At 72.7% G+C, this 56,309-nt stretch carries 51 protein-coding genes and 1 tRNA gene (1 of these 52 running past the window's edge); 22 read left to right on the top strand and 30 right to left on the bottom strand.

The features are described from left to right. The 3 genes in view from cobJ to cobC are tightly spaced (each overlapping or abutting the next) and all read left to right on the top strand, a layout consistent with a single transcriptional unit that may run on beyond the window. On the top strand, positions 1-1,609 hold the 3' portion of the coding sequence (cobJ, locus tag K7854_RS27630) for a precorrin-3B C(17)-methyltransferase (protein ID WP_226029262.1). The gene continues 152 nt to the left of window position 1, outside the view; 1,609 of the gene's 1,761 nt are visible here — the last part of the coding sequence; its start codon lies beyond the left edge, outside the window; its stop codon occupies positions 1,607-1,609. Continuing rightward, positions 1,606-2,523, top strand: coding sequence for a sirohydrochlorin chelatase (locus K7854_RS27625; protein ID WP_226029261.1), 918 nt, complete (start codon positions 1,606-1,608; stop codon positions 2,521-2,523). The genes cobJ and K7854_RS27625 overlap by 4 nt, the downstream gene beginning before the upstream one ends. Next, on the top strand, positions 2,495-3,634 hold the full coding sequence (gene cobC / locus K7854_RS27620) for an Rv2231c family histidinol phosphate aminotransferase CobC (protein ID WP_226029260.1): 1,140 nt from the start codon (positions 2,495-2,497) through the stop codon (positions 3,632-3,634). The genes K7854_RS27625 and cobC overlap by 29 nt, the downstream gene beginning before the upstream one ends. 224 nt (positions 3,635-3,858) lie before the next feature. Here cobC and K7854_RS27615 read toward each other — a convergent pair whose 3' ends face one another. The 3 genes from K7854_RS27615 to K7854_RS27605 all read right to left on the bottom strand — a co-directional run bounded on the left by K7854_RS27615 (position 3,859) and on the right by K7854_RS27605 (position 6,618). Continuing rightward, positions 3,859-4,803, bottom strand: coding sequence for an SCO1860 family LAETG-anchored protein (locus K7854_RS27615; RefSeq protein ID WP_226029259.1), 945 nt, complete (start codon positions 4,801-4,803; stop codon positions 3,859-3,861). 197 nt (positions 4,804-5,000) lie between these two features. Beyond that, positions 5,001-6,092, bottom strand: a complete 1,092-nt coding sequence (locus tag K7854_RS27610) for an amidohydrolase family protein (protein ID WP_226029258.1) — start codon at positions 6,090-6,092, stop codon at positions 5,001-5,003. A gap of 43 nt (positions 6,093-6,135) precedes the next feature. After that, positions 6,136-6,618, bottom strand: a complete 483-nt coding sequence (locus tag K7854_RS27605; protein ID WP_226029257.1) for a hypothetical protein — start codon at positions 6,616-6,618, stop codon at positions 6,136-6,138. Positions 6,619-6,816: 198 nt separating this feature from the next. Between K7854_RS27605 and K7854_RS27600 the strand changes: the two genes are divergently transcribed. The 5 genes from K7854_RS27600 to thpD all read left to right on the top strand — a co-directional run bounded on the left by K7854_RS27600 (position 6,817) and on the right by thpD (position 11,586). Continuing rightward, complete coding sequence (locus tag K7854_RS27600) at positions 6,817-7,944, top strand: pyridoxal-phosphate-dependent aminotransferase family protein (RefSeq protein WP_226029274.1); 1,128 nt, start codon at positions 6,817-6,819, stop codon at positions 7,942-7,944. 329 nt (positions 7,945-8,273) lie between these two features. Next, positions 8,274-8,786, top strand: coding sequence for a diaminobutyrate acetyltransferase (ectA, locus tag K7854_RS27595; RefSeq protein WP_226029256.1), 513 nt, complete (start codon positions 8,274-8,276; stop codon positions 8,784-8,786). Positions 8,787-8,911: 125 nt separating this feature from the next. Continuing rightward, positions 8,912-10,183: a diaminobutyrate--2-oxoglutarate transaminase gene (gene ectB, locus K7854_RS27590; RefSeq protein WP_226029255.1), complete on the top strand. Its 1,272-nt coding sequence runs from the start codon at positions 8,912-8,914 to the stop codon at positions 10,181-10,183. Between the two features lie 101 nt (positions 10,184-10,284). Next, complete coding sequence (locus K7854_RS27585) at positions 10,285-10,683, top strand: ectoine synthase (protein WP_030184764.1); 399 nt, start codon at positions 10,285-10,287, stop codon at positions 10,681-10,683. 6 nt (positions 10,684-10,689) lie between these two features. Continuing rightward, a complete protein-coding gene (thpD, locus tag K7854_RS27580; protein WP_226029254.1) occupies positions 10,690-11,586 on the top strand; it encodes an ectoine hydroxylase in 897 nt (298 codons plus the stop codon). An 84-nt stretch (positions 11,587-11,670) separates the two neighbouring features. On the opposite strand, the gene K7854_RS27575 is transcribed toward thpD, so the two are convergent. The 4 genes from K7854_RS27575 to K7854_RS27560 form a co-directional block, all read right to left on the bottom strand. After that, positions 11,671-12,765: an aminotransferase class V-fold PLP-dependent enzyme gene (locus tag K7854_RS27575; RefSeq protein ID WP_226029253.1), complete on the bottom strand. Its 1,095-nt coding sequence runs from the start codon at positions 12,763-12,765 to the stop codon at positions 11,671-11,673. A gap of 71 nt (positions 12,766-12,836) precedes the next feature. Beyond that, positions 12,837-13,550, bottom strand: coding sequence for a DsbA family oxidoreductase (locus K7854_RS27570; protein WP_226029252.1), 714 nt, complete (start codon positions 13,548-13,550; stop codon positions 12,837-12,839). Positions 13,551-13,638: 88 nt separating this feature from the next. Continuing rightward, positions 13,639-14,247 carry a DUF1349 domain-containing protein gene (locus K7854_RS27565; RefSeq protein ID WP_226029251.1) on the bottom strand — a complete coding sequence of 203 codons (609 nt, stop codon included), beginning with the start codon at positions 14,245-14,247 and terminating at the stop codon, positions 13,639-13,641. Between the two features lie 115 nt (positions 14,248-14,362). After that, positions 14,363-15,895 carry an aldehyde dehydrogenase (NADP(+)) gene (locus K7854_RS27560; protein ID WP_226029250.1) on the bottom strand — a complete coding sequence of 511 codons (1,533 nt, stop codon included), beginning with the start codon at positions 15,893-15,895 and terminating at the stop codon, positions 14,363-14,365. Positions 15,896-16,016: 121 nt separating this feature from the next. Between K7854_RS27560 and K7854_RS27555 the strand changes: the two genes are divergently transcribed. From K7854_RS27555 to K7854_RS27535, 5 genes are all read left to right on the top strand, one after another. Further along, the gene (locus K7854_RS27555; protein ID WP_087810039.1) at positions 16,017-16,790 is read left to right on the top strand and encodes an IclR family transcriptional regulator; all 774 of its coding nucleotides are present in this window, start codon (positions 16,017-16,019) and stop codon (positions 16,788-16,790) included. 3 nt (positions 16,791-16,793) lie between these two features. Continuing rightward, positions 16,794-17,264 carry a GNAT family N-acetyltransferase gene (locus tag K7854_RS27550; protein ID WP_226029249.1) on the top strand — a complete coding sequence of 157 codons (471 nt, stop codon included), beginning with the start codon at positions 16,794-16,796 and terminating at the stop codon, positions 17,262-17,264. Positions 17,265-17,371: 107 nt separating this feature from the next. Further along, entirely contained in the window at positions 17,372-18,826 is a 1,455-nt protein-coding gene (locus K7854_RS27545) for a peptidoglycan D,D-transpeptidase FtsI family protein (RefSeq protein ID WP_226029248.1), read from the top strand. A 92-nt stretch (positions 18,827-18,918) separates the two neighbouring features. After that, positions 18,919-19,491: a SigE family RNA polymerase sigma factor gene (locus tag K7854_RS27540; protein ID WP_226029247.1), complete on the top strand. Its 573-nt coding sequence runs from the start codon at positions 18,919-18,921 to the stop codon at positions 19,489-19,491. Further along, the gene (locus K7854_RS27535; RefSeq protein ID WP_226029246.1) at positions 19,488-20,195 is read left to right on the top strand and encodes a hypothetical protein; all 708 of its coding nucleotides are present in this window, start codon (positions 19,488-19,490) and stop codon (positions 20,193-20,195) included. The genes K7854_RS27540 and K7854_RS27535 overlap by 4 nt, the downstream gene beginning before the upstream one ends. A gap of 11 nt (positions 20,196-20,206) precedes the next feature. Here the strand turns inward: K7854_RS27535 and K7854_RS27530 are convergent, their stop codons facing one another. The 14 genes from K7854_RS27530 to K7854_RS27465 all read right to left on the bottom strand — a co-directional run bounded on the left by K7854_RS27530 (position 20,207) and on the right by K7854_RS27465 (position 35,671). Beyond that, complete coding sequence (locus K7854_RS27530) at positions 20,207-21,004, bottom strand: HAD family acid phosphatase (RefSeq protein ID WP_226029245.1); 798 nt, start codon at positions 21,002-21,004, stop codon at positions 20,207-20,209. Between the two features lie 117 nt (positions 21,005-21,121). Further along, positions 21,122-22,252 (bottom strand): pectinesterase family protein, encoded by a 1,131-nt coding sequence (locus K7854_RS27525; protein ID WP_226029244.1) that lies wholly within the window; start codon positions 22,250-22,252, stop codon positions 21,122-21,124. 89 nt (positions 22,253-22,341) lie between these two features. Next, positions 22,342-23,676 (bottom strand): pectate lyase family protein, encoded by a 1,335-nt coding sequence (locus K7854_RS27520; protein WP_226029243.1) that lies wholly within the window; start codon positions 23,674-23,676, stop codon positions 22,342-22,344. A gap of 46 nt (positions 23,677-23,722) precedes the next feature. Further along, on the bottom strand, positions 23,723-24,526 hold the full coding sequence (locus tag K7854_RS27515) for a rhamnogalacturonan acetylesterase (RefSeq protein ID WP_226029242.1): 804 nt from the start codon (positions 24,524-24,526) through the stop codon (positions 23,723-23,725). 134 nt (positions 24,527-24,660) lie between these two features. Further along, positions 24,661-26,031 (bottom strand): ABC transporter substrate-binding protein, encoded by a 1,371-nt coding sequence (locus tag K7854_RS27510; protein ID WP_226029241.1) that lies wholly within the window; start codon positions 26,029-26,031, stop codon positions 24,661-24,663. A 72-nt stretch (positions 26,032-26,103) separates the two neighbouring features. Further along, on the bottom strand, positions 26,104-27,660 hold the full coding sequence (locus tag K7854_RS27505) for a glycoside hydrolase family 43 protein (RefSeq protein ID WP_226029240.1): 1,557 nt from the start codon (positions 27,658-27,660) through the stop codon (positions 26,104-26,106). Next, a complete protein-coding gene (locus tag K7854_RS27500) occupies positions 27,657-28,502 on the bottom strand; it encodes a DUF6807 domain-containing protein (protein ID WP_226029239.1) in 846 nt (281 codons plus the stop codon). Before K7854_RS27500 ends, K7854_RS27505 begins: the two co-directional genes overlap by 4 nt. Further along, positions 28,499-29,674, bottom strand: a complete 1,176-nt coding sequence (locus K7854_RS27495) for a Gfo/Idh/MocA family protein (protein WP_226029238.1) — start codon at positions 29,672-29,674, stop codon at positions 28,499-28,501. Before K7854_RS27495 ends, K7854_RS27500 begins: the two co-directional genes overlap by 4 nt. Next, a complete protein-coding gene (locus K7854_RS27490) occupies positions 29,671-30,567 on the bottom strand; it encodes a carbohydrate ABC transporter permease (protein WP_159326508.1) in 897 nt (298 codons plus the stop codon). The genes K7854_RS27495 and K7854_RS27490 overlap by 4 nt, the downstream gene beginning before the upstream one ends. Beyond that, positions 30,564-31,499: a carbohydrate ABC transporter permease gene (locus K7854_RS27485; protein ID WP_109031995.1), complete on the bottom strand. Its 936-nt coding sequence runs from the start codon at positions 31,497-31,499 to the stop codon at positions 30,564-30,566. The genes K7854_RS27490 and K7854_RS27485 overlap by 4 nt, the downstream gene beginning before the upstream one ends. A 106-nt stretch (positions 31,500-31,605) precedes the next feature. Next, the gene (gene araD, locus K7854_RS27480) at positions 31,606-33,336 is read right to left on the bottom strand and encodes an L-arabinonate dehydratase (RefSeq protein ID WP_226029237.1); all 1,731 of its coding nucleotides are present in this window, start codon (positions 33,334-33,336) and stop codon (positions 31,606-31,608) included. Continuing rightward, the gene (locus K7854_RS27475) at positions 33,333-34,241 is read right to left on the bottom strand and encodes a dihydrodipicolinate synthase family protein (RefSeq protein ID WP_226029236.1); all 909 of its coding nucleotides are present in this window, start codon (positions 34,239-34,241) and stop codon (positions 33,333-33,335) included. The genes araD and K7854_RS27475 overlap by 4 nt, the downstream gene beginning before the upstream one ends. Next, complete coding sequence (locus K7854_RS27470) at positions 34,238-34,906, bottom strand: GntR family transcriptional regulator (protein WP_127893774.1); 669 nt, start codon at positions 34,904-34,906, stop codon at positions 34,238-34,240. The genes K7854_RS27475 and K7854_RS27470 overlap by 4 nt, the downstream gene beginning before the upstream one ends. Before the next feature lie 165 nt (positions 34,907-35,071). Beyond that, the gene (locus tag K7854_RS27465) at positions 35,072-35,671 is read right to left on the bottom strand and encodes a TIGR03086 family metal-binding protein (protein WP_226029235.1); all 600 of its coding nucleotides are present in this window, start codon (positions 35,669-35,671) and stop codon (positions 35,072-35,074) included. Positions 35,672-35,811: 140 nt separating this feature from the next. Between K7854_RS27465 and K7854_RS27460 the strand changes: the two genes are divergently transcribed. Beyond that, the gene (locus K7854_RS27460) at positions 35,812-37,059 is read left to right on the top strand and encodes an MFS transporter (protein ID WP_226029234.1); all 1,248 of its coding nucleotides are present in this window, start codon (positions 35,812-35,814) and stop codon (positions 37,057-37,059) included. Here the strand turns inward: K7854_RS27460 and K7854_RS27455 are convergent. The 3 genes from K7854_RS27455 to K7854_RS27445 all read right to left on the bottom strand — a co-directional run bounded on the left by K7854_RS27455 (position 37,048) and on the right by K7854_RS27445 (position 39,639). Continuing rightward, positions 37,048-37,440: a VOC family protein gene (locus K7854_RS27455; protein WP_226029233.1), complete on the bottom strand. Its 393-nt coding sequence runs from the start codon at positions 37,438-37,440 to the stop codon at positions 37,048-37,050. The genes K7854_RS27460 and K7854_RS27455 overlap by 12 nt on opposite strands. A gap of 79 nt (positions 37,441-37,519) precedes the next feature. Further along, positions 37,520-38,692 carry a hypothetical protein gene (locus K7854_RS27450; RefSeq protein ID WP_226029232.1) on the bottom strand — a complete coding sequence of 391 codons (1,173 nt, stop codon included), beginning with the start codon at positions 38,690-38,692 and terminating at the stop codon, positions 37,520-37,522. Further along, positions 38,689-39,639 (bottom strand): 5-dehydro-4-deoxyglucarate dehydratase, encoded by a 951-nt coding sequence (locus tag K7854_RS27445; protein ID WP_226029231.1) that lies wholly within the window; start codon positions 39,637-39,639, stop codon positions 38,689-38,691. Before K7854_RS27445 ends, K7854_RS27450 begins: the two co-directional genes overlap by 4 nt. 206 nt (positions 39,640-39,845) lie before the next feature. On the opposite strand from K7854_RS27445, the gene K7854_RS27440 reads away from it, so the two are divergent. The 7 genes from K7854_RS27440 (at position 39,846) to K7854_RS27410 (ending at position 47,416) form a co-directional block, all read left to right on the top strand. Next, positions 39,846-40,655, top strand: coding sequence for an NAD-dependent epimerase/dehydratase family protein (locus tag K7854_RS27440; protein WP_226029230.1), 810 nt, complete (start codon positions 39,846-39,848; stop codon positions 40,653-40,655). Positions 40,656-40,939: 284 nt separating this feature from the next. Next, entirely contained in the window at positions 40,940-41,716 is a 777-nt protein-coding gene (locus tag K7854_RS27435) for a DeoR/GlpR family DNA-binding transcription regulator (RefSeq protein ID WP_226029229.1), read from the top strand. 90 nt (positions 41,717-41,806) lie between these two features. Further along, on the top strand, positions 41,807-43,177 hold the full coding sequence (locus tag K7854_RS27430; protein WP_226029228.1) for an ABC transporter substrate-binding protein: 1,371 nt from the start codon (positions 41,807-41,809) through the stop codon (positions 43,175-43,177). Further along, complete coding sequence (locus K7854_RS27425) at positions 43,174-44,118, top strand: carbohydrate ABC transporter permease (RefSeq protein ID WP_226029227.1); 945 nt, start codon at positions 43,174-43,176, stop codon at positions 44,116-44,118. The genes K7854_RS27430 and K7854_RS27425 overlap by 4 nt, the downstream gene beginning before the upstream one ends. Then, complete coding sequence (locus tag K7854_RS27420) at positions 44,115-44,993, top strand: carbohydrate ABC transporter permease (RefSeq protein WP_226029226.1); 879 nt, start codon at positions 44,115-44,117, stop codon at positions 44,991-44,993. Before K7854_RS27425 ends, K7854_RS27420 begins: the two co-directional genes overlap by 4 nt. Then, positions 44,990-45,979: a zinc-dependent alcohol dehydrogenase family protein gene (locus K7854_RS27415; RefSeq protein ID WP_226029225.1), complete on the top strand. Its 990-nt coding sequence runs from the start codon at positions 44,990-44,992 to the stop codon at positions 45,977-45,979. The genes K7854_RS27420 and K7854_RS27415 overlap by 4 nt, the downstream gene beginning before the upstream one ends. 228 nt (positions 45,980-46,207) lie before the next feature. Next, positions 46,208-47,416 (top strand): TerD family protein, encoded by a 1,209-nt coding sequence (locus K7854_RS27410; protein ID WP_226029273.1) that lies wholly within the window; start codon positions 46,208-46,210, stop codon positions 47,414-47,416. 39 nt (positions 47,417-47,455) lie between these two features. Here the strand turns inward: K7854_RS27410 and K7854_RS27405 are convergent, their stop codons facing one another. The 5 genes from K7854_RS27405 to K7854_RS27385 all read right to left on the bottom strand — a co-directional run bounded on the left by K7854_RS27405 (position 47,456) and on the right by K7854_RS27385 (position 53,349). Further along, positions 47,456-48,022, bottom strand: coding sequence for a TetR/AcrR family transcriptional regulator (locus K7854_RS27405; protein WP_226029224.1), 567 nt, complete (start codon positions 48,020-48,022; stop codon positions 47,456-47,458). A 37-nt stretch (positions 48,023-48,059) separates the two neighbouring features. Beyond that, a complete protein-coding gene (locus K7854_RS27400; protein WP_226029223.1) occupies positions 48,060-49,661 on the bottom strand; it encodes a TROVE domain-containing protein in 1,602 nt (533 codons plus the stop codon). Positions 49,662-50,022: 361 nt separating this feature from the next. Next, positions 50,023-50,092: transfer RNA gene (locus K7854_RS27395), tRNA-Met, on the bottom strand. Between the two features lie 45 nt (positions 50,093-50,137). Further along, positions 50,138-51,613, bottom strand: coding sequence for a PhoX family protein (locus tag K7854_RS27390; protein WP_226029222.1), 1,476 nt, complete (start codon positions 51,611-51,613; stop codon positions 50,138-50,140). A 311-nt stretch (positions 51,614-51,924) separates the two neighbouring features. Beyond that, a complete protein-coding gene (locus tag K7854_RS27385; protein ID WP_226029221.1) occupies positions 51,925-53,349 on the bottom strand; it encodes a hypothetical protein in 1,425 nt (474 codons plus the stop codon). Positions 53,350-53,598: 249 nt separating this feature from the next. Here K7854_RS27385 and K7854_RS27380 point away from each other — a divergent pair, with 249 nt between their 5' ends. Beyond that, positions 53,599-55,440 (top strand): DUF8508 domain-containing protein, encoded by a 1,842-nt coding sequence (locus K7854_RS27380; protein WP_226029220.1) that lies wholly within the window; start codon positions 53,599-53,601, stop codon positions 55,438-55,440. A 30-nt stretch (positions 55,441-55,470) separates the two neighbouring features. Here K7854_RS27380 and K7854_RS27375 read toward each other — a convergent pair whose 3' ends face one another. Continuing rightward, positions 55,471-56,178, bottom strand: coding sequence for an antibiotic biosynthesis monooxygenase family protein (locus K7854_RS27375; RefSeq protein WP_226029219.1), 708 nt, complete (start codon positions 56,176-56,178; stop codon positions 55,471-55,473). Between the last annotated feature and the right edge of the window lie 131 nt (positions 56,179-56,309).

Raw genomic sequence — 56,309 nt, 5'->3', positions numbered from 1 at the left:
GGCCACGGGGGCCGTGGTCCGGCTCGTGGCACCGCTGCTGGACGACAAGCGCACCGACCCGGGTGTGGTGTGCGTCGACGAGGGCGGGCGGTTCGCCGTGTCGCTGGTCGGCGGGCACGGGGGCGGCGCGAACGAACTCGCCCGCGCGGTCGGCGAGGTGCTGGGTGCTCAGCCGGTGGTGACGACGGCGACCGACGCGGTCGGGCTGGCCGGTCTGGACACGCTGGGGCTGCCCGTGGAGGGCGACGTCGCCGGGGTGTCGCGGGCGCTGCTGGACGGCGAGCCGGTGGCACTGCGGGCCGAGGTGGCCTGGCCGCTGCCGCCGCTGCCGGTCACCGCCGAAGGGGCGTACGGCATCCGGGTGACGGACCGTGCGGTGCAGCCTGCCGGGGGCGAGGTCGTCCTGCGACCGCCGTCCCTGGTCGTCGGGGTCGGCGCGTCCCGGGGGGCGCCGGTGGACGAGGTGCTCGGGCTGGTGGAGGGGGCCCTGCGCGAGGCGGGGCTGTCCGCCGCGTCGGTCGCCGAGCTGGCCACGGTGGACGTCAAGGCGGAGGAGCCCGGGATCGTCGGCGCCGCCGAGCGGCTGGGCGTGCCCCTGGTGACGTACCCGGCCGAGGAGCTGGCGGGCGTCGAGGTGCCCAACCCCTCGGACGCGCCGCTGGCGGCCGTGGGCACCGCGTCGGTCGCGGAGGCGGCGGCCCTGATCCGCGGGGGTGAACTCCTCGTGCCCAAGCGGAAGTCGGCGGCGGTGCCCGCGATGGCGACCTGCGCGGTCGTGCGGCGTCCGGGGCGCGGGCGGCTCGCGGTGGTCGGGCTCGGGCCGGGCGCCCGGGACCTGGTGACGCCGCGGGCCCGGGCGGAGCTGCGGCGGGCGTCGGTGCTGGTCGGGCTCGACCAGTACGTCGACCAGATCCGCGATCTGCTGCGGCCCGGCACGCGGGTGCTGGAGTCGGGGCTCGGCGCGGAGGAGGAGCGGGCCCGGACGGCCGTCGAGGAGGCCCGGCGCGGCCACGCCGTCGCGCTGATCGGCAGCGGGGACGCCGGGGTGTACGCGATGGCCTCGCCCGCGCTGGCCGAGGCGTCCGACGACATCGACGTGGTCGGAGTGCCGGGCGTGACGGCGGCGCTGGCGGCCGGGGCGATCCTGGGCGCGCCGCTGGGCCACGACCACGTGTCGATCAGCCTGTCCGACCTGCACACGCCGTGGGAGGTCATCGAACGCCGGGTGCGGGCGGCGGCCGAGGCGGACCTGGTCGTGACGTTCTACAACCCGCGCAGCCGGGGCCGCGACTGGCAGCTGCCGAAGGCGCTGGCGATCCTCGCCGAGCACCGCGGGCCGGCGACTCCGGTGGGGGTGGTGCGCAACGCCTCGCGCGCCGACGAGTCGAGCCGCCTGTCCACGCTCGCCGCGCTCGACCCGGCGACCGTCGACATGATGACGGTCGTCACGGTGGGCAACACCGCGACCCGCCAGATCGCCGGGCGCATGGTGACGCCGCGCGGCTACCGCTGGCAGGAGGACCCGGCGACCCGCCGCTCCCCTGCCGCACCTGCCCGGACCCGCGGGTCCGGGACGTCCGAATCCGAGAACCCCGAGGAGAACCTGTGACGACCCCGCCCGCCCTGCTCATCGCCGGACACGGCACCCGGGACGAGGCCGGAGCCGAGGCGTTCCGCGACTTCGTGCGCGAGCTGGGCCGACGCCACCCCGAACTGCCCGTCGCGGGCGGTTTCATCGAGCTGTCCCCGCCGCCCCTGGGCGATGCGGTCACGGAGCTGGTGGAGCGCGGTGTGCGGCGGTTCGCCGCGGTGCCGCTGATGCTGGTGTCCGCCGGGCACGCCAAGGGCGACATCCCGGCGGCGCTGTCCCGCGAGAAGGAGCGCCACCCCGGCATCTCCTACACCTACGGCCGCCCGCTGGGCCCGCACCCGGCGCTGCTGCGGGTGCTGGAGCGGCGCCTCGCGGAGGCGGTCGACCCGGCCTGGGACCCCGCCGAGGTGACGGTGCTGCTGGTGGGGCGCGGGTCGACGGACCCGGACGCCAACGCCGAGGTGTTCAAGGCGGCGCGGCTGCTGTGGGAGGGGCGCGGTTACGCGGCCGTGGAGACGGCGTTCGTGTCGCTGGCGAAGCCGGACGTGCCGGGCGGCCTGGACCGGTGCGCGCGGCTGGGGGCGCGGCGGGTCGTGGCGCTGCCGTACTTCCTGTTCACCGGCATCCTCCCGGACCGGGTCCGGCACCAGACCGAGGAGTGGGCCGCCGCGCACCCGGAGACGGAGGTGCGGTCGGCGGACGTGATCGGTCCCGAGCCGGAGCTGCTGGACCTGGTGTGGGAGCGGTACGAGGAGGCGGTGAAGGGCGATCTCCGGATGAACTGCGACAGCTGCGTGTACCGGATCGCGCTGCCGGGGTTCGAGGACAAGGTGGGGCTGCCGCAGCAGCCGCACTTCCACCCCGACGACGACGGCGACCACCACCACGGGCACCATCACGGGCATGGACACGCACACTCTCACGCACACTGATCCCGGCGGTCCGGACCTGCGGCACCACGGGGACGCCGAGGTGCGCGACGACGGTTCGGCGCTGGTGGACCTCGCGGTGAACGTCCGCGCGGACACTCCCCCGGCCTGGCTGCGTGAGCACGTCGCCGCCTCGCTCGGCTCGCTCGCCGCCTATCCGGACGGGCGGGCCGCGCGGGCGGCGGTGGCGGCGCGGCACGGGCTGCCGGTGGAGCGGGTGCTGCTGACGGCGGGGGCGGCGGAGGCGTTCGTGCTGCTGGCGCGGGCGCTGAAGGTGCGCCGGCCGGTCGTGGTGCACCCGCAGTTCACCGAGCCCGAGGCGGCGCTGCGGGACGCGGGGCACACGGTCGGCCGGGTGCTGCTGCGGGCGGCGGACGGCTTCCGCCTCGACCCCGCCGCCGTCCCTAAGGACGCCGACCTGGTGGTGGTCGGCAACCCGACGAACCCGACCTCGGTGCTGCACCCGGCGGACGTGCTCGGCTCGCTGGCCCGGCCGGGCCGGACGCTGGTCGTGGACGAGGCGTTCATGGACGCGGTGCCGGGCGAGCGGGAGGCGCTGGCCGGGCGGACGGACGTGCCGGGGCTCGTCGTCCTGCGCAGCCTCACCAAGACGTGGGGCCTTGCGGGGCTGCGCATCGGGTACGTGCTGGCGGACCCGGAGACGGTCGGCGAGCTGGCGCGCGCCCAGCCGCTGTGGCCGGTGTCCACGCCCGCGCTGGCGGCGGCCGAGGCGTGCGTGGCGCCGCGGGCGCTGGCGGAGGCCGCCCACGCCGCCCACCGCATCGCCGCCGACCGGGACCGTCTGGTCGCCGGGCTGGCGCGGTTCGCCGGTGCCGGGGTGCGGGTCGCCGGACCGGCCGAGGGGCCCTTCGTCCTGGTCGGCGTCCCGCACGCGTCCGCCGTACGCCGCCGGTTGCGCGAACTCGGGTACGCCGTCCGGCGCGGGGACACGTTCCCGGGGCTGGGCGAGGGGTGGCTGCGCCTGGCGGTGCGGGACCGGACGACGACGGACGGCTTCCTGCGCGCGCTGGAGCGGGCGGTGGCGACGACGGCGCAGGAGGCGCAACCGGCGCAGGCGGAAGCGGGGCAGACGGCCCGGGCGGAACCGGCCTGAGCGTACGGGCGCGTGCGTGCGCACGTACGGTCTGGGCCGGTCTCGCCTCCCCGGCCGGGTCGGTCGCGCTTGCGCCGCCCGGGACCGGGGCGGCGGCACCGGCCGGGCCGGTCGGCGCCGCGGAACCGCTGCCGCTCACGGCGGCGACCGCCTCCGGCCGGGGCGCCTCCACCCGGACACCCCGGCCGGAACCAGCCCGGGGCCGCCGCGGCCCCGACCGGATGTCAGCCGCGCTTGCGCCGGGCCAGGACCAGTGCGCCGCCGCCCGCCAGGACCAGGGCCGCGGCGCCTGCCGCGACGTACGGGGTCGCGGAGCTGCCGCCGGTCTCGGCCAGGTCGGGCTCGGTGCGGGCGCCCTGGGCCTGCACCTCGGCCGCGGGTTCGGCGTCCTGCCCGGCCGGGGGTTCGGCGGCCTCGGCCGGGGGCTGCTCGGCCTCCTCCGCCGGGGCGGCCGGGGACTCGCAGGTCGCCTTGGCCAGGGTGACGGTGCCGTCGACCTCGGCGACGTTCAGGTCGCCGGGGTTGACGGAGACCTTGAGTTCGAGCGCGGTGGCGGCGGCCGTGCCGGAGGTGGTCTCCTCCTTCGAGAGGTCGAGCCGTACCTCGCCGACGCCGGGCACCTTCACGTCCGTCGTGCCGCCGGTGGTGAGGGTGACCTTCTTGCCGAGGACCGTCACCGGCCCCAGGAGGTTGGCGTCGGCGACCGGCTTCTTCCCGGCCTCGCAGGTCGCCGTGGAGGTGACCTCCTGGACCTCGACCACCGACAGCAGCGGCAGGCCGGGGACGTGGAGCCTGGCGCGGGCCAGTGTGGTGGTGCCCTCGCTCTTCTCGGCGGTGGCCGTCGCCTTCGCCTCGGCGACGTCGGCGCGCAGGACGCTGAAGGGCTTGCCTCCGTCGACGCCGTCCAGTCGGGCGGTGAGCGCGGTCTTCTCGGCGTTCCCGGGTGCCTGCACCTCGTTGAGGGTGACCGCGAGCGGGACGTTCACGGTCTTGTTGAGCAGCGAGACGTCGAGCCCGGTACGCAGCACGGTGGCGCTCGCGCGGCCGTGGTCGCCGGTCGCGTGGGCGGATCCCGCGCCGGCCAGGGCCGCGGGGCCCGCGGCCAGGGCCGTGGCCGCCGCGACGGTGGCGAGACGGCGTGCGGGCATGCGGAAGGTGTTGCCGTTCAAGGTGGTGGGACCCCCAGTGAGACATGCGTGCGGGGCACGCATGAGCGACGTGCTTGGGACCCGGACAGAATGTCCCCGCGTCGGCCGAACCGTCAGTGAACCGGGGGCACTTCACCCCTTCGTGGGGTTTTGGCGAACGTATTCGAAACTTCGTCGCATCGACCGGCACGGGTGTTCCCCGGCGTCACTCCCGTCGGCTAACCGACGACCCGCCCGTTCAGCACGATCCGGCGCGGAGCGGTGAGCACGCGCACGTCCGCGCGCGGGTCCTGTTCGTACACCACCAGGTCCGCCGGTGCGCCCTCCTCCAGGCCCGGACGGCCCAGCCAGCGCCGGGCGGCCCAGGTGGTCGCGGCAAGGGCCGCGACGGGCGGGATGCCGGCGGTGACCAGCTCCGCGACCTCGGCCCCCGCCAGCCCGTGGGCCAGGGCGCCGCCCGCGTCGGTGCCGACGAAGACCGGGATTCCCGCGTCGTAGGCGTTGCGCACGGTGTCGTAGCGGCGTTCGTGCAGCCGGCGCATATGGGCCGACCAGCGCGGGAAGCGAGTCTCGCCGCCGTCGGCCAGCGCGGGGAAGGTGGCGATGTTGACGAGCGTGGGCACGATGGCGACGCCGCGCTCGGCGAACAGCGGGATGGTGTCGTCCGTGAGCCCCGTGGCGTGCTCGACGCAGTCGATCCCGGCCTCGACCAGATCGCGCAGGGAGTCCTCGGCGAAGCAGTGCGCGGTGACCCGGGCGCCCAGGCGGTGGGCCTCCGCGATGGCCGCCTCGACCGCGCCGCGCGGCCAGCAGGCCGACAGGTCGCCGAGGTCGCGGTCGATCCAGTCGCCGACCAGCTTGACCCAGCCGTCGCCGCGCCGGGCCTCCTGGGCGACGTAGGCGACGAGGTCCTCGGGCTCGACCTCCCAGGCGTAGTTGCGGATGTAGCGGCGGGTGCGGGCGATGTGCCGCCCGGCCCGGATGATCTTCGGGAGGTCCTCGCGGTCGTCGATCCAGCGGGTGTCGGAGGGCGAGCCCGCGTCGCGGATGAGCAGCGTGCCCGCCTCGCGGTCGGTCAGCGCCTGCCTCTCGGCGACGTCCGCGGGGACGGCACCGTGCTGGTCCAGGCCGACGTGGCAGTGCGCGTCGACCAGGCCGGGCAGCGCCCACCCCTCGACGGTGCGCACGTCGGCCGCGCCGGTGGGGCGGTCGTACGAGATCCGGCCGTCGATCACCCACACCTCGTCCCGGACCTCCTCCGGTCCGACGAGCACCCGACCCTTCACGTGCAGCACCGCGCGATCGCTCATGCCCCGCACCCTAGACGGTGCCCGCGCGCCGGTCCGGGGCCGGTCACCGGCGGCCGCCGCGCGCTGCCGCACGGGCACGCGACTCGGCCGCGTACCCGGCCCCGACGGCGCTCGCGACGGCGGCCAGGGCCAGGGCGGCGGTGACGGGGTTGACGTAGCCGGGGACGTCCCCGCTGGTGTACTCGCCGCCGTCGGCGGTCTCGCAGACGAAGCCCAGGGGCAGGAAGGAGACCGACTGGTCGACGACGTGGCGGGCGCGCTCCTCGTTCCCGTGGCCGCGGCAGGGCGGCGCCGGTGCGGAACTCGCGCCACCGTTGGACTCCATGACGGCGCCGGTCACGTGCAGCAGCCCCCAGGCGTACACGACGACGGCCGCGGCACCGGCGAAGGCGGCGAGGGCGCGCAGCACCGGTCCGGGCCCCGGGCCCCGTTCGCGGCGGGCGGCGAGGACGCTCGCGCCGTGGCCGGTCAGACCGACGGCCGTCACCACGGCGACCACGACGACCAGCAGGAGTATCAGGAACACCGGGCCAGTCCATCAGGCGGCGAGCGCTTCGGCTGTGACGGAAGCCACGGTTCCGGGCGTGGGGGTGTCGCAACGGAAGCACTCCGGCGCGAGTGGCGGCGGGCGCCACGGTTACTCTCGACTCCGTACGTGACGTACGCGCGTCCGTACGCGGCGTTCCCGCGCCGCACACCCGCCGTCAGCGAAGAGAGCACCGCCGTGACCCACCCCTTCCTGGACCTCCCCCCGCTGAGCGCCGCACGTTTCGCCGCGATCGAGGACCGGGTCGCGCGTCTGCTGGGCACCGGGCAGGACGTGGTGGTCATGCAGGGCGAGGCGCTGCTGCCGCTGGAGGGCGCCATCCGCGCCGCCGCGGGGCCCGGCACCGTCGCGCTGAACGTCGTCACGGGGCCGTACGGGCAGACCTTCGGGAACTGGCTGCGGGACTGCGGCGCGACCGTGCACGACCTCACCGTGCCGTTCCACACCGCCGTCTCCGCGGAGCAGGTGCGGCTGGCCCTCGCCGAACACCCGGAGATCGACTTCGTGTCCCTCGTGCACGCCGAGGCGGCGACCGGCAACACCAACCCGGTCGCGGAAGTCGGCGAGGTGGTGCGGGCGCACGGGGCGCTCTTCTACCTGGACGCGGTGGCCTCCGTGGGCGCCGAGCCGGTGCTGCCGGACGCGTGGGGCGTGGACCTGTGCGTGATCGGCGCGCAGAAGGCGATGGGCGGTCCGGCCGGGGTCTCGGCGGTGTCGGTGAGCGAGCGGGCCTGGGCGCGGATGGCGGCGAACCCGAACGCCCCGCGCCACTCGTACCTGTCGCTCCTCGACTGGAAGGAGCGGTGGATCGACGGCGGGCGCAAGGCTCTGCTGCACGCGCCGGCGCAGTTGGAGATGCTCGCGCTGGAGGCCTGTGTCGAGCGCATCGAGGCGGCGGGTGCCGAGACGGTGATGGCGCGGCACGCCCTGGCCGCGGCGGCCACCCGGGCCGGCGCGCTCGCGCTGGGCGGCGTCGAGCCGTACGTGTACGAGGCGCGGGAGGCGGCGCCGGTCGCGACGACGCTGCGCACCCCGCCGGACGTCGACGCGTCCGCGCTGGTGTCCCGGGCCCTGGAGTCCGATCCGGCGCTGCCGCTGGCCGCGGGCGGCGGCGCGCTGGCGGGCGAGATGATCCGGGTCAACCACTACGGTCCCAACGCGACGCGCGGGGCCGTGCAGTCCTGCCTGGCGGCACTGGGTGCCGCGCTGGCCGAGCGTGGTGTGAAGGCCGACCCGGAGGCCGCCCGGCGGGCCGTCGAGGAGACGTGGCAGCGGCCGGCCGGACCCGGTCTTTCGGAAGGGTGAATCGGAGGGAATTCCGGATACTCGCACAAGCAGATTTCCGGAATTCCACTCAGCGCAGCTTCCCGTATTCTTCTGCCCGCTTTCCCCGGACCTAAACACAAAGATTTCACGACTGCCGATCTTCACATTTCGGACACGTCTCGCACGGGTTACGCGATTGTGACCCGATCCACATGCTGCCCGCTTTGCGGCTTACCTCCCCGGCAAATCCCCTCATAACGCCGCCGCCTCGCGCGGAAGCACGCGCCCGCGTGATAACACACGAGGCGCCCATTCGTAACCCCATCCGGCGATGCAATTTTGAATTTCGCTCGGTAAATTCAATTTGCATGACTGCCGCGCAAGCAGACCTGCAAATCGATCGTCCGAGAGTGGCCGACGGCGCCGCCCTGTGGCGGATAGCGAGGGATTCCAAGGTCCTCGACCTCAACTCCTCCTACAGCTATCTGCTCTGGTGCCGGGACTTCGCCGCCACGTCGGCCGTCGCCCGCGACGAGAGCGGTGAGCCGGTCGGCTTCGTCACCGGATACGTACGACCGGACCGCCCGGACACCCTGCTCGTGTGGCAGGTGGCGGTGGACGAGGCGTACCGCGGGCGCCGGCTCGCCGCGTCCCTGCTCGACGGGCTGGCCGAGCGGACCGTCGCGGAACACGGGCTGACCACCCTGGAGACCACCATCTCCCCCGACAACACCGCCTCCCAGCGGCTGTTCACCTCGTTCGCCGAGCGCCGCGGCGCCCGGCTGGAGCGCGAGGTGCTGTTCGACACGGACGTGTTCCCCGACGGACCGCACGAGCCCGAGGTGCTGTACCGCATAGGCCCCCTGTCCGCCACCGGCTGACCCGGCCGCCCGGACGGCCCGGCACCCCGTGCCAGTGGGCCCCACAGACTTCCCGGCGGACCGCACCGGTCCCCGGATCCGTACGACCTTCCTCTCCCACCTCACCCCACGAGGAGCGATTCGTCGTGACCATCACCCAGCCCGACCTCAGCGTCTTCGAGACCGTCGAGTCCGAGGTGCGCAGCTACTGCCGCGGCTGGCCCACCGTCTTCGACCGTGCGGTCGGCAGCCGCATGTACGACGAGGACGGCCACGAGTACCTCGACTTCTTCGCCGGAGCGGGCTCGCTCAACTACGGGCACAACAACGCCGTCCTGAAACGCGCGCTGATCGACTACCTGGAGCGGGACGGCGTCACGCACGGGCTCGACATGTCGACGACCGCCAAGCGCCGCTTCCTGGAGACGTTCCAGAACACCATCCTGCGCCCGCGCGACCTGCCGTACAAGGTCATGTTCCCGGGCCCGACGGGCACCAACGCCGTCGAGTCCGCGCTCAAGCTGGCGCGCAAGGTGAAGGGGCGCGAGTCGATCGTGTCGTTCACCAACGCCTTCCACGGCATGTCGCTGGGCTCCCTCGCGGTGACCGGCAACGCCTTCAAGCGGGCCGGTGCCGGCATCCCGCTGGTGCACGGCACGCCCATGCCGTTCGACAACTACTTCGACGGCACCGTCGAGGACTTCATCTGGTTCGAGCGGCTGCTGGAGGACCAGGGCTCCGGGCTGAACAAGCCGGCCGCCGTGATCGTCGAGACGGTGCAGGGCGAGGGCGGCATCAACGTCGCCCGGGCCGAGTGGCTGCGCGCCCTGGCCGACCTGTGCGAGCGCCAGGACATGCTGCTCATCGTCGACGACATCCAGATGGGCTGCGGCCGTACCGGTGCCTTCTTCTCCTTCGAGGAGGCGGGCATCACGCCGGACATCGTCACCGTCTCCAAGTCGATCAGCGGCTACGGCCTGCCCATGGCGCTGACCCTGTTCAAGCCGGAGCTGGACGTCTGGGAGCCGGGCGAGCACAACGGCACCTTCCGCGGCAACAACCCGGCCTTCGTCACGGCGACCGCCACGCTGGAGGCCTACTGGACCGACGGGTCGGCGATGGAGAAGCAGACCCGCAAGCGCGGCGAGCAGGTCGAGCAGCACATGATCGCCATCACCGAGGAGAACCTCGCCGACATCAAGGAGTACCGCGGCCGCGGGCTGGTCTGGGGCCTGGAGTTCCACGACAAGGGCCGCGCGAGCCGGGTCGCCAGGCGCGCCTTCGAGCTGGGCCTGCTCATCGAGACCTCCGGCCCCGAGAGCGAGGTCGTCAAGCTGCTGCCCGCGCTCACCATCACGCCCGACGAGCTGGACGAGGGCATGAAGACCCTGGCCCGGGCCGTGCGCGAGACGGCCTGACCCGCACGTCGCACCACCCAAGCTTCCGGCGCCTTCCGCCCGCGCGGCCGAAGGCGCCGGGGACCCTTGCACATCCTTCACCTAGGAGGCATCGCAACACCGTGATCGTCCGTTCGTTCAAGGAGTTCGAAGGCACCGACCGGCACGTGAAGAGCGCGTCCGGCACCTGGGAAAGCACCCGGATCGTCCTCGCCAAGGAGAAGGTCGGCTTCTCCCTGCACGAGACGATCCTGTACGCGGGTACGGAGACGTCGATGTGGTACGCCAACCACATCGAGGCCGTCGTCTGCACCAAGGGCGACGCCGAGTTGACCGACCGCGAGACGGGGAAGACGTACCACATCACGCCGGGCACGATGTACCTCCTCAACGGCCACGAGCGGCACACGCTCAAGGTCAAGGAGGACTTCCACTGCATCTGTGTCTTCAACCCGCCCGTCACCGGACGGGAGGATCACGACGAGAACGGCGTCTACCCGCTGCTCACCGAGGAGGTGTGAGTCACCGTGACCACGACCACGAACGTCACCGACCTCTATCCCACCCGCGGCGCCACCGAGGTGGCGACTCCCCGGCAGGACCCGGTGGTCTGGGGTTCCCCGGACACGCCCGGTCCGGTCTCGGCGGGTGACCTCCAGTCCCTCGACCGCGACGGCTTCCTCGCCATCGACCAGCTGATCGCGCCGGAGGAGGTCGCCGAGTACCAGCGGGAGCTGGAGCGGCTCACCACCGACCCGGCCATCCGCGCGGACGAGCGCTCGATCGTGGAGCCGCAGTCCAAGGAGATCCGGTCGGTCTTCGAGGTGCACAAGATCAGTGAGGTCTTCGCCAAGCTGGTGCGCGACGAGCGCGTGGTCGGGCGGGCCCGGCAGATCCTGGGCTCGGACGTCTACGTCCACCAGTCGCGGATCAACGTCAAGCCGGGCTTCGGGGCCAGCGGCTTCTACTGGCACTCGGACTTCGAGACCTGGCACGCCGAGGACGGCCTGCCCAACATGCGCACGATCTCGGTCTCGATCGCGCTCACGGAGAACTTCGACACCAACGGCGGTCTGATGATCATGCCGGGGTCGCACAAGACGTTCCTCGGGTGCGCGGGGGCCACGCCGAAGGACAACTACAAGAAGTCCCTGCAGATGCAGGACGCGGGGACGCCGTCCGACGAGGCGCTGACGAAGATGGCCTCCGAGTACGGCATCAAGCTGTTCACCGGCAAGGCGGGCTCGGCGACCTGGTTCGACTGCAACTGCATGCACGGGTCGGGCGACAACATCACGCCGTTCCCGCGCAGCAACGTGTTCATCGTGTTCAACAGCGTGGAGAACACGGCCGTGGAGCCGTTCGCGGCTCCCATCCGGCGGCCGGAGTTCATCGGCGCGCGGGACTTCACCCCGGTGAAGTGACCCGCGTCTGAGACTCGGGCAGGGGCCTTTTCGTGTGGGACGGGAGGCCCCTGCCCGATATTTTCTTCCCGGCCCTGCCGCGGGTCAGCCCGCCAGCACGTCGAGCAGCCGGTCCACGTCGGCCTCGGTGTTGTACACGTGGAAGGCGGCCCGCAGGTTGCCCGCCCGGTCGGAGACCTGGACGCCGGCCTCGCCCAGTCCGCCCTGCCGGTGGCCGAGTCCCGGCACGGACACGATCGCCGAGCCCGGCGCGTCCACCGGCTCGTGCCCCAGCGAGCGCACCCCCGCGCGGAACCGGTCGGCCAGCCGGGTGTCGTGGGCGTGCACCGCGTCGACGCCCAGCTCCTCCATCAGGGCCAGGGAGTGCCGGGCACCGGTGTACGAGAACAGCGCGGGGCTCTCGTCGAACCGCCGTGCGGAGTGCGCGAGTTCCTCGACGGGGCCGTAGCAGCTGTCCCAGGGGCGCTCACCGGTCGCCCACCCGGCGAACAGCGGCGTCAGCCCGGCCGCCGCCCCCAGGTCCTCGGGCACGACGAGGAAGGCGACGCCGCGCGGGCAGAGCACCCACTTGTAGCCGACGGCGGTGACGTAGTCGAAGTCGTCCGCGGCCGTCGGCAGCCAGCCGTTCGCCTGGGAGACGTCGATCAGCGTCCGCGCCCCGTGCGCCCGGGCGGCGTCCCGCAGCGCGGTCAGGTCGGCGAGCCGCCCGTCGGCGGACTGCACGGAACTGACCGCGACGAGCGCGGTGTCCGGCCCCACGGACTCGGCGAGCCGTTCCAGCGGCACGCTGCGCACCTTCAGGTCCCCGCGGGTGTACAGCGGGTTCACCAGGGAGCTGAAGTCGGCCTCCGCGGTGAGGACTTCGGCCCCCGGAGGCAGCGACGCGGCGACGAGCCCACTGAACGTGGCGACGGACGCGCCGGTCGCCACCCGGGTGGCGGGCACCCCCACGAGCCGGGCGTACGCGGCCCGGGACGCCTCGACGTCGGCGAACATGTCGAGCGGCTGCCCCTCGGCCGCCGAGGCCGCTGCGTCGCGCATGGCCACGAGGGTCCGGGCGGGCAGCAGGCCGGTGCTGGCGGTGTTCAGATAGGTGGTCTTCGGGGCGAACTCGGTACGGACGACATTCTCGAAGCTCTCCATGGCACCACTGTGCGGCCCCGCGACCTCCCCGTCCATTGCGTATTTCTACGCGGTTTCTCCAAGCATCGCTTATGCACGGGCCCTCACCTGGGCTTGCGGCCGGCCCTTCACTCCTGGGGCACCGCGCACCCGTCCGGACCGCAGGCCTGGGCGTCCCCGTCGTCGACCAGCTTCAGCGGCGTGCGCTCGCCCCACGCCTGGGTCAGCGCCTTCGTGAAGACCTCGGCGGGCTGGGCGCCCGAGACGCCGTAGGCGCGGTCGAGGACGAAGAACGGCACCCCGGTGGCCCCGAGCTGGGCGGCCTCGCGCTCGTCGGCGCGCACCGCGTCGGCGTAGGCGGCGGGGTCGGCGAGCACCGCGCGCACCTCCTCGGCGTCGAGCCCGGCGCCGACGGCCAGCTCCACGAGCCGGGCGTCGTCGTTGAACACGGAGCGCTCCTCGGCGAAGTTGCCCCGGTAGAACGCGTCCAGCAGGGCCTCGTGCCGCCCGCGTTCCTTGGCCAGGTGCAGCAGGCGGTGCATGTCGAAGGTGCTGCCGTGGTCGCGGTCCCGGGTGCGGTAGTCCAGGCCCTCGGCGGCGGCCTGAGCGCCGAGGTTGTCCTCACCGGCCTGCGCCTGCGCCTGGCTCATGCCGTACTTGGCGGTGAGCATCGTCAGCACCGGCTGCACGTCGTCCTTGGCCCGCCCGGGGTCCAGCTCGAAGGAACGGTGGACCACCTCGACCCCGTCCCGGTGCGGGAAGGCCGCGAGCGCCTTCTCGAAGCGGGCCTTGCCCACGTAGCACCAGGGGCAGGCGATGTCGCTCCAGATCTCGACGCGCATGTCTCGGCTCTTCTCCAGGTCGTACGGCGGCGGAGACCCTCTCCGCCGTCGTACGTGAACGTTCAAGCAGCGCGTCCCATTCCCGCCGTCAGCTGCCGTCCCGCAGGTCCGCGGGCCAGCCCGCCCGGAACTCCAGGTGGTCGTACGTCACCGTGCAGCCCTCCCCCGTCGGCGCCTGCGCCAGGAACCCGACCAGGGCCGCACCCGTCTCCCTCTCGTCACCCAGCGTGAAGAGCCGTACGAAGGTCCAGCGCTCCCCGTCCAGGGAGGCGTGGAAGGCGAAGGCCCGTCCGCTGCGGCTGACCCGGAACCAGACGGAGTCCCCCTCGACGGTGAAGGAGTTGCAGTCGTCGGAGTGCCCCCGGGTGACCACCGTGCAGACGGTGGCCACGTCCGGCGAGTACTCAAGACACAGCTTGGCCCAGGCCCGCTCCCCCACGTGCACATAGAGCACTCCGGCGTCGAAGGCCCCGCGGAACCCGACGGTGACGCGGGCGATCAGCTGGAAGTCCCCCTCGGGCGCCCCCAGCAACCGCGGCGCGTCGGCCACGGACTCCAGCGACTCCCCGGTGGGCGGCACGAACCGGTCCTGCCGGGCCCCGGCGACCCCGGTGAGCACACCGTCGGCGTAGGACCATTGGCCGTCGGGCCCATAAGGACGGAGGGGAAACGGCAGTTCGGCAAGTTCAAGAGTCATGCACTGATCTTCGCAGGCGGAGGGAAGTCGCCTAAGGGGCGCGGGGAACTGCGCGACAAGCCACGACGACGCCGCACTCGCCATGCAACCGCACCCCTACGGCGCGACCGCGAACCTACCGCTCAAGCACTCCGTTGAACCGCCGCGGCAGCCCCAGCGGATTGTCATCCCGAAGCTCCACCGGCAGCAAGGCCTCCGGCACCCCCTGATAGGCCACCGGCCGCAGCCACCGCTCGATAGCCGTACCCCCCACCGACGTGGACGTCGAAGTCGTCGCCGGGTACGGCCCCCCGTGCTGCTGAGCCGCCGCCACGGCAACCCCCGTAGGCCAGCCGTTGACCAGCACCCGCCCCGCCAGCGGCGTCACCTCGGCGAGAAGAGCAGCCGCCCCGGCACTCTCTCCCGCCGCCTCCTCGGCAGAGAGCTGCACGGTCGCCGTCAGGTTCCCCGGCAGTCGCGACAGCACCCCCCGCACCTCCCCCTCGTCGGCGTACCGGGCCACCACGGTGACCGGCCCGAAGCACTCCTCCAGGAGCAGGTCGTGCTCGCCCCCGTCCGCCAGCCGCGCCGCCGGCACCGTGAGGAACCCGGGGCTGACGGTGTGCTCGCCGCCCGCGCCCGGGGTCACCGGGGAGTCGACGTCGGGCAGCGCGGCGCGCTCGGCGACGCCCGCGACGAAGTTGTCCCGCATGCGGTGGTCGAGGAGCACACCGGCGTCGGTGGCGCTGACCGCGTCGGTGAGGGACTTGACCAGGCCGTCACCGGCGTCGCCCGCCGGCACCAGCACCAGGCCGGGCTTCACGCAGAACTGCCCGACACCCAGCGTCATCGAACCGGCCAGCCCCGCGCCGATCGCCTCCGCCCGCTCGGCCGCCGCCGCCTCCGTGACGACGACCGGGTTCAGCGAGCCCAGCTCGCCGTGGAAGGGGATCGGCACCGGACGCGCCGCCGCCGCGTCGAACAGCGCGCGGCCACCGCGCACCGACCCCGTGAAGCCCGCCGCGGCGACCAGCGGGTGCTTGATCAGCTCGACGCCCGCCTCGAAGCCGTGCACCAGGCCGAGGACCCCGTCCGGGATGCCGTGGCGGGCCGCGGCCCGGCGCAGCACCTTGGCGACCAGCTCGGACAGGGCCGGGTGGTCGGGGTGGGCCTTGACCACGACCGGGCAGCCGGCCGCGAGCGCGCTCGCGGTGTCGCCGCCGGGGACGGAGAAGGCGAAGGGGAAGTTGGAGGCCGAGTAGACGGCGACGACGCCGAGCGGCACCTTGTAGCGGCGCAGGTCCGGGATGGGCGGGGTGGCGGTGTCGTCGGGGTGGTTGACGACCACGCCGAGGTACTCGCCCTCGTCCACGATGTCGGCGAAGGCCCGCAGCTGGTAGCAGGTGCGGGCGAGTTCGCCGGTGAGCCGGACCGGGCCGAGCGCGGTCTCCGCGTCGGCGACCTCGACGAGGGTGCTCTCGGCCGCCTTCAGCTCGTCGGCGGCGCTGCGCAGGAAGGCCGCGCGGACGGTGCGGTCGGCGAGGGCGTCCCGGGCGGCGTGCGCGGCCCGGACGGCGGCGTCCACCTCCTGGGCCGTGGCTTCCACCGCGACCTGTTCACGCTGCTTCCCGGTACGGGGGTCGACACTCCAGACTGGTGCTGCTGCCACCGCGGGTCCCTCCACGTGCTCTGCACTGATGTCGTTCGATATACTGAACGCTGTCTCTACTGATGAATATGCTGTTCGAGACTATAACTTCAGCTTCTCGTCGAACGAAGGGGTCAAGGCGATGTCGGCTGTCGAGACGGGGGGCGGAGCGCAGGTCAAGTCCGCGGTGCGGACGGTTGAGCTGCTCGAGTACTTCGCCGGGCGCCCCGGCATGCACTCCCTCGCGTCGGTCCAGGAGGCCGTCGGCTACCCCAAGTCCAGTCTGTACATGCTGCTGCGCACGCTGGTGGAGCTGGGCTGGGTGGAGACGGACGCCACGGGCACGCGGTACGGCATCGGGGTGCGGGCGCTGCTGGTCGGCACCTCGTACATCGACGGCGACGAGGTGGTCGCGGCGGCGCGGCCCACGCTGGACCGGCTCTCCGACGACACGACGGAGACCATCCACCTCGCCCGCCTGGACGGCACCAACGTGGTCTACCTGGCCACCCGCCAGTCCCAGCACTACCTGCGGCCCTTCACCCGGGTCGGCCGCAGGCTGCCCGCGCACTCGACCTCGCTGGGCAAGGCGCTGCTGAGCACGTACAGCGACGAGCAGGTCCGCAAGCTGCTCCCGGAGACCCTCCCGGCGCTGACCGAGCACACCATCACCGACCGGGAGAAGCTCATCGAGGAGCTGCACCTGGTGCGGGAGCAGGGCTTCGCCGTGGACCGCGAGGAGAACACGCTGGGGCTGCGCTGCTTCGGGGTGGCGGTCCCCTACCGCACCCCCGCGCGGGACGCGATCAGCTGCTCGGTGCCGGTGGCGCGGCTGACGCCCGCGCACGAACAGATGGTGAAGGACGCGCTGTTCGACGCGCGGGACCGGCTGACACTGGCCACGCGTAGGCTCTGATCCATGCACATCGCACTGCGCGAGGTACACGACAGCGATCTGCCCGTCTTCTTCCGGCAGATGAACGATCCGGAGGCCGTGCGGATGGCGGCCTTCATAGGGAGAGACCCCTCCGACTGGGAGGCGTTCGCGGTCCACTGGGCGAAGATCCGGGCCTCCGGCGACGTCGTGCGGACCATCCTCGGCGACGGTGACGTCGTCGGCAGCACGGCGGTGTACGGGGAGCCGGGCGAACGCGAGGTGACGTACTGGGTGGACAGGGCGTACTGGGGGCAGGGCGTGGCGACCGCCGCGCTGCGGGCCCTGCTCGCCGAGGTGCCGGACCGCCCGCTGTACGCGCGCGCCGCGGCCGACAACACGGGATCGCGGCGCGTGCTGGAGAAATGCGGCTTCGTGACCAGCGCGTGGGCGCGGGGGTTCGCGGCGGCCCGCGGCGAGGAGATCGACGAGGTCGTCCTGCACCTCGCACAGTGAGGACCTCGCCGATGAGCGCGCGCTGAGAAGCATGAGAAAGATGAGAAAACGGGGCACACGGGAACGACCGCCGCCCGCCCGTTCGTCCTGTCAGCGGGATGAACGGGATGAACAAGACGATCAGGCGGGCCTCGGTCTTCACGCTGCTCCTGGTGTTCGCTCTGCTGATCAGGGCCACCTGGGTGCAGTTCTACGAGGGCCAGGCGCTCGCGGACAGCAAGGACAACCGGCGGGGCGCGATCGAGACCTACGCGGAGCCGCTCGGGAACATCGTCGTGGGCGGCCGGTCGGTCACCGGCTCGGCGCCGACGGAGGGCGGCGACCTCGCGTACAAACGCACGTACGAGAACGGCAAGCTGTACGCGGCGGTGACGGGCTACGCCTCGCAGGCGTACGCGCCGACCCAGCTGGAGGGCATCTACCAGGACGTGCTCAACGGCACCGATCCGCGGCTGAAGACCGTGCTGGACACGGTCACCGACGCCCGGGCCGAGCCGGGCAACGTGGTCACGACGATCGACCCGGACGTGCAGAAGGCCGGGTTCGACGCGCTGGGCGACACCAAGGGCGCCGCCGTGGCGATCGACCCCAAGACGGGCCGCATCCTCTCGGTCGTGTCGACCCCCTCGTACGACCCGACGTCGCTGACCGACGCCAACACCGCGGGTGAGGCCTGGAAGAAGCTCACCGGCGACCCGGACAAGCCGCTGACCAACCGTGCGCTGCGCCAGCCGCTGCCGCCGGGCTCGACGTTCAAGCTGGTCGTGGCGGCCGCCGCGCTGGAGAACGGGCTGTACGGCTCGGTGGACGAGAAGACCGACAGCCCCGACCCGTACACCCTGCCGGACACCACGACGGACCTGACCAACGAGAATCCGAACGCCCCCTGCGAGAACGCCACGATCCGCACCGCGCTGCAGTACTCGTGCAACAACGTCTTCGCGAAGATGGCCGTCGACCTCGGCCAGGACGAGCTGCGCGCGATGGCCGAGAAGTTCGGCTTCAACGACGAGACGCAGGACGTTCCGGTGCGGGCCTACACCAGCGTCTACCCGAAGGACATGAACCGGTCGTCCACGGCGCTGACCGGCATCGGCCAGTTCGACGTGACGGCGACCCCGCTGCAGATGGCGATGGTCTCCGCGGCCCTCGCCAACGGCGGCGAGCTGGTCTCCCCGCACATGGTGTCGCAGGTCACCGACAGCGGCGGCGACGTGCTGGAGGACCACACCGACACGGACGCGAAGCGGATCGTCAGCTCCTCCACCGCCGACCAGTTGCAGTCGGCCATGGAGACCGTCGTCGAGGAGGGCACCGGGTCGAACGCGCAGATCCCCGGGGCGACGGTGGGCGGCAAGACGGGCACCGCCCAGCACGGCGAGAACAACAGCAAGACGCCGTACGCCTGGTTCACCTCGTACGCCAAGTCCGACACGTCGGGCAAGGAGGTCGCGGTGGCGGTCATCGTCGAGCAGTCCGACGCGGCCCGCAGCGAGGTCAGCGGCAACGGCCTGGCGGCCCCGGTGGCCAAGGCGATGATGACGGCGGCGCTCGACGGCTGACTTTCCCGGACCTTCCCGGGGCCGCCGGGATGCGGTCTGCCGTACGGTGTCCGGCACCGGCACCCGGGAAGCCGCTGCGAGGAGAGTCCGCCGTGAGGACAGCCGACGACGCCGCCTCCGCGGAGTTCCACGCCTTCTTCGAACGCCACTATGCCGAACTGGCCCGGCTCGCCCACCTGCTGACGGGCGAGCCGGACAGCGCCGACGACCTCGCGGCGGACGCCCTGCTGGCCCTGTGGCACCGCTGGGACCGGGTCCGCGCGGCCGACCACCCGGTGGCCTACGCGCGCGGTGTCGTCGCCAACCTCGCCCGCAGCCGCGTGCGGACCGCCGTGCGCGAGCGCAGACGCGTCGCCCTGTTCTGGTCGCAGCGCGCGGAGCGGGCGGAGAACCCGGACGTCGCGGGCGTGGTGGACGTACGGGAGGCGCTGCGCCGGCTGCCGTTCCGCAAGCGGGCGTGCGTGGTGCTGCGGCACGCCTTCGACCTGTCCGAGAGGGACACGGCGCTCGCCCTGGGCGTGTCGGTGGGCACGGTCAAGAGCCAGACGTCGAAGGGGGTGGCCGAACTCCAGCGGTTGCTCGGCACCCGGGCCGCTCCCCGTGCCCCTCGGCAGGTGCGGGCGGCGATCGCGCGCAGCGGCGGCGCCGCGGGCGGGGCCCGATGACCGGGCCGCGGCGGGACCCGGACGGGGAGCTGCGCGCCCGGCTGCGCGAGGCGGCCGGGGTACACCGGCCCGACCGGGCCCGGATCCTGGCCCGGGTGGAGCGCGGCAGGGCGGCCGAGGACCAGGAGCCGGCCCGGCCCCGGCTGCCGGACTGGGTGCGGGTGGCCGGTGCTACGGCGGCGGTGGCGGGCGTGCTGGTGGCCGGCGGCTGCGCCGTCGCCTCGGTGGTGCGGGACGACGCGCCCGCACGGCACCCGGTCGCCGCCCCGCCCGGCTCGCGGGAGACCGGCTCGCCGGAGGCCGGCTCGCGGGAGGCCGGCCCGTTGTGGTCGAGCGGCGCGGTGGACCCGCACAGCAACGAGTTCTGGGCGCAGAGCAACATCACCCTGGGCACGAGCACTGCGCTGACCGCGCTCACCGTCGAACTGCGGGTGGCGCAGACCGGCTCGGTGACCTCGACCGGGGCCTGGCGGTCGCTGCCGGCGGACGACTTCACGTTCACGCTGGACGAGCGGGACGGCTTCCTCGTCTACCGGTGGACGCTCAAGGAGGGCCGGACCGTCCCGGCCGGCGAGTGGATGTTCGCCGGTCAGTACAACCACGGGCGGGGCGGCCGGGACGCGGGCGGCGACCGCTACTCGGCGGCGGCCACCGCGGCGTCCGGCCCCCTCGCGGTCCGGGGCGGCTTCACCCCGGGCGGCTGAGCAACGGCCCGCTACTCGACGAAGTACGTCGGGTTGGGCAGCTTGTAGGTGCGGTCCGCGTAGCCGCCCTGGAGGTCGGAGTACTGGTCGCCGAAGTTGGCGACGATCTCGTACCCGAGGTCCCGCTCGATGTGCCGGCGGGTGCCCGCCTTGTACTGCACGGTGGTGCACTTCCAGGTGCCCGGGGTGGCGCAGTGGGCCAGGTAGGACGGCGGGTTCGCCTTGTCCTTCAGGAAGACGTGGCCGGTGTCGAGGTTCACGTCGGCGCCGACCTTCTTCAGGTTCTCGACGGCGGCGGTGCGCTGTGCCTCGCCGAGTCCGGAGTTGTAGAAGACCTCGACGCCCTTCTTCTCGGCGTACCGGGCCAGTTCGGGGCTGCCGGGGACGGCGGGGCGGTCGGCGCGGTCGACGTAGGCGGCCCAGGTGGTGCCGTCGTAGCCGTAGTTGTTCTTCTTCTCGTAGTCGAGGCTGAGCAGCAGCGTGTCGTCGATGTCGAAGACGACGGCGGGCCTGGTGTGCTTGTGGTGCGCCGCGCGGGCGGCCCGGTCGATCTGCTGCTTCGCGGCGGCATCGATGCGCGCCAGGTCGGCGGCGTACGGGCTGTCCGGCGACGCCTGGTAGACGCCGTCGGCGTCGAGCGTGGTGCCGTAGTAGGCGTCGATGTCCTTGGCCAGCACCCCGATGTTGTACGGCTCGTGGGTGGAGTTGGCCGTCGACTGGCCTGCGGTGGCGGCGCCCGTGCCGTACAGGACGGCACCGGCGACGGCACAGGCGGCGGTGACGGTCGCGATGCGCAGTGGTTTATGCATGACACAGGTTTCTACGCGCGTCACCCGGGTGAGCGCGAGACCCGTGGCCGGATTCGCGCCCCCGTATCTGGCAAAGATCGCGTCAAGCAGGTCAAGTGCCGGTCGACGGCCGACAGGTCAGCGCCGCCGGTCGTACGGCCGCCAGTCGCCCAGGTACGCCTCCCGGGTGTGCGCGGCGGCCTCGGCGCGGCTGAGCTGGGGCCGGTTCTCGGGGACGGTGGTCGCGGCGCCGGGCCCGGTGTTGCGGTACTCGCGGAACCGCTGCTCCTGCCAGGGGTACGCGTCCCGCATGTTCGCGTACGGCGCCACCGCGTCGATGCCCGCGCCGAGGTGGGTCTCGCGCACGGTGAGCATCGGGCGGGCGGTGGTGTCGGAGCTGGGCACCCAGGGGCGGGCCAGCTTGTAGTAGCCGTCGGGGGCCTCGCTGCTGACCCGGCCGCGGACCACCAGGTAGCCGCGCGGGTTGGCGCCCGCGGTGGACGGCGCGAAGACGAAGCCGTAGGGGGCGGCGTCGAGGTCGGGCCGGACCAGGGTGCGGAAGTGGCACTGCTCGTACACCGCGGTCGCCCGGCCGAAGACGAAGTCGACGTCGCCCTCGACATAGCAGCGCTCGTAGTACTGGCGGGCGAAGAGGCCGAGGTCGCGGGTGTCGGCGTACAGGGTGTCCTGGTGGCCGAGGAAGCGGCAGTCGTGGAAGGCGGACCGGTCGCCCATGACCTTGATCGCGACCGCCTGGGTGCCGGTCCAGTCGGGCCGGTCGGCGCGCAGCCAGTCGTTGGCGAAGGTGATCGCGCGGGCGGTGAAGCCGTCGGCGCGCACGGTGGTGGTGGCCGAGCCGCTGGTGCCGTAGGTGCCGGAGCCGTCCGGCTTGGGGGTGCCGGCGGCGTTGTCGTAGACGATGACGACGTCGCGCGGGTCGCCGGAGGCGCCGATCCAGGTGGCCCCGGTGCGGTCGGCGTCGACGGAGACCGTCTCGCGGTAGGTGCCGGGGGCGAGGACGAGCGTCCAGCCGTCGCCTGCGGCGGCGTCGACGGCGGCCTGGACGGCGGTGAAGTCGCCGCGGCCCTGCGGGTCGACGTACAGGGTCTTCGGGCCGCGGCGGGCGGCGGGTGAGCCGTACCGGCCGAAGGGGCGCGGGCGGCTGTCTGCGACGGCGGGGCCGGCTGCCGCCAGGCCGAGGCCGAGGGCGGCGCCGGCGCCGGCGGTCGTCAGGAGGAAGCCTCGGCGGGAGGGGGCGGGTCGGGGCATGCGGGTGCTCCTTCACGGCGGACGAGGAGGTGAGGGGTAGGGGTGGGCCGGGGCGGTGCGGGCGCCCCGGCCCGGTTCGTGGGACGGGTTCAGCGCAGCCGGCCGGCGCCGGCCCCGTGGTCGACGGCGGAGGGGACCGCCCGGGACGGCAGGACCTTGGTGCGCAGCGTGGGCGTCCAGCCCGCGCCGGAGCGGAGGGTGGCGTCCGGGTTCTCGGCGTTGTGGGCGGCGATCAGGTCGACGGTGCGGCCGTTGACGCGGTTGTGGGCGGCGCTCAGCGGCGAGTCGTTCCAGCGCTTGAGCACCTGCGCGGGACTGACCCCGGCCGGCAGGGTGAAGGCGTTGTGCTCGGCGACGATGGCGGACTCCTTGCCGACGCCGAAGCTGTAGGCGTAGTCGTCCGAGGCCACGAAGTGGTTGTTGTAGACGTCGACCTGGCCGAAGCGGACGCGGGGCGCGCGCTCGACGAGGTTCTTGAACAGGTTGTGGTGGAACGTCGCCCTGAGGTGGCCGCGGTCCACGGCGGCGGTGGACTCGCTGTCGCTGTTGCCGATCAGGATCGTCTTGTCGTGCTCGGTGAAGACGTTCCAGGACGCGGTGACGTAGTCGGCGCCCTTGACGATGTCCAGCTGGCCGTCGTGCTGCTGGTAGAGCATGCCGAAGTAGGTGGGCGCCGCGCTGTCGGGGTGCTCGCCGTCGGTGAAGGTGTTGTGGTCCAGCCACACGTGCGTGGAGCCGTACACCACGGCGCTGTCGTACTCGGAGTTCCAGTTGCCGCTGTCCCCGTCCGTGGGGTCCCACTGGGGGAAGCAGTCGACGGGGCTCTCGAAGGTCAGGTTGCGGACGATGACGTTGTCCACGTCCTTGATCTGGAGGCTGGCCCCCTTGAGCGCGGCGCCCCGGCCGACGCCGACGATGGTGGTGTTGACGGGGACGTTCGCCTTGATGGACCGGTCCTGCTGGGCGGCGGAGGCGCGGCGCAGGCCCTCGGGGCTGTCGTCGGGCTCGGCGCTCAGGTCGGTCTCCATGCCCCAGTTCTCGGGGGAGTACTTCTCCAGGTAGGCGTCGAAGTCGTAGCCGGGCGCCGCGAAGGCCTCGCAGCCCTCCGACACGGCGTCGACGGTGCCCTTGACCTTGATGATCCGCGGGGCGGTGCCCTCGACGGCGAGGGCGGCCTTGAACTCGGCCCAGGTGGAGACGGTGTACACGTGCTCCGCGTCGGCGGCGGCCCCGCCGGTGGTGCCGGAGCCGTGGGAGGCCCAGCCGTCGTTCGCGGGCAGCGTCTGCCGGGCGGTGTCCCGGGGGTGGTGGTGGCCGGGGCGGGCCTCGGCGGTGGCGGCGGTCAGGCTCAGTACGAGGGCGGTGCAGCCGACGAGTGCGGCGCTTCTCTCAATGGCATGCCCATGCCATCCACGGGTGTTCATGCTGCGGCTCTCCCTTGCTCTGGGTGTGGGTCGACGGTCGTCGGTGTCACGCGGTGGCCGGTGCGGGCCAGCTGATCCAGGACTCGGGGATCTCCTCGTCCAGCCGGCGCACGTCCCGGTGCGCCAGTACACGCCCGCGCAGCAGCTCCCGGGCGACGAGCCGGGCGACCGCGATCGCGCCCGGCGGATTGAAGTGGGTGTTGTCCTGCTCGGTGGCGGTCCAGTTGAAGTACGCCTTGGTCGCTTCGGCACCGAGCCGCTGCCACAACGCGAGCGACAGCGCCTGCACGTCGAGCAGCGTCACACCCTCCCGCCGCGCGAGGGCCCGCATCGCCGCCGGGTACTCGCCGTGGCTCGGCACGGCGTTGCCCGCCGCGTCGAACCGGCGCCGCTCCACGGGCGTGGCCAGCACCGGCCGCGCCCCGCGGGCCCGCGCGCCGTCGACGTACCTCCGCAGGTAGTCCTGGTACGTGGTCCAGGGCTCGGTGTAGCGGGTGGGGTCCTCGGCCTTCTCGTCGTTGTGCGCGAACTGGATCAGCAGGAGATCGCCGGGCCGGACCGCGCCGAGGACGGCGTCCAGCCGCCCTTCGTCGACGAAGCTCTTGGAACTCCGCCCGTTCACGGCGTGGTTGGCGACGTCCAGCTCCTTGCGGAGGAAGAACGGCAGGGCCATGCCCCACCCGGTCTCGGGCGCGGCGTCGGAGTACTTCTGCGCGGCGGTGGAGTCACCGGCGATGTAGAGGGTGCGGGGGCGGTGGCGTCCGCCGGCTCGGGCGGTACCGGTGGCGGCGAACGCCAGGGGAATGGAGGAGACGGCGGCAGCGGCGACCTGTCTTCGGCTGAGTGACACGCGGGGTACCTTTCAACGAAGGGTGGGACAGCCCCCTTGGGGGCGCGGGGAACTGCGCGACAAGCCACAGGCGGCCCGCAGCCCGCGACGAACCACGGACCGCCCACGGCGAAACCCGGAACCGAACCCGCCGGCTAACCCATCTGCTCCGTCCACTCGGCCTGCGCCTCATTCAGCTTCTCGGCCAACCCGTCCAGGAAGTCCTTCGCACTCATGTCACCCAGCAGCACCTTCTGGAACCCCGGCTCGCTCTCCGACTTGGACAGCGTGTTCCAGTCCGGCAGGTAGTACGGCAGCTGGACGATGGTCGTCGACCCGTCGTTCAGCGCCTGCGCCGCCAGCTTCGTCGGCTCCGCCTGCTGGATCCACGCGTCGTTCGCGGCCTCGGTGTTGGACGGCACCTGCCCGGCCGACTCGTTGAACTTCGAGTTCTGCTCCTTCGACGTGGCGAACTCGATGAACTTCCAGGCGGCCTCCTTGTTCTTCGAGCTCTTGAACATGCCGAGCCCGTCGACCGGGTTGGAGACCTGGACCCGCTTGCCGGAGGCGCCGACCGGCTGCGGGATGCCGCGGAACTTCTCGACGCCGAGCGCCTTCACGTGGTCCTGGTAGGAGCCCAGGTTGTGGTTGACCATGCCGATGGTGCCGGTGTCCCACTGGGCGACCATCTTGGCGAAGTCGTTGTTGACGTCGGCGGCCGGCGTGACCTTCTTGTAGAGGGCCGCGTACTTCTCCAGCGCCTCGACGTTCTTCGGGTCGTTGACGGTCGTCTTCTTCTTGTCGGCGTCCCAGAACGAGGTGATGCCGGACTGCCCGTACATCGCGTCGAACGCCTGGGCGATGGATCCGGAGCCGCCGCGGATGGTGTAGCCGAACTCGTTCTTGCCGGCGTCGGTCAGCTTCTCGGCGGCCTCGTAGAACTTGTCCCAGGTCGTCGGCGCGTCGAGCCCGGCCTTCTCGAACAGGTCGGTGCGGTAGTAGAGGACGCCGTTGTTCGCGGAGGTCGGCATCGAGTAGAGGGTGCCGTCGCCGCCGCCGGCCGCCTTGAGGGACTCGACCATGTCCTTGTTGAGCTTGCCGCTCAGCGGGGACTTGGTGAGCCGCTCGTCCAGCGGCTCCAGAGCGCCCTGGGCGGAGAAGCCCGCGAGCATCGACGCCGTCACGCCGCCGACGTCCGGCAGGCCGCCGCCCTGGATGGCGGTGTCGACCTTGGACTGGTACTCGGTGGCGGCGATCCCGACGTACTCCACGTCGATGTCCGGGTTCGCCTTCTCGAAGTCGGCGATGATCTCCTTCCAGACGGCCGTGCGGATGCCGCCGTTGTTGTCCCAGAAGACGATCTTCCCCGTGCCGCTGCCCTCGGCCCCCTTGTCGCCGCCGGCCCCGCTGCCGTCGTCACCGCAGGCGGTGGCGGTCAGCGCGAGCACGGCCCCCAGGGCGACGGCGGCGGACGTGCGGCGCCTGACTGTGCCTTTGTCTCTGCTGCTGAGCATGCTGATCCTCATTGGTCGGCTCTCTTCTTCCGGGTCTGCTGGGTCTGCTGGATCCGACAAAGCGGTGGAACGACAACGTGGGGGTCAGTGGGTGCGGTGGGGCCCGACGCGGAACCGCGTGAAGGTGGCGGTGCCGGCCGGTCCCGGTCCGGCGGGTGCGAGGGCGAACAGGCCGAGCAGTGCGCCGACCCAGCGCCAGGGCGTGGCGGCGAACTCCCGGCCGACGGGATGCGGACCGTCGTCGAGGCCGGCGCCGCCGAGGTCGTAGGAGAAGCGGCAGCGCGCCCCGGGGACCGTCTCGATCCGCAGCCGGGCCCGTCCCCCGGGTGCGGGGCGGGGCCGGTCGGCGTCCCGCTCGGCCTCGGCCACCGACTCGGCGAACCGGTGCACCAGGTGCACGCGCCCGTCGGCGTCCCGCTGGAGCCCGATCCAGCGGTAGGCGTCGCCGAGCACCGCGAGCCCGGCCCGCGCCCCGGGCTCCGCGCCGTCCAGGCGCAGCTCGACCTCGATCACCGCGGGCTCGCCGGGGAAGCGCTGGGTGAGGACGCTCGGCAGCAGCCGCAGGTCGTGCGCGTCGGCCGTGCGCACGCAGGCGAGGCGCAGCCCGTCCCCGGCGTGCCGGGTGGCCCAGCCCTCGCGGGGGTTGGCCGTCCACGACCACTGGCGGCCGAACCGTCCGCCGGGGAAGTCGTCGTCGGTGGCGGGCGCGGCGGGCGGCTGCGGAGGCAGCGCGGGACGCGGGTGCTCGGTGACCGGGGCGCCGTCGTCGCCGAGGACCGGCCAGCCGTCCGGGTCCCACCGCATCGGCTGGAGGTGGACCACCCGCCCGTACGCGCCGCGCTGCTGGAAGTGCAGGAACCAGTCCTCGCCGGAGCCGGTGCGCACCCAGCCGCCCTGGTGGGGGCCGTTGACGCCGGTGTCCTTCTGCTCCAGGACGGCCTTCTCCTCGTACGGCCCGAAGAAGTCGCGGGAGCGGAAGGCGCCCTGCCAGCCGGTCTCCACCGAGCCGGCCGGGGCGAGGATCCAGTACCAGCCGTCGTGCCGGTAGAGCTTGGGGCCCTCCAGGGTGAACCAGCCGGGGAGCCGGTCGGCGTCGACAATCACCTTGCCGTCGTCGAGGAGCCCGGTGCCGTCGGGGCGCATGCGGTGGCCGGTGAGGCGGTTCTTGATCCCGGAGCGGGAACGGGCCCAGGCGTGCACGAGGTACGCCTCGCCGCTCTCCTCGTCCCACAGGGGGCAGGGGTCGATCAGACCCTTGCCCGCCTTGACCAGGTGGGGCGCGGTCCACGGGCCCCGGATGTCGGGGGCGTTGACCTGGAAGAGGCCCTGGTCCGGGTCGCCCCAGAAGATCCAGAAGCGGCCCGCGTGGTGGCGCAGGGACGGTGCCCAGACGCCGCAGTCGTGGCGGGGCTTCGCGAACTCCCGCTCGGGCTCCAGGCGCTCCAGGGCGTGCCCGACCAGGGTCCAGTCGACCAGGTTCCGGGAGTGCAGCAGCGGCAGTCCGGGGACGCGGCCGAAGCTGGACGCGGTGAGGTAGAAGTCGTCACCGACGCGGACGACGTCCGGGTCGGACCAGTCGGCGTTCAGGACGGGGTTGGTGTACGTCCCCGGGGTGCCGGGGACAGTCTCGGCGGCGGTCACGGGCTCACCGCCTTGCGTACCAGGGCGGCGGCACCGTCCGCGTCGAGGCGGCCGTCGGCGACGACGGTGACGATCCGGCGGACCAGGGTGTCGCGCGGGGCGACGGCCACCCGGTCGTCGTGGGCCAGGGAGGACCCGACGCCCGGGTACTCCTCGGTGCGCACGAACCACGGGTCGCGCCGGGTGGGTGCGGTGGCACCGGCGAACACCAGCGACCAGGTCTCCCCGGTCATGGCGAGCCAGTCGGCGCCGCTGCCATGCACCGCCCGCTCGCCGTCCCGGTCCGCGGTGAAGACCCTGGGCGCCGCGCTCTCCTTGCGGGCGCGCCAGAAGAAGCCGCCGTAGGCCGCGCCGGGGCGCCCGTTGGTGGCGGGGCTGCCGATGGTGAGCGGGTTGGGGGTGACGTTGGTGAGCGAGAAGGTGAAGTCCAGTGCCCAGGCGGTGGCGGTGAGTTCGGTGGCCGCGACCGTGCGGCGCTCGCGCAGCAGCTCGGTACCGGCGGCGACCCAGCGCAGCTCCTCGACGAAGCCGTCGGGGTCGCGGAGCTGGAAGGAGGTGTGCCGCTGGGTGCCGTGGTTGTCCAGCTCGGTCGGCCCCCGGCCCCGGACGAAGGTGCGCCCGCCCCAGAAGTTGTGCCCCTCGACGTCGGGAACGGCGACACCGACGCCGAGGTGGTGGAGGTGGTCGGCGGGGCTGAACTCGGTCACGGCCGTGCCGGCCAGGGTGGTGACGGGGTGCAGGTACGGGCGCGGCGAGAGCCGGCGGGGCAGCTCGGGCCGGGTGACGTACCGGGCGACGGGGCGGCCCGCCACGCGCAGTACCGGGGAGTCGATGCCGGTCATCGGGTGCTCACCTCGTGTCGCGGGTGCTCGGTGCGCGGCGCCCAGGGCGCGCCCAGTTCGGAGTAGAGGCAGAGGGTGTCGGCGGCGGCGGCCACGAGGGCGTCGATGCCGGGGACCACCCGGCGCCCCTCGCCGGGGACCCGGTGCCAGGCGGCGGCGGGCAGCGGTTCCGGGTCGGGGGCCCGGCGGATCGCCTCGACGACCCGCATGAAGGCGCCGGTCTCCGCCGGCGGGACCAGCAGCGGGGTCCCGGTGGTGAGGTGGTCGACCAGGTTCTCCAGCAGGTCGGTGCGGCCGTGCTGGAACTCCTCGGGGCCGTGGCCGCCGCGCTGGAGCAGGACCCGGTCCTGCTTGTACCAGAAGGTGACGCGCCCGCTGGAGCCGTGCACCAGGACGTACGGCTCCTCGGCCCGCTCCGCGCACAGGGTCGCGGCGACGGTGACCCGGTGCCCGCGCGCGGTGCCGATCCGCACGCAGGAGGTGTCGTCGGCCTCGATGTCGTTGGCGTGGCTCAGCTCGGTCTCGATACCGGTGACGTCCTCGGCGCGGGCGGTGCCGCCGAGCGCGAGGGCGGTGGCGACGGCGTGCGCCAGCGGGTTGGTCAGCGCGCCGTCGATCACGTCGGCGCCGTTCAGCCGCCGCTTGCCAGACCAGGCGGCCCGGCGGAAGTAGGCCTCGTCGCGCACCCACGCACCGGCCGCGCCGATGCCCACGACCTCCCCGATGGCGCCCTCGGCGACCAGCTCCCGGATGGCGGGCACGGCGTGCGAGCCCAGCGACTGGAACCCGATCTGGCAGGCGACCCCGGCCTCCTCGACCCCGTCGGCCATCCGCCGGAACTCGTCGTACGACGGGGCCGGGGGCTTCTCCAGGAGCAGGTGCACACCCCGCCGGGCGGCGGTCAGGGCGAGGTCGGTGTGGGTGGGGATCGGCGTGCAGATCACGGCGATCCGGGCGCCGGTGGAGTCGAGCAGGGCACCGAAGTCGGCGGACTGCTCGGGCAGTTCTCCCCCGGCCTCCTGCTCGGTCAGCGGGGTCAGCTCGCAGATGCCGGCCAGCCGGACCAGTCCCGCCCGCTCCAGACGGCGGAGGTTGGCGACGTGCCAGCGGCCGTGGCCGCGGGCGCCGGCGAGGACGACGGGGACCGGGCTCGTCCCGGGGACTGCACTCATCCCTTCACCGCCCCCGCGCTGAAGCCGGTGATCAGCCACTTCTGGATGAAGGCGAAGACGATCACGACGGGGACGGCGGCGACGATGCCGCCCGCGGCGAGCGCGCCGAGGTCGACGCTGTCCGCGCTCATCAGGGAGTTGAGGCCGACCGGGATGGTCTGCTTGTGCTGGTTGTTGAGGAACATCAGGGCGAACAGGAAGTGGTTCCAGGAGTGCACGAAGGCGAAGGAACCCACGGCGATCAGCCCCGGCCGCAGCAGCGGCAGTACGACGATCCTAAAGGCCCGGAACCGGCCGCAGCCGTCGACCCAGGCGGCCTCCTCCAGGGAGTACGGCACGTTCTTGATGAAGTTGCTGATCAGGATGATCGACAGCGGCAGCTGGAAGACCGTCTCGGCGATGATGACGCTGCCCAGCGAGTTGATCATTTGGAGCCCGGCGAAGATCTCGAACAGCGGCACCAGGAGCAGCGCGCCGGGCACGAACTGGGAGCAGAGCAGGGCCAGCATGAAGACCCGCTTGATCTTGAAGTCGAACCGGGCGAGGGCGTAGCCGCCGGCCAGTGCGACGAGCGTGGTCATCACCAGGGTCGCGAGCCCGACGTACACGCTGTTGGTGAAGTAGGTGCCGAAGCCGCGGTCGGTCCACACCTTCTCGAAGTGCTCGGTGGTCATCGGCCAGGGCACGAGCGAGGTCGAGCCGGCCGGGCGCACCGCGAAGAGCAGGATCCAGTAGAACGGGATCAGGGTGAAGACCAGGTAGATCCCGAGCGGCAGGTAGATCTGCCAGCGGGGCACCTCGTCCCAGGCCGGGCGCTTCTTGCCGGGCCGCGTCGGCGCGGGGGCGGCCGGGGCGGGGGCGGGGGCGGCCGCGACGGCCTCCTTGGTGATCACTTGTTCTCGCCTCCGAACTTGCTCAGCCGCAGGTAGACGATCGAGCAGAAGAGCAGGATCACGAACGCGACCGTGGTGAGGGCCGACGCGTAGCCGAAGTCGTGGGCGTCGACGCTGGTGTTGGCGATGTACAGGGGCAGCGTCGTGGTCTCGCCCGCGGGTCCGCCGCCGGTCAGGGTGTAGAGCAGGTCGACGTTGTTGAACTCCCACACCGCGCGCAGCAGCGTGGACAGGATGATGGCGTCCTTCAGGTGCGGCAGCGTGATGTGCCAGAACTGCTTGAGGCGGCTGGCGCCGTCGACCTCGGCGGCCTCGTACAGGTCCTTGGAGACGGACTGGAGGTCGGCGAGGATGAGGATCGCGAAGAAGGGCACGCCCCGCCAGAGGTCGGCGACCACCGCCGCGGAGAACACGGTCGAGGTGTCGGAGAGCCAGCTGGTGCCGTACGAGCCGATGCCCATGTCGGCGAGGTAGCGGGTGACGCCGGTCTGGGAGTTGTAGAGCAGCACCCAGATCGCGGAGGTCAGCACGCCGGAGACGGCCCACGGGGAGAAGACCATGGCCCGCCCGATGCCCCGGCCCACGAAGGTCTGGTTGACGATGAGCGCCAGTGCCAGACCGAACAGCAGCTGCAGTCCGACCTCGACGAAGACCCACTTGGCGCTGAAGACGAGGGTGTCCCAGAACACCGGGTCCTCGGTGAAGATCTTGACGAAGTTGTCGAAGCCCGCGAAGCCGTTCCGCCACGGCTTGGTGGGGTTGTACTCCTGCAGGCTGTAGTAGAAGACGCTGATCACCGGGTAGGCGATGAAGCCCAGCATCAGCAGGGCGGCCGGTCCGATCAGCAGGTACGGGAGCCTGCGCGGCGTGGCCGAGGCACGGCGCCGCCGGGGTGGCGCGGGCGGTTTCGCCACGGCTGCGGCTTGGGCCATGACAGTTCTCCGTTCTAGTACGTCTGGGTCGTGCGGGCGTTCGCGGAGCTGGTGGGAAGCGCTTTCTCGATGGGCAGCGGCGTGCCGTCCCCCGCCGTCGGCGGGCTCAGCCGGCGTAGGGGTCCTGCACCTTGCCCGGGCGGGCCAGGAACTCGAAGTCGCAGCCGGTGTCGGCCTGGGTGATCTGTTCGTTGTAGAGCGCGCCGTATCCGCGCTCGTAGCGGACCGGCGGTGGTGTCCAGGCGGCCCTGCGACGCTCCAGCTCCTCGTCGTCCACGTCGAGCCGGAGGGAGCGCGCCTCGACGTCGAGGGTGATGGAGTCGCCGGTGCGCACGAGGGCGAGCGGTCCGCCGACGTACGACTCGGGGGCCACGTGCAGCACGCAGGCGCCGTAACTGGTGCCGCTCATCCGGGCGTCGGAGATCCGGACCATGTCCCGCACGCCCTGCTTGAGCAGGTGGTCGGGGATGGGCAGCATGCCGTACTCGGGCATGCCCGGACCGCCCTTGGGCCCGGCGTTGCGCAGCACCAGCACGCTGTCGGCGGTGATGCCCAGGTCCGGGTCGTTGATGGTGCGCTGCATGGTCCTGTAGTCGTCGAAGACGACGGCGGGACCGGTGTGCTTGAGCAGGTGCGGCTCGGCGGCGATGTGCTTGATGACGGCGCCGTCCGGGCAGAGGTTGCCGCGCAGGACGGCGACCCCGCCCTCGGCCGCGACGGGGTTGTCGCGGGTCCTGATGACGTCGTCGTGGTGGACGAGGGCGCCGGCCAGCTGCTCGCGCAGGGTGCCGTGGCAGACGGTGGGCCGGTCCAGGTGGAGCAGGTCGGGGATGCGGGAGAGGAAGCCGGGCAGGCCGCCGGCGAAGTGGAAGTCCTCCATCAGGTAGGTCCGTCCGCCGGGGCGGACGTTGGCCAGGACGGGGACGGTGCGGGCGATCCGGTCGAAGTCGTCCAGGGTGAGGGTGACTCCGGCCCGGCCCGCCATGGCGATCAGGTGGATCACGGCGTTGGTGGAGCCGCCGAGGCCGAGCACGGTGGTGACGGCGTCCTCGAAGGCGTCGGCGGTGAGGATGTCGCTCAGTTTCCGGTCCCGGTGGACCAGTTCGACGATGCGCAGTCCGGCCGCGGCGGCCATCCGGTCGTGCCCGGAGTCGACGGCCGGGATGCTGGAGGCGCCCGGGACGGTGACGCCGAGGGCCTCGGCGGCGGCGGTCAGCGTGGAGGCGGTGCCCATGGTCATGCAGTGGCCGGGCGAGCGGGCCAGGCCGCTCTCCAGTTCCTGCATCTCGCAGTCGCCGATGAGCCCGGCCCGCTTGTCGTCCCAGTACTTCCACATGTCGGTGCCGGAGCCGAGGGTCTCGCCGCGCCAGTGCCCGGGGAGCATGGGCCCGGCGGGCACGAAGACGGCGGGCAGGTCGACGCTGGCGGCGCCCATGAGCAGGGCGGGTGTGGACTTGTCGCAGCCGCCCATCAGCACGGCGCCGTCGACCGGGTAGGAGCGCAGCAGCTCCTCGGTCTCCATGGCGAGGAGGTTGCGGTAGAGCATCGGGGTCGGCTTCTGGAAGGTCTCGCTGAGCGTGGAGACCGGGAACTCCAGCGGGAAGCCGCCCGCCTGCCACACCCCCCGCTTGACGGCCTGGGCGCGGTCGCGCAGGTGGACGTGGCAGGGGTTGATGTCGGACCAGGTGTTGAGGATCGCGATGACGGGCTTGCCGAGGTGCTCCTCGGGCAGGTAGCCGAGCTGGCGGGTGCGGGCCCGGTGGCTGAAGGAGCGCAGTCCGTCGGTGCCGTACCACTGGTGGCTGCGCAGCTCTTCCGGGGACTTCCTGGCGGTCATATCGACCACCCCGCGGCGATGGCGGCGACCTCGGCGCGCTCGCTCTCGGGCAGCGGCTTGCTCGGCGGGCGGACCTCCCGGCGGCACAGGCCCAGCGAGGCGAGGGCCTCCTTGACCACGGTGACGTTGTTGGCGGAGCCGTTGGCGGCGCGCAGTTCCTCGAAGCGGCGGATCTGCTCCCAGACCTTCATGGCGCCCGGGTAGTCACCGGATCGAAGCGCTTCGATCATGTTCAGCGAGACGGCCGGGGCGACGTTCACCAGTCCCGAGGTGAAGCCGGTGGCGCCCGCGCTGAAGTACGAGGGCGCGTACGGCTCGGCGAGCCCCGCGACCCAGACGAAGCGGTCGAGACCGGCGTCGCGGGCGAAGGCGGCGAACTTCGAGGCGTCCGGCACGGCGTACTTCACGCCGATGACGTTGGGGCAGGCGTCGGCGAGGTCGGCGAGGCGGGCGCCGGTGAGCTGGGCGTTGCGGATGTAGGGCACGACGCCCAGTTCGGGCACGGCCTCGGCGATGGCGCGGTGGTAGTCGACCCAGCCGCCCTGGGAGACGTAGGGGTGGACGGGCTGGTGCACCATCACCATGGAGGCGCCCAGCTCGCGGGCGTGCCGGGCGGAGGCGACCGCGGTGGGCACGTCGTGGCCGACGCCGACCAGGATGTGGGCGCGCTCCCCGGCCTCCTCGATCGTCAGCTCGGTGACCAGGCGCCGCTCGGCCGGGTCGAGGGCGTAGAACTCGCCGGTGTTGCCGTTGGGGGTGAGGGTCGTGATGCCACCGTCGAGGAGACGACGCAGCAGGGCCCGGTAGGTGGCGGGGTCGACGGTGCCGTCCTCGGCGAACGGGGTCACCGGGATCGCCACCACGTCGGCCAGGGCCGCCCGCTGGGTCTCGAACGTCGCTGTCATGCCTGACCGTCCTCTTCCTGGGCCGCGGTCCCCGCTTCGGGGAAGGCCCGCTCGACGAAGGACGCGATGTGCGCGTGCAGGGCGCGGGCCGCGCCGTCCGCGTCACCGGCGAGGGCGAGGCGCAGGATCTCCTGGTGCTCGCCGGCCTCCCGTTCCCAGGAGGGGTCGGCGGCCCAGGCGACCGCGGAGACGAGGGCCGCCTGGTCGCGGACCTCGTCGAGCATCCGGCCGAGCAGCGGGTTGCCGCACGGCACGTACAGGGCGCGGTGGAACTCGCGGTTGGCCAGCGACCGTTCGGCCGTGTCGGTGGCCCGGTCGGCCTGGGTGAGCGCGTCCCGGGCGGCGTCCAGGGAGGCGCCGCGGCGCACGGCGCGCCGGAGCGCCTCGGGCTCCAGCAGCAGCCGGACGTCGTAGACCTCGCGCGCCATGTCCGCGTCCACCATGCGCACCGTGACGCCCTTGTACTGGCTCATCACGACCAGTCCGGTACCGGCCAGGGTCTTGAGCGCCTCGCGCACCGGTGTCTTGGACACCCCGAACTGTGCGGCGAGGTCGGTCTCGACCAGGGCCTGGCCGGGGGTGAGCCGGCCGGTGAGGATGCGGCGTTTGATCTCCTCCAGCACGTACTGCGTGCGGGAGGGGATCGGCGTGGGCACAGAGGTCATGCGCGCCTCTCGGAATCTCGCGTCGGATGCGCGGACAGATCTCGGACATCAGATCTCGCGTATCGCGTCTCATATATGACGTACGGAGTACGACGCGTTGAAGGTAAGAGGGGCGCGGGGCCGCGTCAATGCTTCTGACAGAGGAAGTTGGATACGGGCTGTTCGTCAGGCGGTGCGGGACCAGCCCGGGTCGCGTCCGCTCAGGCCCACCGCCCGGTCCAGCAGCGGCGCGTCGTCGGGCACGGCGACGACGGGACCGAACATGCCCTGGTCCCGGTCGGACTCCTGGGCGGCGGCGAAGAGCAGCCCGTACGCCGCCTGGAGCGCGGCCGGGTCGGGCGCGTACTCCTGGCCGGTGGCGCGGGCCAGGTCCCAGCCGTGGATCACCAGTTCGTCGGCGACCACCGCACCGGCCGCCTCGCCGGGCAGGTCGATGCCGCCGGCCCGGGTCGTGCCGGTCCACGCCGCGGGCTCGCGCCACGCCTCGGCGAGTTCCCCGAGCGCCGCGGCGAGCCGCTCGCGCCAGCCGGGCCCGATGTCCGGCACGGACGCCTCGGGGCTGGTGTCCGTGGTGGGCCCCAGGTCCTTGCGCGCGGCGTCGCGGAAGGCGACGGCGAGACCCGTCAGGTGGCCGAGGAGGTGGCGCACCGCCAGGCCGGGGCAGGGCGTCGGGTCCGCGAGCCGGTCCTCGTGCACGCCGTCGGCGAGCCGGGCGAGGATCCGGGTCTGCGGTCCCAGGTCGAGGGGGGCGGGTTCGGCGGTCATCGGCTGCTCCTCGGGATGTGCGGGTCGGCTCTCCGGGAGGGTGGACTCATCGCACCCGCGAAACTCATCGGCCGCCGGGCCCGGTACTAGGGCACCTGCCCGATGCCCGCACCCGGGCCTTAGGCCCACGCTGACCGGGTATGACGACCGCACGAACGAAGAATCCCGCGGGCCCGGACGGCCGCCGGCCCCTCCTGCGGGTGCTGCGCGACCGCGACGCGGGCCTGTGTCTCGCCGGCGTGGTGGTGTCCGGTTTCGGCACCTCGGCGCTGTGGCTGGCGGCCGGTGTGTGGGTGAAGGACCTCACCGGCTCGGACGGACTCGCGGCGCTGTGCATGCTCGCGGTGTGGGCCCCGACGCTCGTGGGCCCGGTGCTGGGCACCGTCGCGGACCGGGTCCGCCGCAGACCGCTGCTGATCGGCACGAGCCTGCTGATGGCCTGCCTGCTGTGCGCGCTGTTCGCCGTGGACTCCCGGGAGGGTCTGTGGCTGCTCTTCGCGGTGCTCCTCGTGTACGGCGCGGCGGGCGTCGTCCACGACGCGGCCGAGTCCGCGCTGGTGGCCGCCGCCGTCGACCCGGGGCTGCTCGGCGACTTCAACGGCCTGCGCATGACCGCCAACGAGGGCATGAAGCTGGTGGCACCGCTGGCCGGGGCGGGCCTGTACGCGGCCTGGGGCGGACCGAGCGTGGCGCTGCTGGACGCGGCGACGTTCGTGCTGGCCGCCGGCGTGTACGCCGCCCTGCGGGTGCGGGAGGCGCCACCGCGGCGCCCCACGACGAGCTGGCGGCGGCGCACGGCCGAGGGCGCCCGGCACCTGTGGGGGCACCCCGGTCTGCGCCCGCTGGTCCTCGCGGGCGGTGTCACGATGCTGTGCGCGGGCGTCAACGGCGCCACGGTCTACGCCGTCGTCGACGCCCTCGGGCACTCCCCCGCGTACGCCGGTGCGCTGTACGCCGTCCAGGGCGCCGGGTCGGTGCTGGTGGGGCTCCTCGCCGGAGCGGCCGTGCGGCGCCTGGGCGGGCGGCGCTTCGCCGCCGCGGGGGTCGCCCTGTTCGCGGTGGCGGTGGCGGTGCGGGCGGCGCCGTACGACGCCGTGGCCCTGGTCTCCAGTGCGGCGATCGGCGCGGGGCTGCCCGCGGTGCTGATCGCCGCGCTGACCGCCGTGCAGCGCGAGACGCCGGGGCCGCTGCTGGGCCGGGTGACCGCGACGGCCAACTCCCTGGTCTTCGCCCCCAACGTGCTCGGCCTCGCCGCGGGCGCGGCCCTGGTGGAGCTGACCGGCCTGGGCCTGCTGCTGCCGGTGGTGGGGGCGGTGCTGCTGGCCACGGCGACGGCACTGGCGGCGGCGCGGCGGCCGGCCGGCCGGGGAACGCCGTCACCCGCGTAGGGCGGTCCACTCCTGGAGTTCGACGAGGTTGCCCGCCGGATCGCTGAGGTGGGCGACCCGCATCCGGTCCGTCATGGGGGCCGGGCCGTGGACGAGTTCGGCTCCCCTCGCGGTGATCTCCTCGCAGTAGCGGTCCAGGTCGTCGACCCGCAGGACGACGAGGGACCGGTGCCCGGCCGGCGCGTCGGCGAGCCCGTCCAGCACCTGGGCCATCTGGGCGCGGTCCTGCAGCGCGATGCCCGCGGTGCCGCCGTCGGGACTGAACTTCGCGTACGGGCCGTCCTCCGCCTCGAACTGCGGCTTCAGCCCGAGGACGTCCCGGTAGTAGCGGTAGCAGCCGGGAAAGTCGGTGACCAGAAGGCGGACCTGGGCCAGTTCCATGGGCATCCCCTCCCGAGAGCGTGACGAGGGCCTGCGGGGCCGGTGCCGACGACCGGCCCGGCCCCCTCGTCCCCGCACCCTACGCGAGGGTCGCGAGCCCCGCCCGCACCCCCTCCAGGTCCGCGTCCGACGCCAACCCCGCGTGGTAGAGCCGCAGTTCGGTGGCCCCCAGGTCGCGGGCCCGGGCCGCGTCGGCGGCGAGGGCGCCGGGTTTGCCGCCCATGCCGGAGACCACCGTGAGGTTGGCGGCGAGCACGGCCCCGGCGCGCCGCTGCTCGGCGAAGGGTGTCAGCAGGCCCGCCCCGCCCGTGCAGGGCACGACCACCCCGTCCGCGACGGACAGGACGTGCGCCGGGTCGACACCGGCGTTGGCGCCGCAGTGGTAGGAGACCGGGTCGGCGTGCAGCAGGACCTGGAAGCCGTCCGGCGCGGCGGCGCGGACCGCCGAGACCGCCGCCTCCTGGAGGGTGCGGGCCCGGTCGTCCCGCCAGGCGCGCGTGGCGTTCGCCGCCGCCGCGCCGAGCAGCTTCTCGACGCCCGCCCAGCCCCCGTCCGACGGCTCCGTCCCCCGCCACACCGGCTCCAGCGCGGTGCGTACGGCAGCGGCCAGTTCGTCGGCGTCCAGGCCCTGGGTGCCGTATCCCGCGCGGCAGTCGGGGCAGAAGCACTGCGACATCAGGTACTGCCCGGCGTCCCCGAGCGCCACCCCGCCGGTCTTGTCGTGGGCGTGCAGGTGGGCGAGCCCGTACCAGCCGAGGGACTCCAGCTCGGTGCCGCGCGCTCCGGGCCGCACCGCCGCCTCGGCCGCCAGGTCGGTGAGGTAGGCGCGCGTGGCGGGCTGCGCGATGCACGGCGCCCAGGGGTAGCGGTCGCCGTAGGCGTTGACGACGGAGGTGGCGGGGTGCTCCGCGCCGAGGCGGGAGTTGTGGGCGAGGACCACCCAGGTGTGCACGTCGAGGCCCGCGTCCGCGAGGGCGGCGGCGGCCTCGCCGTGGGCGTCGCCGGGCGCCCAGTCGCCGGACGCGTGGGGCCGCAGCGTGCGGTTCTGCCAGCGGGCGGGGTCCGGCGGGTAGAGGACGGCGGCGTGCTCGGCGGTGACGACGCGGTGGCGCGGGTGCCGGGGGGTGAGGGCGCGGGTGGAGTGGTAGGCGGCGGCGAGGGTCACCTGCGCCACACCGAGGTCCGCGATGCGCGCCGGGGCTTTGGGGTCGCCGTTGACGTCCCAGGGGTAGACGAACGCCGACGCCTTCACCGGTCCCCCTCCGGATCGAGCAGCGCCTGGCCCCGCTCGACGATCTGCGCGAGCTGCTTCACGTGCTCCTCGGCCGGCTCCTGCAACGGCGTCCGCACCTCCCCCACGTCCAGGCCGCGCAGCCGGACGCCTGCCTTGACCAGCGAGACGGCGTATCCGCGGCCCCGGGCGCGCAGTTCGACGAACGGCCGGTAGAAGCCGTCCAGCAGCCGGTGCACGGTGGTGTCGTCGCCCTCGCGCAGCGCGCGGTGGAAGGCGAGGGCGATCTCGGGGGCGAAGCAGAACACGGCGGAGGAGTAGAGGGGGACGCCGAGCGCGCGGTAGGCGAGCTGGGTCTGTTCGGCGGTCGGGAGTCCGTTGAAGTACAGGAACTCCTCGCCGGGCAGCTCCGTGCGCACCGCGCTGACGATCCGCTGCATCAGGTCGAGGTCGCCGAGCCCGTCCTTGAGGCCGACGACGCCGTCCGTGCGGGCCAGTTCGACGACGCTGGACGGGGTGAACACGGCGTTGTCGCGCTGGTAGACGATCACCGGCAGCGCGGTCGCGGCGGCCACCTCCCGGTAGTGCCGCACCAGTCCCTCCTGCCCGGCGACCACCAGATAGGGCGGCATGGCGAGCAGCCCGTCGGCCCCCGCCTCCTCGGCCAGCCGGGCGTAGCGCACGGCGAGGGCGGTGCCGTAGCCCGCGCCCGCGAGGACGGGCACCCGGCCCGCGCTCTCCTCGACGGCGACGCGGACGCAGGCCGCGAACTCCTCGGGGGCCAGGGCGTGGAACTCGCCGGTGCCGCAGCAGGCGAACACGGCGGCGGCCCCGGCCTCGACCCCGCGGCGCACATGGGTGCGGTAGACGTCCAGGTCGAGTCCGCCGTCGGGTCCGTACGCCGTGACGGGGAAGAACAGCGGGCCGCTGGGCACGGTGAGCCGGGCGGCGAGAGGGGCTGAGGTCACGGGCGCTCCCCATTCCATATCTATGACCTGCGTCTACATTTCTGAACGCGACCACGCTAAGCCGCCCCGCGAACACCGTCAAGCAGGCGCCCTCTTGACGCCTGACCACCGACTCCTTAGCGTGTCCACACATCTGAACGTGAGGCACACACCGGCACGCGTGCGCACGCCTGCCGCTTCCCCAGACCGACCTAGGAGTCCCGAGGATGCCCGCACCCCGCACCGTTCTGCTCACCGGCGCCGCCGGCGGCCTCGGCACCCTGATGCGGGAACTGCTCCCCGAACACGGCTACGAGCTGCGCCTGCTCGACCTGCGCCCGGTCGAGGGCGAGCCGGACGCGATCGTCGCCGACCTCGCCGACCGGGACGCCCTGCGCGAGGCGGTCCGGGGCGTCGACGCGATCATCCACCTGGCGGGCATCTCCCTGGAAGCCTCTTTCGACAAGATCCTCAAGGCGAACATCGAGGGCACGTACAACCTGTACGAGGCCGCCCGCGAGGAGGGCGTCGGCCGCGTCGTCTTCGCCTCCTCCAACCACGCCGTCGGCTACACCCCGCGCCCGCAGGGCGACGACCCCCTCATCCCCATCGGCACGCCGCGCCGCCCGGACACCTTCTACGGCCTGTCCAAGTGCTTCGGCGAGGACCTCGCACAGCTCTACTGGGACAAGCACGGCATCGAGACCGTCTCCGTCCGCATCGGCTCCTGCTTCCCCGAGCCGACCAGCGTGCGCATGCTCTCGGTGTGGATGAGCCCCGCGGACGGCGCCCGCCTCTTCCACGCGGCGCTCACCGCCGAGAACGTCGGCCACACCGTCGTCCACGGCTCCTCCGCCAACACCCGCCTGTGGTGGGACCTGACCTCCGCCCGGGCCCTCGGCTACGAGCCCCAGGACGACTCCGAGCCGTACGCCGCGAAACTCGTGGCAGAACAGGGCGAACTGGACCCCGGCAACCCGGCCCACGCCCGCCTGGGCGGCCACTTCGTGACCGACCCCCCGATCTGGCCGCACTGACCGGAAGACGACCACACGAGAAGGACCGAGGAAGCGGACGGGCACCGAACGGGCCCGTCCGCTTGTGCATGCGGGCATCCGCACTGCCCGTTCTCACCCCGCCCCGCGCTGCGCCCCAGGTCCGCGACGGGCACCCGGCACCGCAAACGGGCCCACCCGGGCAGTATCGGGTCCGCAACAGGCCTGGTCAGTGCCGCGCGGTCGCTGTAGAACTTCCCCCAAGGCCCACACGGGCCCGAACGGGCAACCACACGGCGACGAGGCGGTGAGGGCAGGTGTTCGGCATGAGCACGGGTACAAGGACGACGGAAGAACGCCGGCACGAGATCGTGCGGGTCGCCCGCGCCACCGGCTCGGTCGACGTCACCGCGCTCGCCGCCGAACTGGGCGTCGCCAAGGAGACCGTACGACGGGACCTGCGCGCCCTGGAGGACCACGGGCTGGTCCGCCGCACCCACGGCGGCGCCTACCCGGTGGAGAGCGCCGGGTTCGAGACCACGCTCGCCTTCCGTGCCACCAGCCACGTGCCCGAGAAGCGCCGGATCGCGGCCGCGGCCGCCGAACTGCTCGGCGACGCGGAGACGGTCTTCGTCGACGAGGGCTTCACCCCCCAGCTCATCGCCGAGGCGCTTCCCCGGGACCGGCCGCTGACCGTGGTCACCGCGTCCCTGCCGGTCGCGGGCGCGCTGGCCGAGGCCGGTGACACCTCCGTCCTGCTGCTCGGCGGCCGGGTCCGCTCGGGCACCCTGGCCACCGTCGACCACTGGACGACGAAGATGCTGGCCGGCTTCGTCATCGACCTGGCGTACATCGGCGCCAACGGCATCTCCCGCGAACACGGTCTCACCACCCCCGACCCCGCGGTCAGCGAGGTCAAGGCGCAGGCCGTCCGGGCCGCCCGCCGCACGGTGTTCGTCGGCGCGCACACCAAGTTCGGGGCGGCCAGCTTCTGCCGCTTCGCCGAGGTCGGCGCCCTGGAGGCCATCGTCACCAGCACGCTGCTCCCCTCGGCCGAGGCCCACCGCTACGCACTGCTCGGCCCCCAGGTCATCCGCGTCTGAAAACCCCTCACCTCTGGTCCCGTACAGCACACCCACACCCTGCACTGCCCCTTACCTCCCCATACCTCCCCATACGTTCAGGAGCGATCCATGCGAACCCAGAGCCGACGGAGGCCGCGAGCCACGCTCGCCATGGCCGCCGCAGGGACGCTGCTCGCCCCGCTGCTCACCGGCTGCTGGGTCGGGGCGGGCGGCGCCGGATCCGGCGGCAACGCCATCAACGTCCTGATGGTCAACAACCCGCAGATGGTCGAGCTGCAGAAGCTCACCGCCGACCACTTCACCAAGGACACCGGCATCAAGGTGAACTTCACCGTCCTGCCGGAGAACGACGTCCGCGACAAGATCAGCCAGGACTTCGCCAACCAGGCCGGCCAGTACGACGCCGCCACCCTCTCCAACTACGAGATACCCATCTACGCCCGCAACGACTGGCTGCACGAGATGGACTCCTACGTCGCAAAGGACCCGGCCTACGACGAGCAGGACATCCTCGGCCCGATGCGCGAGTCCCTCACCGGCGACGACGGCAAGCTCTACGGCCAGCCCTTCTACGGCGAGTCCTCCTTCCTGATGTACCGCAAGGACCTGTTCGCCAAGGCCGGTCTGACCATGCCCGAGCACCCCACCTGGACCCAGGTCGCCGAGTTCGCCGAGAAACTCGACGGGTCCGAGCCCGGCATGAAGGGCATCTGCCTGCGCGGACTGCCCGGCTGGGGCGAGCTGATGGCACCGCTGACGACGGTCGTGAACACCTTCGGCGGCACCTGGTTCGACCAGGACTGGCAGGCCCGGCTCGACTCCCCCGAGTGGCAGAAGGCGACGAAGTTCTATGTCGACCTGGTCCGCGAGCACGGCGAGTCCGGCGCCGCCCAGTCCGGCTTCGCCGAGTGCCTGAACAACATGACGCAGGGCAAGGTCGCCATGTGGTACGACGCCACCTCCGCGGCCGGCTCCCTGGACGCCGCCAAGTCCCCCGTCAAGGGCAAGGTCGGCTACGCGCCCGCCCCGGTGGAGAAGACGGACTCCTCCGGCTGGCTCTACACCTGGGCCTGGGGCATCCAGAAGGCCTCGCGCAACGCCGACAAGGCCTGGAAGTTCGTCTCCTGGGCCTCCAGCAAGGAGTACGAGCAGCTGGTCGGCGACGAGATCGGCTGGTCCAACGTCCCGGCCGGCAAGCGCGCCTCGACGTACGAGAACCCGGCCTACGTCAAGGAGGCCGCCGCCTTCCAGGAGATGACCAGGAAGGCCATCGAGGGCGCCAAGCCCAAGGACCCCGGCGTGCAGCCGCGGCCCGCGCCCGGCATCCAGTTCGTCGGCATCCCCGAGTTCACCGACCTCGGTACCAAGGTCTCCCAGGAGATCAGCGCGGCCATCGCCGGACGCCAGTCCGTCGAACAGGCCCTGAAGAAGTCCCAGCAACTCGCCGAGAAGATCTCCGAGGAGTACGAGGGACGATGACCGCCACCACAACGGCCCCCTCGGCCGCACCAGAGAACACCCGTCCCACCGTCCGCCCGCCGTCCGGCCGGCTGCGCGCCTGGGCCACCCGCGCCCCGCTCCTGCCCGCCCTGGTCTTCATGATCGTGGTCACCCAGCTGCCCTTCGTGGCGACCCTGGTGATCTCCTTCTTCGACTGGAACGCCCTCTACCCGGACGCCCGCCACTTCACCGGCTTCGCCAACTACGGCGACGTCCTCAGCGACCCGGCCCTGCGCAAGTCGGTGTGGACGACGATTCTGCTCACCGTGGCGGTCGTCCTGGTCAGCCTGGTCCTCGGCCTGGCCCTCGCGCTGCTCCTCGACCGGAGGTTCAAGGGCCGCGGCGTGGTCCGCACCCTCCTGATCGCCCCGTTCCTCGTGGTCCCCGTGGCGGCCGCCCTGCTGTGGAAGCACGTCCTCTACAACCCCGAGTACGGCCTGCTCAACGGCCTGCTGCACTACGTCGGCGGACCGCAGCCGGACTGGATCTCCAACACCCCGCTGCTCGCGGTCGAGGCCTCACTGGTGTGGCAGTGGACGCCGTTCATGATGCTCATCCTGCTGGCCGGACTGCAGAGCCGGGACCAGCAGCAGATCGAGGCCGCCCGGGTGGACGGCGCGGGCGACTGGCAGATCTTCGTCCACCTCACTCTCCCCCACCTGCGCCGCTACCTGGAACTGGGCGCCCTGCTCGGCTCGATCTACATCGTCCAGAACTTCGACGCCGTCTTCACCATCACCTCCGGCGGCCTGGGCACCGCCAACCTGCCCTACACCGTCTACCAGAGCTTCTACCAGGCTCACGAGAACGGCCTCGCCTCGGCCGCGGGCGTCCTGGTCGTCATCGGCTCGATCATCATCGCGACCTTCGCGCTGCGCGTGGTGTCGTCCCTGTTCCGCGAGGAGGTCGGCCGCGCATGACCGCCACCGCCGTACGACCCGTCGTCACCGACACCGAGCCGCCCGCACGCACCCGCCGCAGGGCCGGCGCCGGCCTCGGCCTGGTGGCCTGGCTGGTCGGCATCGTCTTCTTCCTGCCCATCGCCTGGATGGCGCTGACCTCCTTCCACTCGGAGGCGGACGCGGCCACCAACCCGCCCTCCTTCGCGGCGTCCCTCACCCTGGACGGCTACCGCGAGTTCTTCGGCGCGGGCGGCGGCGCCAGCCCCTGGCCCGCACTGATCAACTCGGCGGTGGCGTCGATCGCCTCGACCCTCTTCGTCCTGGTCCTGGCCCTGCCCGCCGCCTACGCCCTGTCCATCCGCCCGGTGAAGAAGTGGACCGACGTCCTGTTCTTCTTCCTGTCCACCAAGATGCTGCCGGTGGTGGCGGGCCTGCTGCCGATCTACCTGTTCGCCAAGAACACCGACATGCTGGACAACATCTGGCTGCTGGTCATCCTCTACACCTCCATGAACCTGCCGATCGCGGTCTGGATGATGCAGTCCTTCCTGGCCGAGGTCCCGGTCGCGATCATCGAGGCGGCCCGGGTGGACGGCGCGAAACTGCCCACGATCCTGGTCCGGGTCGTGGCCCCCATCGCCCTCCCGGGCATCGCCGCGACGTCCCTGATCTGCTTCATCTTCAGCTGGAACGAACTGCTCTTCGCCCGGGTCCTGACGGGCGTGGTCGCCGAGACCGCCCCCGTCTTCCTGACCGGCTTCATCACCAGCCAGGGCCTCTTCCTGGCCAAGGTGTGCGCCGCGTCGCTCGTCATCTCCCTGCCGGTGCTCGCCGCGGGGTTCGCCGCCCAGGACAAACTGGTCCAGGGCCTGTCGTTGGGAGCCGTGAAATGAAGGCCGCCGTCATCGAGTCCGTGGGCCGCGCCGTCGTCACCGAGGTCCCCGACCCGACGCCAGGGCCGCGCGAGGTCGTCGTCGAGGTCGCCGCCTGCGGCCTGTGCGGCACCGACCTGCACATCCTGCAGGGCGAGTTCGCGCCCAAGCTCCCGATCGTGCCGGGCCACGAGTTCGCGGGCGCGGTGGTCGGCGTCGGCGCCCAGGTGACGGAGGTGGCGGTCGGCGACCAGGTCGCAGTCGACCCCTCCCTCTACTGCTACGAGTGCCGCTACTGCCGCACCGGCCACAACAACCTCTGCGAGCGCTGGGCGGCCATCGGCGTGACGACGGCGGGCGGCGCGGCCCAGTACGCGGTGGCACCGGTCGCGAACTGCGTGAAGCTCCCCGAGCACGTCCGCACCCAGGACGCGGCCCTGATCGAACCGCTCTCCTGCGCCGTCCGCGGCTACGACGTCCTCCAGTCCCGCCTCGGCGCCCACGTGCTGATCTACGGCTCCGGCACGATGGGTCTGATGATGCTGGAGCTGGCCAAGCGCACCGGCGCGGCCAGCGTCGACATGGTCGACCTCAACCCGGCCCGCCTGGAGACGGCCCGCTCCCTCGGCGTCTCGGCCTCGGCCGCCACCCCCGACGAACTGGACCGCCCCCAGGGCTGGGACCTGGTCATCGACGCCACCGGCAACGCGGCGGCGATCCAGGACGGCCTGGACCGGGTCGCCAAGGCCGGCACCTTCCTCCAGTTCGGCGTCGCCGACTACGCGACCCGCGTCCAGATCGACCCGTACCGCATCTACAACCAGGAGATCACCATCACGGGCTCGATGGCCGTCCTGCACAGCTACGAACGCGCGGCGGAACTGTTCGCGAACGGCGTCCTGGACCCGGACGTGTTCATCAGCGACCGCATCGAACTGGCCCGCTACCCGCAGGCGCTGGAGCAGTTCGCGGCGGGCGTGGGAAGGAAGATCGTGGTCGTGCCGTAGCACTGCCCAGCCAACGCCCGGCACCCCCAGCCCGTCCGGCGCTTGAGGACGAGGCCGTCCAGGCCGAAGGGCGGGGGTCTGGGGGCGGCAGCCCCCAGGGGACGGGAAGGGAAGGGGCGGCGGGGGCGAAAAACCATGAGACCGCCGCCCCCACCACCCCACCCCCCGATTGGCCCGCGGGTAAGGGAACGGTAAAACGCCCCCGCTCGTTCACCCGGCATGACAGCTATGACCCCCGGCTCGAACATCCCCCTCTCCGCCGCCCGCGTGACGGTGGACGTCGCCGCGCCCGTGCGGCTCGACGTATCGGGCCTGCTGCTCACCGCCGACGGCAAGGTGCGCTCCGACGACGACTTCATCTTCTACAACCAGCCCACCGGCCAGGGCGTGACCTACCGCTCCGGCGGCGGCACCGCCCCGGACGCGATCGTGGTGGACACCGCCGCCGTCCCGCCGGGCATCGAGAAGATCGTCGTCACCGCCAGCCCGGACGCCGCCGGACAGACCTTCCAGGGCATCGAGCCGACCGCCACCATCCGCAACGCGGACGACAACTCCGTCCTCGCCAGCTTCACGCCTCCGCAGCTCGGCACCGAGACCGCCCTGGTGATCGTCGAGGTCTACCTGCGCAACGGCGCCTGGAAGGCCCGCGCGGTCGGCCAGGGCTACGCCAACGGCCTGGCCGGCATCGCGACGGACTTCGGCGTCACGGTGGAGGAGCCCGCGCCGGCCGCTCCCCCGGCCCAGCCGGCGGCCCCGCAGCGGTCCCACGCGGCCACGCCCCCGCCCCCGCCCGCCGCCGCGCCCACGATGCCGGCCGCACCGCCCGCCGCGCCGCCGGCCCCCGCCCCGGGCACCGGCAAGATCAACCTCGACAAGGGCCGGGTCAGCCTCCAGAAGAACCAGACGGTGTCCCTCGTCAAGGGCGGCCGGCCGGTGCTCTCCCAGGTCAAGATGGGCCTCGGCTGGGAGCCCGCGTACCGCGGCAAGGACATCGACCTGGACGCGTCCGTCATCGCCTACGGCCCGCAGCGCAACCACATCGACAGCTGCTACTTCGGCAAGCTCTCGATCGTCAACGGCGCGATCAAGCACTCCGGCGACAACCTGACCGGTGAGGGCGGCGGCGACGACGAGGTGATCGTCGTCGACCTCGGCCGGCTGCCCCAGGAGGTCACCGGCCTGGTCTTCACGGTGAACTCGTTCTCGGGCCAGAAGTTCACCGAGGTCGCCAAGGCCTACTGCCGCCTCCTGGACGCCGCCACCGGCGAGGAGCTGGTCCGCTTCGACCTCACCAGCGCCGAGCCGCAGACCGGCGTGATGATGGCGAAGCTGATCCGCCAGTACTCCGGCGAGTGGGAGATGACCGCCATGGGCGACTTCGTCAAGTCCCGCACGGTCCGCGGCATGGTGAAGCCGGCCGCGCAGGCGCTGTAAGCGACCGGGGACAGGGCTGAGGGGCACCCGGGGCGCCCCTCAGCCCTGTCCCCGTCCAAGTCCCTCCATGAGCAGCGCCAGATACCGCCGCACGGCCGCCCCGTCCACCTCGCCGGCCGCCTCGGCCGCCGTCACCATCCCGTGCACCAGCCGCAGCACCTCGACCGGCTCGACGTCCCGCCGCAGCGCACCGGCCTCCTGCGCGGCCCGCACCAGCCGGGTGGCCGCCCCGCGCACACAGTCGCCGCACGCGGGTCCGCCGCCGGTGACGGCCGTCCCGAGCAGCGCCTTGAGCCCGCGCACCCGGAGCATCCCGACGGCCAGCTCGTCGAGCCACGCCAGCAGCGCCGCGCCCGGCGGCTTCGCGGCGGCGATCACGTCGGCGCGGGCCGCGATCGCCTCCAGGCGCTCCAGGTAGGCGGCCTCCAGCAGCGCCTGCCGCGTCGGGAAGTGCCGGTAGAGGGTGCCGACGCCGACGCCGGCCCGCCGGGCGATGTCGTCCAGCGAGGCGCCCTCACCGTGCTCGGCGAACGCATCCGCCGCCACCGCCAGCAACCGCTCACGGTTCCGCCGGGCATCCGCCCGCATGGGCCTGACCTGCGCCACAGCCCCTCCCTGCACAGCGGGCAACCTTCCGGGCACCCTACCGCGCGTGCTCGTCCCGGGCGTCCCAGGGCCACTCGGCGTCCCGGCCCGCCTCCAGCAGCGGAACCATCCGGAACGCCGCGTCGGAGAGCCCGCCGAAGGTGTGCCGGTTCGCCCGGCCCGACGGACCGTGACCCGCCCGGTACCCGGCGAGGTTCCAGGTGTACACGGGCACGTGCGCCGGGACCTGCTCGGTCGGGTCGCCGTGCCCGCTGTACGCGTACTGCTCGTCGGTGACGATCAGCACCCGGTCGTGGTCCTGGTAGTGGCGCCGCACCGCCTCGGTGGTGTCGGTGCCGCCGAGGTCGCCGAAGCGGTCCAGGATCTTCAGCACCGACTCGCCCCTGCGGTACGTCACCCGGTTGCTGGACGAACCGAACTCCACCAGGTCCGCGTCGGCCGCCCGCAGCGCCAGCGCCGTGCCGAAGACCGCCGCCGCGTCGGCCCGGGTCAGCTCGGAGCGGTCCGACATCCGGGAGTAGAACATCGAACCCGACCGGTCCACGAGGACCAGCGTGCGGCCGCCCAGCGCGGGCACGTTGGCCAGCGACTCACCGAGCGCCTGCTCCAGCGGGTACGACCAGCGCAGCGACGGCGCGTGCCGGTACGCGGCGAGGTAGCGGAACGGGAACTGCCGCGAGCGCGCCACCTCGGCCGGGTCGCTGATCCGCGCCGCGACCCGGGCCGCGACCTCGTCCGAGACACCGGCCTCGTCGAAGTTCCTCAGGTTGCGGAGCAATGCCATCGTTCCCATGGACGGGATCACCGCTTCCCAGGCGGCCTTGTCCATCGGCCCCTGGAGCCAGCCGGCCAGCATCTCCCACGTGATGCCCGCCGCCGCGAGCCGCTCGGCACCGTCGGGCGCCGTGACCACCGCTCGCCGATCGGGGACGGGCAGCGCCATCAGCTCGCGGTGCGCGGTCAAGACGTGGTTCGAGGGGGGCGGCACCGCGGTGTCCGGGTTGTGCCGGCGGTCGAGGGCGTACTGGAACAGCTCGCCCTGCCACGGCTTGTCCGGGTCCGGCGCCGCGTGCACCAGGTTGAGGATGTCGCCGAAGCGGTACCCCTTGGACGCGGTGTCGTACTTCAGCAGCGACTTGCCGTGGTAGAGCCGCCGTACGGCGTCGGCGATCCCCCGCTTGACCGGCTTCGGCACGGCGCGGCCGTACGTCGCGGTCCAGTAGGCGAGCAGTTCACCGGGCTCGTCGGGCCGCCGCAGAACGGAGGCGATCACCTGCCGGTTGGACGGTCCCTCGGTGACGCCGGAGTCGAGGCGGGCCTTGACGTACTCGGCGGCGCCGACGATCGAGGCGGTGCGCAGGTTGCCCTCGCCGCGCAGCCAGCCGAGCAGGCCGGCCGTCCAGGACGGGTCGCTGAGGGCGAGTTCGCGCACCAGCGTGGTGAAGCGGTCGTCACGGGCGGCGCCGGACTCGTAAAAGGTCTGCTGGGACACGAAGTTGGCCACCGCGAGCAAGAACAGTTCGGAGCGCGCGTCGCGCTCGGTGCCCCGGCCGCCCTCGTAGGTGCGCAGCACGCGGCCCGTGGAGGTCACGCGCGAGGTGGGCTGCGCCTTCGCGGTCTTGGTGTTGAATCGCGCCATGGTGAATTCCCCCGAATTCCGTTCGGTGGAAGGCGCGGCAGAAGGAGGGTGCCCGAGGTCGGAATCGGCGACGGGACTATGCGGATGCTCTGCCTGATTGAGCTACACCGACCCGAAGTCGATGACGGGATTCGAACCCGCAACCGTCCGATCAAAGGAAGTATCCGCTGCCTGCGCACCGGGCACCCCACCCTCTGCTGCGCCTCCCGAGATCAAGTCGGCGGCGGCAGCGGATTCTTTTTGCAGAAGAAGTAGCCGCAGCCTGCGCACCGGGAGGTGCATGAAGTTCCAGGTGTCCAGAGTTCAGGTCGGCGGAACCGACAAGGCGCTCTAACCCCTGAGCTACACCGGCGCGTTGTGCCGGTGACGGGACTCGAACCCGTGGCCGCCCCATTATGAGTGGAAGTAGGTCCTGCCTTCGCACCTGGACGTTCATCACTCTAAAAGGGCGGCCGTCGCTCGGGCGATCGAATTAATTACCGGCGCTTCTGCCGCTTCCACGGCCCCGTGATGGCCAGCATGATGCCCGGCGTCTGGATGTTGGCGTAGAGGGTCCGGCCGTCGGGCGAGAAGGTGACGCCGGTGAACTCGCTGTATTCGGGGTCGTCCTCGGTGCCCAGGTTCAGTTCGTTGCGGGCGATGGGGTAGGTGCGGCCACTGTCGGTGGCGCCGAACAGGTGCTGGACGCCGTCGCCGTCCTCGGCGATGACCAGGCCGCCGTACGGGGAGACGGTGATGTTGTCGGGGCCGTCGAAGGCGCCGTCGGCGGACGGGTCGGCGTTGACGCCGAGCAGGACCTTGAGCGTCAGGGTGCGGCGCTTGGGGTCGTAGAACCAGACCTGGCCGTCGTGCGGGCGGCCGGGGCTCTCGTCACGGGCGAAGGAGGAGACGATGTAGGCGCCGCCGTCGGCCCACCACATCCCCTCCAGCTTGCGCGCGCGGGTGACCTCACCGGCGGCGAACTGCTTGCGCACGGAGGTGGTCCGCGCGTCGCGGTCGGGGACGTCGATCCAGTCGACGCCGTAGACGACGCCGGTCCTGGTGGCGCGGGACAGGTCGTCGACGAACTTGCCGCCGGAGTCGAAGCACTTGAAGGCCTGGAGGACCCCGGCGTCGTCGGCGAGGGTGCGCAGCCGGCCGCGGCCGTGCCGGAAGTGCTCCGGCGGGGTCCAGCGGTACAGCAGGCCGTTGGGTCCCGAGGCGTCCTCGGTCAGGTAGGCGTGGCCGCGCTTGGGGTCGATGACGACGGCCTCGTGGGCGTAGCGGCCGAGCGCCTTGATCGGCTTGGGGTCGCGGTTGGCGCGGCGGTCCTCGGGATCGACCTCGAAGACGTAGCCGTGGTCCTTGGTCATCCCCTCCTCGCCGGCCCGGTCCTCGGTCTCCTCGCAGGTCAGCCAGGTGCCCCACGGGGTGCTGCCGCCCGCGCAGTTGGTGGCGGTGCCGGCGATGCCGACCCATTCGGCGACGTGGCCGCCACGGCGGACCTCGACGACGGTGCAGCCACCGGCGGCTGCGGGGTCGTAGACGAGGCCCTCGGTGAGCGGGACGGGGTGCGGCCAGTCGTCGCGGTGGCCGCCGAGTTCGTGGTTGTTGACGAGGAGGGTGGTGCCGCGCGGGCCGTCGAAGGTGGCGGTGCCGTCGTGGTTGGACGGGGTGTACTCGCCGGACTCCAGCTTGGTCCGGCCGGAGTAGGTGATGATCTCGTACCGGAATCCGGCGGGCAGGGCGAGGATGCCGTCCGGGTCGGGGAGCAGCGGCCCGTAGCCGACCCCGCCGTGACCGTCGCCGTGGTGACCGTCCTGCCCGTGGCCGTGCTCCTCCCCCACGCTGTCGGTGTCCGTGGACGCGAGGGCGTTCGGGGCGGTGGCGAGGGCGCCGACGCTGCCCGCCAGTACGACCCCGGCGCCGGTGAGCGCGGATCGGCTGGCGAAGTCCCTGCGGGTGAGCGACATGGTGTCTCCTGTGACGGTGGGCGAGCCGTGGAGGGTGGCGGTCCTCGATCCGGCGTCACGGTTGCGCCCGCGCCTGAACGGGGATGCCGCCGGTGCCTGAACGGGAGTTGAACTGGCGAAGACCTCTCCCCGCCCGCGGATCCCCTGCCGCGCCCCGTCCGCCACCCCGCCCCGAACCCCACTCAGCCACCGCCCGCCCCGTACACCGCTCAGCCACCGCCCTGCCCGGTACGCCGCTCGCGGCCGCCCCCGTACGCCGCTCGGCCACGCCCCGCCCCATGCGTCGCTCGCGGCCGCGCCCCGTGCGCCGCTCAGCCGCCCTGTTGGGAGCGTGCCTTGAACGCCGCCTTGCGGGCCTCCTTGGCGACCTTCTTGTCGGGGTGCAGCCGCCCCATCGCCTCCAGGACGTCCGGCGTGGCCGGGTGCTCGACCCGCCAGACCGTGTCGAAGAACCCGCTGTGCTGGCGGGCCAGTCCCTCCACCAGGGCGCGCAGCTCCTCGGAGTTGCCCTCGGCGGCGAGCTGTGCGGCCAGGGTGTCGATGGTCAGCCAGAAGACCATCTCCTGGCTCGGCGCGGGCACGTCCCGGGCCCCGTGCTCGGTGAGCCACACCCGGGCGAGGCCGCCCAGTTCGGCGTCGTCGAGCACCTCCCGCAGCGCGGGCTCGGCCTCCGCGCCGACGAGCGAGAGCGCCTGCTGGCAGCGGAGTCGGCGCAGCGGCGCACCGGCGTCCAAGCCGCGGGCCGCGGCGAGCAGTTCGCGGGCGGCGTCGAGGGGGCCGCGTCCGGCCAGCCACAGCTCGGTCTCGGCGTGGGCCGCGGCCGGCGGGTAGGGGGCGGTGCCGTCGAGCAGCGCGTCGGCGCCCTTGTCGGCGAGGTCGCCGACGGCGGGGGCCTCGAAGCCGGCGTCCAGGAGCCGGGCGCGCAGGCCGTACAGCCCGAGCGGGGTGAGCCGCACCATGCCGTAGCGGGTGACGTCGGCCTCGTCGACGGGGGCGGCGGGCTCCTCGTCGGCGTCGGCCATGAGCGCCTCGTCGACCGGCTGGTACGCGACGAGGCCGACCGGTTCGAGGAGCCGGAACTGGTCGTCCAGGCGCATCATCGCGTCCGACACCTGCTCCAGGACCTCGTTGCTGGGCTCGCTCATGTCGCTGGGCACGATCACCGAGGCGGCCAGCGCGGGCAGCGGCACCGGGGCGTCGCCGGGGCCGTCCTCGCCGACGGTGAGCAGGTAGAGGTTGCCGAGCACGCCGTCGAGGAACTCGGACTCGGCGTCGGGGTCCCAGTCGAGGGTGGAGAGGTCGACCTCGCCGCCCTCGGCCATCGCGTCGACCAGGTCGTCCAGGTCGGGCACGCTCGCGTCGGCGAGTACCGCCTCCAGCGCGGTGAGCCAGACGCCGAGCACGTCCTGCGGGGAGCCGGTGAGCAGGGCGAGGTCGTCGCCGGCGGCCACGGTGCCCGCCTCCTCGTCGGTGATCTCGACGAGCCCGGTGTCCACGGCGATCCGCCAGGCCTCGCTCGCGTGTGCGGCGGCGTCGTCCCCGCTCAGCCCGAGCTGCTCGGCCGCCGCGGGCAGCTGCTCCTCGACGAGTCCGCCGCCGGCGTCGACGCGGGTGTCGGGACCGGCCCAGCGGGCCAGTCGCGCGGCCCGGGCGAGCACCGGCGCGGACAGCGCGTCGCGGGCCAGCTCCGCTTCGGGGCGCAGCCGTGCGGGCGGCAGGGTGGAGCTGTCTGACATCGGAAGTTTCTCCTCGCGCGCCTCTTGACCGCCGTACGGCCGCGTCCGGACCCGCCGGACCGCGTGTCCGGGCCGGGTACGGGCCGCGTACGGCTCAACGGCTCAGCCTAGACGGGTTTCGCCCCATGCCGCCCGGTTCATCTCCCCGTCGGGTGGTGTACATGGCCGAAACCTTGACAACCGGCGTGGCCAGACAGGAGATTGACGCGCGTAGAGTCCCGCGCCACGTCACATCCCCGGAGGGATCCGTTGGCCAGCAAGTCCTCCGCGCGCCTCGCCGCGCTCACCGTCGCCGCCGTCTGCTCGGCGGCGTCCACCGTCGTCCTCACCGTGCCCGCACACGCCGGTTCGGCGGCGGCCGATCCCGTGCGCATCCACGACATCCAGGGCACCACCCGGCTGTCCCCGTACGCCGGAAAGCAGGTCACGGACGTGGCCGGAATCGTCACCGGCGTCCGCGGCTACGGCTCGTCCAAGGGCTTCTGGATCCAGGACCCGCGACCGGACGCCGACCCGGCCACCAGTGAGGGCGTCTTCGTCTTCACGAGCAAGGCCCCCGAGGTCGCCGTCGGTGACGCGGTCACCGTCTCCGGCACGGTCTCGGAGTACGTCCCGGGCGGTACCTCCTCGGGGAACCAGTCGCTGACCGAGATCACCCGCCCGACGGTCGCCGTCGTCTCCAGCGGCAACGCCCTCCCGGCCGCGACGACCGTCTCCGCCCGCTCCGTGCCCCGCGCCTACGCCCCGGACGGCGACGCGGCGGCGAACGGCTCGGTCAACGGCCTCACCCTGAGGCCGGGGACGTACGCCCTGGACTACTACGAGTCCCTGGAGGGCATGAACGTCCGCGTCCTGGACGCCCGGGTGGTCGGCGCCTCGGACCCGTACACCGAGCTGTGGGTCACGGTGAAGCCCTGGGAGCACCCGAACCGCCGCGGCGGCACGGTCTACGGCTCCTACGACGACCGGAACACCGGCCGGCTGCAGATCCAGTCGCTGGGCAAACCGGCCGACTTCCCCGCCGCCGACGTGGGCGACACGCTCGCCGGCCCCACCGCCGGTCCGCTGGACTACAACCAGTACGGCGGCTACACCCTGGTCGCGAGCGAGATCGGCGCCCTGGAGCGCGGCGGCACGGAGCGCGAGTCGACGCGCCGGCAGAGCGCGCGCGAGCTGGCGGTGGCGACGTACAACGTGGAGAACCTCGACCCGTCGGACGACACCTTCGCCGCACATGCGGAAACGATCGTGCACAATTTGAAGTCGCCCGACATCGTGTCGCTGGAGGAGATCCAGGACAACAACGGTGCCACGGACGACGGCACGGTGTCGGCCGACGAGACGGTCGGCCGGCTGATCGACGCGATCGTCGCGGCCGGCGGCCCGCGCTACGAGTGGCGGGGCATCGACCCGGTGGACAAGGCGGACGGCGGCGAGCCCGGCGGCAACATCCGCCAGGCGTTCCTGTTCAACCCGGAGCGGGTCTCCTTCACCGACCGCGCGGGCGGCGACGCCACCACCGCGACCGGGGTGCGCAAGGTGCGCGGCAAGGCGGCGCTGACCCTCTCCCCCGGCCGGGTCGACCCGGCGGACCCGGCCTGGGAGGACAGCCGCAAGCCGCTGGCCGGCGAGTTCGTCTTCCGCGGCCGGACGGTCTTCGTCATCGCCAACCACTTCAACTCCAAGGGCGGCGACCAGGGTCTGACGGCGCAGTACCAGCCGCCGTCGCGCAGCTCGGAGACCCAGCGCCACGCCCAGGCGAAGGTGGTGAACACCTTCGTCAAGGAGATCCTGGCCGCCCAGAAGAACGCGGACGTCGTCACCCTCGGCGACATCAACGACTTCGAGTTCTCCGGGACCGCCCGCATCCTGGAGGACGGCGGCGCCCTGTGGTCGGCGGTGAAGTCGCTGCCGAGGAGCGAGCGCTACTCGTACGTCTACCAGGGCAACAGCCAGGTCCTGGACCAGATCCTGGTCAGCCCGTCGGTCCGGCGCGGCGGGCACCTGTCCTACGACAGCGTGCACGTCAACGCCGAGTTCCACGACCAGATCAGCGACCACGACCCGCAGGTGCTGCGGTTCCGTCCGTGACGGGTTCCCGGTGGGGGCGGGTGCGGGGGGTCAGCGGGGCACGAGGCCGAGGGCGTGGTCGTACCGGCTGACCCCGCCGCCACCGGTCAGGCCCGGCCAGTTCTGCACCCGCTTCCACTGGGGCGTCGCCGAGCCGACTCCGTCGCCGGGTGCGGCGAGGGCGTCGAGATGCGCCTCGGCGCTCTCCCACTCGGCGTAGTTGAGCACGCGGGTGCCGTCGGTGCTGAGGTGGAAGTGGGCGGAGATGCCGCCGGGGTGCGGGTTCGGCTCGCTCTCCAGGGCCTCGAAGACGGCGTCGACCCAGGCGCGCTGCCGGTCGGGGTCGGGCCCCTCGAACTCGACGTCGACGATCACGATGCAGCCGGGGGCGAGGGGTGCCCGGTCCTGGCGGGTCGCGCTGCGGTAGTGCCGGTACCGGCCGAGCCCCAGCCGCTCGATGCCCGGCACGGCGGTGTCGATCTCGTCGACGCGCTCCTGGCGGTGGGTGCGCACGAAGGCCTCGTAGGCCTGCTCGCTCGCCCACTGGGAGTGGTGCAGCAGCGTGCTGCCGTCGTGCCCGGTGTAGACGTGGTAGCCGCGCAGGTCCTCGGCGGGCCAGGGCCGGCTCTCCCAGGTGCGGGCGATGGCGTCGACGGTCTGCCGCTGCCGCTCGGGGGTGTCGACCCGCCAGGTGCTGAAGAAGGGCGCCAGGACGTCGGGGCGGGTGAGGTCGGGGTGGGCGTCGGTGCGGCGGGTCATGCCGGCCTCCAGTGATCGGTGCTCGTCGGGTGCAGGCACCACCCTCCGACCTCGACCAAGGTTGAGGTCAACCCCCTTCCAATATCGACTGAAACGCGACACATGGGGCGAGGGGGCTCCGTCGGGAGCCC

Origin of the sequence: Streptomyces hyderabadensis (genome assembly GCF_020404845.1) — a bacterium.
GTDB lineage: Bacteria > Actinomycetota > Actinomycetes > Streptomycetales > Streptomycetaceae > Streptomyces > Streptomyces hyderabadensis.
Note: the sequence above shows the minus strand (reverse complement) of the source record. Positions and strands in the feature narration are given on the sequence as shown.

What these genes read in the sequence shown, in the direction of transcription:
- K7854_RS27390 (WP_226029222.1), bottom strand. Translation starts at nt 51,613, where the DNA reads ATGTCGCTCACCCGCAGGGACTTCGCCAGCCGATCCGCGCTCACCGGC.
- K7854_RS27435 (WP_226029229.1), top strand. Translation starts at nt 40,940, where the DNA reads ATGAGCACGGGTACAAGGACGACGGAAGAACGCCGGCACGAGATCGTG.
- K7854_RS27420 (WP_226029226.1), top strand. Translation starts at nt 44,115, where the DNA reads ATGACCGCCACCGCCGTACGACCCGTCGTCACCGACACCGAGCCGCCC.
- K7854_RS27475 (WP_226029236.1), bottom strand. Translation starts at nt 34,241, where the DNA reads ATGACAGCGACGTTCGAGACCCAGCGGGCGGCCCTGGCCGACGTGGTG.
- K7854_RS27575 (WP_226029253.1), bottom strand. Translation starts at nt 12,765, where the DNA reads ATGGACGGGGAGGTCGCGGGGCCGCACAGTGGTGCCATGGAGAGCTTC.
- K7854_RS27375 (WP_226029219.1), bottom strand. Translation starts at nt 56,178, where the DNA reads ATGACCCGCCGCACCGACGCCCACCCCGACCTCACCCGCCCCGACGTC.
- K7854_RS27485 (WP_109031995.1), bottom strand. Translation starts at nt 31,499, where the DNA reads ATGGCCCAAGCCGCAGCCGTGGCGAAACCGCCCGCGCCACCCCGGCGG.
- K7854_RS27570 (WP_226029252.1), bottom strand. Translation starts at nt 13,550, where the DNA reads ATGCGCGTCGAGATCTGGAGCGACATCGCCTGCCCCTGGTGCTACGTG.
- K7854_RS27545 (WP_226029248.1), top strand. Translation starts at nt 17,372, where the DNA reads ATGAACAAGACGATCAGGCGGGCCTCGGTCTTCACGCTGCTCCTGGTG.
- K7854_RS27550 (WP_226029249.1), top strand. Translation starts at nt 16,794, where the DNA reads ATGCACATCGCACTGCGCGAGGTACACGACAGCGATCTGCCCGTCTTC.
- K7854_RS27495 (WP_226029238.1), bottom strand. Translation starts at nt 29,674, where the DNA reads ATGAGTGCAGTCCCCGGGACGAGCCCGGTCCCCGTCGTCCTCGCCGGC.
- K7854_RS27610 (WP_226029258.1), bottom strand. Translation starts at nt 6,092, where the DNA reads ATGAGCGATCGCGCGGTGCTGCACGTGAAGGGTCGGGTGCTCGTCGGA.
- K7854_RS27440 (WP_226029230.1), top strand. Translation starts at nt 39,846, where the DNA reads ATGCCCGCACCCCGCACCGTTCTGCTCACCGGCGCCGCCGGCGGCCTC.
- K7854_RS27430 (WP_226029228.1), top strand. Translation starts at nt 41,807, where the DNA reads ATGCGAACCCAGAGCCGACGGAGGCCGCGAGCCACGCTCGCCATGGCC.
- K7854_RS27460 (WP_226029234.1), top strand. Translation starts at nt 35,812, where the DNA reads ATGACGACCGCACGAACGAAGAATCCCGCGGGCCCGGACGGCCGCCGG.
- K7854_RS27470 (WP_127893774.1), bottom strand. Translation starts at nt 34,906, where the DNA reads ATGACCTCTGTGCCCACGCCGATCCCCTCCCGCACGCAGTACGTGCTG.
- K7854_RS27555 (WP_087810039.1), top strand. Translation starts at nt 16,017, where the DNA reads ATGTCGGCTGTCGAGACGGGGGGCGGAGCGCAGGTCAAGTCCGCGGTG.
- K7854_RS27455 (WP_226029233.1), bottom strand. Translation starts at nt 37,440, where the DNA reads ATGGAACTGGCCCAGGTCCGCCTTCTGGTCACCGACTTTCCCGGCTGC.
- K7854_RS27410 (WP_226029273.1), top strand. Translation starts at nt 46,208, where the DNA reads ATGACCCCCGGCTCGAACATCCCCCTCTCCGCCGCCCGCGTGACGGTG.
- K7854_RS27530 (WP_226029245.1), bottom strand. Translation starts at nt 21,004, where the DNA reads ATGCATAAACCACTGCGCATCGCGACCGTCACCGCCGCCTGTGCCGTC.
- K7854_RS27425 (WP_226029227.1), top strand. Translation starts at nt 43,174, where the DNA reads ATGACCGCCACCACAACGGCCCCCTCGGCCGCACCAGAGAACACCCGT.
- K7854_RS27415 (WP_226029225.1), top strand. Translation starts at nt 44,990, where the DNA reads ATGAAGGCCGCCGTCATCGAGTCCGTGGGCCGCGCCGTCGTCACCGAG.
- ectA (WP_226029256.1), top strand. Translation starts at nt 8,274, where the DNA reads ATGACTGCCGCGCAAGCAGACCTGCAAATCGATCGTCCGAGAGTGGCC.
- K7854_RS27385 (WP_226029221.1), bottom strand. Translation starts at nt 53,349, where the DNA reads ATGTCAGACAGCTCCACCCTGCCGCCCGCACGGCTGCGCCCCGAAGCG.
- K7854_RS27535 (WP_226029246.1), top strand. Translation starts at nt 19,488, where the DNA reads ATGACCGGGCCGCGGCGGGACCCGGACGGGGAGCTGCGCGCCCGGCTG.
- K7854_RS27465 (WP_226029235.1), bottom strand. Translation starts at nt 35,671, where the DNA reads ATGACCGCCGAACCCGCCCCCCTCGACCTGGGACCGCAGACCCGGATC.
- K7854_RS27510 (WP_226029241.1), bottom strand. Translation starts at nt 26,031, where the DNA reads ATGAGGATCAGCATGCTCAGCAGCAGAGACAAAGGCACAGTCAGGCGC.
- K7854_RS27525 (WP_226029244.1), bottom strand. Translation starts at nt 22,252, where the DNA reads ATGCCCCGACCCGCCCCCTCCCGCCGAGGCTTCCTCCTGACGACCGCC.
- K7854_RS27500 (WP_226029239.1), bottom strand. Translation starts at nt 28,502, where the DNA reads ATGACCGGCATCGACTCCCCGGTACTGCGCGTGGCGGGCCGCCCCGTC.
- cobC (WP_226029260.1), top strand. Translation starts at nt 2,495, where the DNA reads ATGGACACGCACACTCTCACGCACACTGATCCCGGCGGTCCGGACCTG.
- K7854_RS27565 (WP_226029251.1), bottom strand. Translation starts at nt 14,247, where the DNA reads ATGACTCTTGAACTTGCCGAACTGCCGTTTCCCCTCCGTCCTTATGGG.
- araD (WP_226029237.1), bottom strand. Translation starts at nt 33,336, where the DNA reads ATGACCGCCAGGAAGTCCCCGGAAGAGCTGCGCAGCCACCAGTGGTAC.
- K7854_RS27400 (WP_226029223.1), bottom strand. Translation starts at nt 49,661, where the DNA reads ATGGCGCGATTCAACACCAAGACCGCGAAGGCGCAGCCCACCTCGCGC.
- K7854_RS27520 (WP_226029243.1), bottom strand. Translation starts at nt 23,676, where the DNA reads ATGAACACCCGTGGATGGCATGGGCATGCCATTGAGAGAAGCGCCGCA.